A 55,294-nucleotide genomic window follows, 5' to 3' on the forward strand; every position below is an offset into this window, starting at 1 on the left:
CGGTCATGCTCAACAACGTCTCCGTTGCCCAGGTGCTCGCCGCGATCACGAAAGCGAAGCTCCCCGCGCTCAACGCACGCGACGCGACGGAGTCCACCTGCCCGACGGCGGGCTGCCTGGAGGCGACCAACACCGATACGGTGTCGATCCTGAAATTCCCGAGCACCGGGCGCGCGGAGCTCTACGCTGCCGCGCTACCCGACATGCTGCAGGTCGAAGACATCGTGGTGGTGTTCGCGCCGACGCTGACCAGCGAGCAGCAGGCCGCCTACGGGCAGGTCGTCAAGAACTCGATGCGTTAACCCTTCATCTCCGCATACAGCTGCGTGTAGTAGGGCAGGCAGTGCTCGAGCGCTTGGTCGGTGGTGTACAGCGGCTGGTAGCCCAGGTCGCGCCGAGCCTTGTCGATGGAGAAGTAGTTGTCGATGGAAACGCGTTCCACCGCAAGCGGTTCCAGCGGCGGCGCGGGCAGCTTGAATTTGAAGTGCAGCCACTGCCAGCCGGTCAGCAGCGCGTGGACCAGCCCACCGGGAATCCAGACGGTCGGCCACTTCACGCCGCAGGCCTCCACCACCGGCCGGGAGAAGTCGAACATGTTGATCGGCTCCCCGTCGTTGATGAAGTAGGCCTGACCTGGCGCGGTGCCTCCGGGCACCAAATGTTCTGCGGCCAAGATGAATCCGTGCACCAGGTTGTGCACGTATGAATTGTCGAGCTTGGCATCTTTGTTGCCGACGAGAACCTTGACGTGTCCGGCGATCACCCGCTCGAACAGCTTGCGGAACATGGTCTGGTCGCCGCGCCCCCAGATGCCGCTGGGCCGGATCGAGCAGGTCAGCAAGCCGTCCACACCGTTCTGGCTGAGCACGAACTTCTCGGCGACGACCTTGGTCTCGGTGTAGAGATCGTTGAAACGCGCTGTGTACGGCATGGTTTCGTCACCGTTCACGATCCGCTGTCCGCCCATGACCACGCTGTTGGAGGCGGTGTAGACAAACCTCTTGACGCCGGCGGCCTGCGCGGCATGCACCAGATTCTTGGTGCCGCCGACGTTCACGTCGAAGCTGCGCTTGCGGTACTCCTCGGTGACCGAGGCTCCGCCCATCAGGTCGATGATCGCCGCGGTGTGGATGATCGTGTCGATTCCGTCCACCGCGGCAGCGACGGTCGCGGTGTCGCAAATGTCACCCTGGAGCACCTCGAGCCGCTCGTGGGGCGGCAATGCGGACGCCGCCCGGTCGAAGGCGCGGACGAAGTGTCCGCGCGTCAGCAACTCGGTCACCAGGTTGGCGCCGACGAACCCGGCGCCGCCGGTCACCAGGACGCGACCGAGTTCCGTCGTCAGCGTGGCATCACCCATGGCGCGAGGATAACTGAAACACGTTCCAGTTTTCCAATACCGCAGGTTATCGACCCCGCCGATTCAGTCCTCGTCGTCGTTGCGGGAGGCCAGCGCATCCTCGATGCGCTTACGCGCCCCGGCTAAGTGCTCCTCGCAACGTCGTGCCAGTTCCTCGCCCCGCTCCCAGAGCTTCAGCGACGAGTCGAGATCGAGCCCACCCTGCTCGAGTACCCGGACGACCTCGATCAGTTGGTCCCGGCAATCTTCGTAGCCCAGCTGACTAATGGGCTTCGTCTCATCTGGCTTGCTCATGCGGCTCCATCCGTCGGCCCGGTGCTACGTGCGCCGATTGCGCCGTCACCGACCCGGATGCGTAGGTGGGTCCCGGCCGGCGCATCGGCGGTCGAGCGAAGAATTTCAGCCTCTCCTTGTTGGCTGACCACCTGGACGACGGCATAACCGCGCGCCAGGGTGGCTGCTGGGCCCAGCGTGGCCAGCCGGGCCGCCAGGTGACCCACGCGGTCGGATTCCGCCGCGACCAGCCGCTTGACGTCGCGCCTGATACCGGCGCGGGCCCGCTCGATCTCCTCGGCGCGATGCGTCAGCGCGCCCAACGGGTCGGCGAGCACCGGGCGGCTGCGAAGATGGGTCACGGTGCGCTGCTCGCGGCCGACCCAGTTGCGCAGCGCCTGCGCGCTGCGGTGCCGCAGCTCGGACACCAGGGCCAATTCGGCGGCGGTATCGGGCACCACCTTTTTCGCGGCGTCGGTCGGGGTGGCGGCCCGCAAATCGGCGACGAGGTCGCACAGCGGGTTGTCCGGCTCGTGACCGACGGCGCTGACCACCGGTGTGGTGCACGCCGCGATCTCGCGGCACAGCGTTTCGTCGGAGAACGGCAGCAGGTCTTCCACGCTGCCACCGCCGCGAGCGATCACGATCACGTCGACATCAGGGTCGGCGTCGAGTTCGCGCAGTGCCTCGACGATCTGTGCGACCGCGTTGACACCCTGCACGGCGGTGTTGCGGATCGCGAAGCGCACCGCGGGCCAGCGGGCGGCCGCCACCGTCGTCACGTCGTGCTCGGCGGCGCTGGCCCGCCCGGTGATCAGTCCGACGGTCGACGGCAAGAACGGCAGCGGGCGTTTGAGTCGCGGATCGAAGAGCCCCTCGGCTTCCAGCAGGCGGCGCAGCCGTTCGATGCGAGCCAGCAGTTCGCCCACACCGACGGCACGAATATCGGTGACCCGCAAGGAGAATGAGCCGCGCACGGTGTAGAAGCTCGGCTTGCCGCACACCACCACCTGGGTGCCCTCGGTGAGCTTCACCGGCGCAGCGAGCACCAGGTCACGCGAGCAGCTGACGTCCAACGACATATTGGCGGCCGGATCGCGCAGCACCATGTATGCCGTGGAGTTGCGCACGTTGATCTGGGTCAGCTGGCCCTCGACCCACACGGTGCCCAGCTTGTCTATCCACCCGGCCACGCGGATGGCCACGGCGCGGACCGGGTACGGGTTCTCCGCAGAGTTGCCCTGGGCGCTGGTCACTTCGCGGACGCGCGGGTGATCCTGTTGGCCAGCAGAGTCTGGAACGGCGCACGAGCCTTCGAGCTCTCCTCGTAGGCGAGCAGCGCCTCCAGGTCGGCGACGCTCAGCGACTGGAGCCGGGCGCGCAGCTGCGCCAGGGTAAGCGACTCGTAGTCGAGTTCCTCGGCGATCGGCGGGGCGCTCTTGGTGGCGGTTGCCAGGTTCGACGGTTGAGCCGAGTTCTGAGCCTTCACCTCGACGCCATCGGTCTCGCTGTACAGGGCGAACCGGCCCTCGGTGAGGCGTTCCCCGTCGGGTGCCTGCGCGTCATCGTCGCCCCCGGAGAGGTCCTCGTCGAAGGTGGCCCACTCGGGTTGCTCGTCCTTCGGCGGGAAGATGCTCTCCAGCGCGCTGTCGCCCTTGATCACCAGGTCAGCCAGGTCTTGCTGCATCTTCATCACGATGTGCGCGACGGTGCTGGCCACCGTCATCGGATACATCAGGATGGTTTGGGGCAGCTTGCGGGTTTCCTCGAGTGCGGTGACGGCGGCGCCGACCAGCAGACGAACCCCGTACGGTGCAGTTGCCATGGCCCACAGCCTACGGCTGGCCCGGCGACGTTGCGGGAACGTACCCTGAAAGCATGCCGCCTACCGTCAACATGGGGATTCCCGGCGCCGCCAGTACTGCGGCCGGTCCCGTTACCGGCAAGCGGGTGCTGCTGGCCGAGCCGCGCGGATATTGCGCCGGCGTGGATCGCGCCGTCGAGACCGTCGAGCGCGCCCTGGAGAAGCACGGCGCGCCGGTGTACGTGCGCCACGAGATCGTCCACAACCGCTACGTGGTGGAGACCTTGGCCAAAGCCGGTGCGGTGTTCGTCGAACAGACCGACGAAGTGCCCGAGGGTGCCATCGTCGTGTTCTCCGCCCACGGCGTCGCCCCGACGGTCCACGTCGAAGCCGCTGCGCGCAATCTGAGGACCATCGACGCCACCTGCCCGCTGGTCACCAAGGTGCACAACGAGGCCAAGCGGTTCGCCCGCGACGACTACGACATTCTGCTTGTCGGCCACGAAGGCCACGAGGAGGTTGTGGGCACCGCCGGTGAGGCACCCGATCACGTCCAGGTCGTCGACAACCCCGATGCCGTCGACAAGGTGACCGTGCGCGACCCGAACAAGGTCATCTGGCTGTCCCAGACCACGCTGAGCGTCGACGAGACCATGGAGACCGTGCGCCGGCTGCGGGAGAAGTTCCCGACGCTGCAGGATCCGCCCAGCGACGACATCTGCTACGCCACCCAGAACCGGCAGGGCGCGGTCAAGGCGATGGCGCCGGAGTGCGACCTGGTGATCGTGGTCGGGTCGCGCAACTCGTCGAACTCGGTGCGGTTGGTCGAGGTGGCGCTGGGCGCAGGCGCTAATGCGGCCGAGCTCGTCGACTATGCCGAGGACATCGATCCGGCCTGGTTGTCCGGCGTCACGACCGTCGGGGTCACCTCGGGTGCCTCGGTCCCTGAGGTGCTGGTGCGCGGGGTGCTGGACCGGCTCGCCGAGTACGGCTACGGCACCGTGCAATCGGTGACCACGGCCAACGAGACGCTGGTGTTCGCGTTACCGCGTGAGATTCGCCCCGCGCGCACCTAGCCGGCTCAGCGGTCCGAACGCCAGGATTCGGCGTCCCAGTCGTTCGCACTCGGCCGCCGCGGCCGCGATGGCCGCCCCGATTCGGCCTCACCCTCGCCGCGGTAACGCACCCGCGACACCGGGTGATGAGTGTCGCCGTCGCCGTTGGTCCGTCCTGGCGGACGCTGCCGGGTCGGCGGTTCGTACGGCGGGTACGGCTCGTAAGACGGGTAGGCCTCGTACGGTTCGAATCGATTGCTGCGCCGCGACGGTGAACCGCTGGGATCCCGGCGCTCGCGAGGCTCGCGGCGCGACGACGACGTGCGGGCGCCCCCGTCACGCGGCTGGCGCCGGCGCCGCGGAACGTCGGGATAGTCGGCCACCTCGGCATCGACGTCGACCGGGCGGCGACGGGACGACGTACGGCGGGGCCGCTCGGGCGTCTCGGTGATGTCCTCCAGCGGGGGACGGGCATGCCGAGAGCGAGTCGGCGCGGGACGCTTGGCGGCCCGGGCTGACCGGGGCCGCTTCTCCGCGGTCGCGGGTCGGTCGATGCCGTGCTTGCGCTTGGGGGTGTCCTCGGCGTCGTCCTCGTCGTCGGGGTCACTGCCGCGGCGGAGGCCGCCGAGTTTCGCTGCCAGCCCGGCAAACAGGCCGGGCCCTGCCTCGGCTTGGTCGTCGGATGGTCGGGCGGCTGCCGACGATTTGGCCGACATCCCGAAATACCAGCGCACCAACCCGATCAGCAGGACCCCGGCGGAGGTGAACAGCATCAGCGGGAAGCGCTCGATCAGCGGATAGCCGAAGTTGATCAGGGTGTCTTTGATGCCGGTGAACGAGGCACCGTGGAACAGGAAGTAGGAGCCGGGCACCATGACGAACAGGATCAGCGGCGGCTGGATGACGGCCGTGAAAATACTCGAGTGGCGAACCGCAAGAACCGCTGCCACACAGCCGAGCACGTACATGGCGGCGAAGACGTTGCCGAGCTCCTTGTTGCCCGAGCCGGCGTCGAAGGCGAAGCCAATTGTTGTGCCGATCACAGCAATCAGGACGGCGGCCCACCAGGGCACGCCGGGAAGGTTCGGGTGCGCCGAGCGATTCGCGGGCACCACCGAGGACCTGGCTCGCTGTGCTGACACACGTAGACCGTACCGGCTTTGGCTGAATGTGGACCGTCGGCGGGGCCGCGAGCCGAGGGGTCGTCCGGCGCTTTCTCCTAGACTGTCTTCTCTGTGAGCCTGAGCCTTGGAATCGTCGGTCTGCCCAACGTGGGGAAATCCACCCTATTCAATGCGCTGACCCGCAACAACGTGCTGGCAGCCAACTATCCGTTCGCCACCATCGAGCCGAACGAAGGTGTGGTCCCGCTGCCGGATCCGCGGCTGGCCAAGCTGGCCGAGATCTTCGGCTCCGAGCGGATCCTGCCGGCGCCGGTGACCTTCGTCGACATCGCCGGGATCGTGAAGGGCGCCTCTGAGGGCGCGGGCCTGGGCAACAAGTTCCTGGCGAACATCCGGGAGTGTGACGCGATCTGTCAGGTCGTCCGGGTGTTCGCCGACGATGATGTGGTGCACGTCGACGGCAAAGTCGACCCGAAGTCCGATATCGAGGTCATCGAAACCGAGCTGATCCTGGCCGACCTGCAGACGCTGGAGAAGGCGGTGCCCCGGCTGGAGAAAGAAGCCCGCAACAACAAGGACCGCAAGCCGGTGTTCGAGGCCGCGGTGGTGGCCCAGCAGGTGCTCAATGAGGGTACGACGATGTTCGCCGCCGGCAAGAAGGTTGACTCGGGCTTGCTGCGTGAGTTGAACCTGTTGACCACCAAGCCGTTTCTGTATGTGTTCAACTGCGACGAGTCGGTGCTCACCGATGCCGACAAGGTCGCGGAGCTGAAGGCGATGGTCGCGCCGGCCGACGCGGTGTTCCTCGACGCGAAGATCGAGGAGGAGCTCCAGGAGCTCGACGACGAGTCGGCAGCCGAGCTGCTGGAGTCGATCGGTCAGACCGAGCGCGGCCTGGATGCGTTGGCACGAGCGGGTTTTCACACCCTGAAGCTGCAGACGTATCTGACGGCGGGCCCAAAAGAAGCGCGTGCGTGGGTGATTCACCAGGGCGATACCGCACCGAAGGCGGCCGGCGTCATCCACACCGACTTCGAAAAAGGCTTCATCAAGGCGGAGGTCGTGTCCTACGACGATCTGGTCGAAGCCGGGACGATGGCGGCGGCCAAGGCGGCGGGCAAGGTGCGCATGGAGGGCAAGGACTACGTCATGGCCGACGGCGACGTGGTCGAGTTCCGGTTCAACGTGTAGTCAGTCGTAGAAACAAGTCGGCTTTGTGCGAAACCGAGATCTAATGATTGCCATGCAGCTTATGGAACGGGCGCTTACCGCACTGGCTCGCCAGCTCGGTGAACCGACCGGCTTTGCGGGCCGGGTCGTCGGACGGCTACTCAACCGTGGCAACCGGTCAATTGTCCTCGCTGCGGTCGCGGCCACCGGCTGCGGACCAGGGTCCGACGTCGCCGACATCGGATTCGGCGGAGGCGTCGGACTCGACATCCTGCTCGATCGCGAGGGCACGACTGTTCACGGCGTCGAGATGTCGGAGACGATGCTCGCCGAAGCGACGCGCCGCTTCTCTGACCACATTTCTCGCGGCCGGTTGCGCCTGTATTCCGGTCGGATGGAGGACCTGCCGCTCGAAGACTCCGCACTGGACGCGATCATCTCGACGAACACGATCTATTTCGTACCGGACCTCGCCGCGGCTATGAGTGAGCTGGCCAGAGTGCTGCGGCCCGGCGGCCGGCTGGTACTCGGGATCGGTGATCCGGATCAGATGGCCAAAATGCCCTTCACCCGCCACGGGTTTCGGTTGCGCCCCCTCGACGACGTTGTGCCGATCATCCGCGAGGCGGGGTTTGACCCAATTGAGGACAGGCGCGCCGGTCATGGACGCCACGCCTTCCATCTACTGGTGTGCGACTTACCGCTCAAAGGGTTTCGCAAAATCGACCATTAGATGGCTGCGGGGCGTGGGGTCGCGATTAGTTCAGCCACGTGCGGAAGTCTCTACTGGCATGGGAAAGCTGATCTACACCGTGACGATGTCTCTTGACGGCTATGCCGCCGACGCCGACGGCGACTTCCAGTGGTCCGCCCCCAACGGGGCGGTGTTCGACGTGCATGTCGGCCGCATGGGCGAGGTTTCGACGGAGGTACTGGGCCGCAAGACGTTCGAGTTGATGCAGTACTGGGAGACCGATCCCGACGACCAGGTGTGGACCGCCGCGGAACACGAGTTCGCCCGACGATGGCGGGGCATCGACAAGGTGGTGGCGTCGTCGACGCTCACGCATGCGGAGATCGGGTCCGACCGCGTCCGTGTGGTGCCCGACCTGACCCTGGACGAACTGCGGCGGGTCATCGCCGATGCCGCCGGCGTCGTGGAGATCTTCGGGCCCACCGTCGCGGCCGCCGCGATCCGGGCCGGTCTGGTAGAGGAGTTTCATTTCTTCGTGGTCCCGAAAGTGGTGGGCGGCGGCCTGCGCGCACTACCCGACGACGTGCGCCTCGACCTGACGCTCGCCGAGCACACCATCTTCGACAACGGCACCGCCCACCTTCGCTACGTCCCTCGCTGACCGGAGCGTTAAGCAAGGCAAACCTATGTCGGGCAGGCGGATTCGATGTTGGGCAATGACGCCGGAAGCGAGGGACGAAAATCTAGACTCACCCAGACAGGTCAGCAGCGACCGAGGGGGTCTGGTGGACGACGGTGCACAGGTCTCCGTCGAGGCGATGGCAGCAGAGGCGGGTTTCGTCGCGCTGCCGCCGGACGCCGGCGTCGTCGTGCAGAACGCCGACGGCGAGATCGTGGCCGCATCCAAACTGGCACAGCAGATTCTAGGGTTGTCGTCCGGCGAAATGCTCGGTCGAACGTCGCAGGACCCCCGCTGGGCGGCGGTGGACGAGGACGGCCGATTCCTCAAAGGGGCTGAGGCCCCCGCGATGGTTGCCCGGCGCACCGGAGTTGCGGTGCGCAACAGGATCCTGGGTGTACACCGCCCGGGCAGTGACGCAGCCGGGCGCCATGTGTGGATTCGCGTCGACGCCGTACCGATCTTCCGTGACGCTGACCCTGACCCCTGGGCGGTGGTGGCGGCTTTCCGGCCGGTCAGCGGTGAGCCGCTGCGAGCGCTTCAGCTACGCGAATCCGAGCGGCTTTTCCGGATGATCGCCGAACACACCTCGGACATGGTGGCCTGGCAGCTGGTCGAGGAAACGACGTTCCTGTGGGTATCGCCTGCAGCGCGCACCGTGTTGGGCTTCGAGCCTGATGCGCTCATCGGGACCTGTGGAATTGACCTGGTCCACCCCGAGGAACGAGCTTCGCTGGAGGAATCCTGGCGGAGTACGAGCGGTGCGTTGACGAGATTCACGATGCGCATGCGGCACGCGGACGGCGACTACCGATGGATCGAGACCACCGCGCACATACTCCCCTCCGACGGCGACAGACCCCAGCAGATGATCACCGCTCATCGTGACGTGAGCGATCGCGTGAAAGCCGAACGCGCCCGCGACGCAGCGGTGCGGATGTTCGAACTGGCGATGAGCCACGCCACGATCGGGGTCGGCTGGCGCAGGCGAGACGGGACGCTCTCACGCGTCAACCCGGCGCTGTGCCGCATTCTCGGCAGAAGTGTCGACGAGCTGACCGGACACTCTCTTCGCGAGTTCGCCACAGACGATGGGTCCGCCTTCGAGGACGCGGTTGCCGCCGTTCACAGTGGAGCGCGCAGTCACCACGAGAGTGAACGCCAGTTCCTCCGGCCGGACGGAACGGTGGTCTGGTGTCTTCACACGGTCGTCGGGTTGCCCGACGAGTTCGGTGCCGTCAGCCATTTCCTGGTGCAACTCCAAGACATCACCGAACAGAAACGAGCGGCTGCCCAGCTCGAGCAGGCCGCGTCGACTGATCCGCTCACCGGACTGTCCAACCGGACCGTGCTGGAGGATCGACTCACTCGAGCTCTTGCCAGGGCGCGACTGACCAAAACTCTCGTTGGCGTGTTGTTTATCGACCTCGACAATTTCAAGAGCGTGAATGACCGTCACGGCCACGAATTCGGGGACAAAGTGTTGTGCGAGATCGGAATTCGCCTGGCGGCCGCGGTTCGTGACACCGACACCGTCGTCCGTCTGGGCGGCGACGAATTCGTCGTCGTGCGTGAGCACCTACACGACCTCGAGCAGCTGGGTGAGCTCGCTGAGCACATCCGCCAACGGCTGGCGACAGCGTTTGATATCGACACGCACAGCATGGGCATCAGCGCCAGCATCGGCAGTGCCGTTGGATCCGATCTGACTGCTGCACAGTTGCTTTCGCGCGCCGACGAAGCGATGTACCGAGTCAAGCGTGAGCGTCGCGACCAAGTCGCGCCACCCAGCTGACAAAGTTCGTTTGCTATTCCTGCCGGGAATGCGAATACCTCACGCATCGGGAGCCGTAACTGCGCTTATCGGCATTGCCAGCGTGATCGTGTGCTACGCGTAGAAGGCTGGCGTGCTGGGCTTTTCGTCAATGTATAGACGAGGCCATGCACACCGCGGGTCCGCCAAATAAATTGACTGACACGACAAAAATTGGTGGCGCGCGGAGTATAGATGTTCATTACGCAATGAAGTCGCTGGTCTACGCGGGGTTGGAGGCGACATGTCTGGTCGGCACAGTCAGAAGGCGTCGGGAGCTCGGCGGCACAGGCGTGAACCGTACGCCTGGCTGGGTGCGGGTGCCGTTGCGCTGGGGCTCGGCGCGGCATTGGCCGGCGGGGCCGGGCTCGCTCAAGCCGACACCGGGGGTCCCGCGCCGTCGGGCAGCCATGCAGATGCCGCCTCGGCGAGTAAGTCCACCAGTGCGTCCGCCAGAAATACCGGCCCCCAAAGGTCAACCGCCGGGATCGCCGCACCCCGCTCGGCGGTCGCGACGAGTGCACGGGTCACCGCGTCGGTGACCCGGCCGAAGGTTGCCGTCGCCCCGCCGTCGCAAACCAATCCGATCGCGGGATTGCTGACTCAGGTCTTGGCGGCGTTCGGGTTGAAACCCCCCGCAACGCCAACAATTCCGGCTCCCAGGGCGGTAGCGTCGGCGGCTGCGGTCATTAACCCCCTGGCCGCTTGTGGGGTCAGCAAAGATTGCTCCAATCTGAACTTGAGCGGAGCAAATCTGGCCGGCCTGAACCTGACCGGTTACAACTTCACCGGAGCCAACCTTTCAGGCGCCAACCTGACCAAATCGACGCTGTCGGGGGCAACCCTGACCGGGGCGACGTTGTCCGGCTCGAACATGACCTCGGCCAACCTGACCGGACAGAACCTCCAAGGCTTCAATCTGACGGGGGTAACCCTGGTCGGAACGAACCTGACAGGAACCAATCTGACCGGGCAGAACCTGCAAAGTCGCAATCTCACATCGGCGACACTGGTCGGCGCGACCCTGACCGGGGCGAGCCTGTCGGGGGCGAATCTGACCAACGCCAATCTGACGGGGCAGAACCTGCAGGGCCTCGACTTGACCGGCGTGACGCTGGTCGGCGCGATCCTGACCAATGCCAACCTCGCGGGCCAGAACCTGCAGAGCCGCAACCTGACCCGGGCAACCTTGGTCGGGACGACGTTGACCGGCGCGAGCCTGTCGGGGGCCAACTTCACGTATGCCAATTTGGCCGGGCAGAACCTGCAGGGCTTTGACCTGACCGGTGTGACGTTGGCCGGGGCTGGGTTGGCCAACGCCAATTTGGCCGGGCAGAACCTCCAGGGCGTCAACCTGAATGCGGCACAACTGTCAGGTGCCACGCTGGCCGGCGCGAACCTGTCTGGGGCGAAGATGATCGGGGCAAACCTCTCGGGCGCGACGCTGACCGGGGCGACCCTGACGCAGGCCAATCTCAGCGTGGCTAATCTGACCGGACAGAACCTACAGGGCATCGATCTGACCGGCGTGACGTTCACCGGAACGATCCTGGCCAATGCCGACCTGACTGGCCAGAACCTCGCAGGCAAGAGCCTGGTCGGGGCGACACTGGTCGGTGCGACGCTGACCGGTGCAACGCTGACCGGAGCAAATCTGGCCCTGGCCAACATGATTGGACAAAATCTTCAGGGGTTCGATCTGACGGGTGTGATGCTGGTCGGTACGAACTTGACAGGAGCCAACCTGAGTGGGCAGAACCTGCAGGGCCGCAACCTGACTGGCGCCACCTTGGTCGGGGCCACGTTGACCGGAGCGACGTTGGCCGGCGCGAATCTGATGCTGGCCAACTTGATCGGGCAGAATCTTCAGGGGTTCGATCTGACCGGCACTGCGCTCGCCGGGGCGAACCTGTCGGGCACGAACCTGACAGGGCAGAACCTCCAGAACCGCAACCTGGCTGGGGCGACGCTGGCATCGGCGAACCTGTCCGGCGCCAACCTGACCGGTGCGACGCTGACCAAGGCGAACCTGCTGGGCGCAACCCTGACCGGAGCCATTTTGACCGGTGCGAATCTGACCCTGGCCAATCTCACCGGACAGAACCTTCAGGGCTTCGACCTGACCGGTGTCACGCTGGTCGGGGCGAACCTGACCAACGCCAACCTCGCGGGGCAGAACCTGCAGAATCGCAACCTCACCTCGGTGACCCTGGCTGGGACGACGTTGACCGGCGCGACGCTCTCGGGTGCGAATCTGACCAATGCCAACCTGATCGGCCAGAACCTGCAGGGGTTTGACCTGACGGGTACGACGTTGGTCGGGACGAACTTGACAGGAGCCAACCTGTCCGGACAGAGCCTTGTGGGTCGCAATCTGACCGGGGTGAAGTTGGGCGGGGCGAATCTGTCGGGGGTGAATCTGGCCGGCGCGAACCTGACGTCGGCGACTCTGGCTGGGGCGACGTTGACCGGGGCGACGCTCTGGGGTGCGAATCTGACCAATGCCAACCTGATCGGCCAGAACCTGCAGGGGTTTGACCTGACGGGTACGACGTTGGTCGGGGCCTACCTGACAGGAGCCAACCTGTCCGGGCAGAGCCTTGTGGGTCGCAATCTGACCGGGGTGAAGTTGGGCGGGGCGAATCTGTCGGGGGTGAATCTGGCCGGCGCGAACCTGACGTCGGCGACTCTGGCTGGGGCGACGTTGACCGGGGCGACGCTCTCGGGTGCGAATCTGAGCAGTGCCAACCTGATTGGGCTTAACTTCCAGGGGTTGGATCTCACCGGAGTGACGCTGGCCGGTGCTGTCATGACCAATGCCAATCTGACTGGCCAGAACCTCGCGGGGCGGGACCTGACGCGGACGACGTTGACCGGCGCGACGTTGACCGGTGCGACGTTGACGGGGGCAAACCTTTACGGCGCCAACCTGACATACGCGAACCTGACCGGCGCCAACCTGTCCGGGCAGAACCTGCAAAGCTTCAACTTGTCCTTCGCGAACCTGACCGGTGCAAATCTCAGCAACGCCAACCTCATTCGAGCCAGGCTCCAGAGCGCGAACCTGACCAATGCGAACCTGACGGGCGCGAACCTCAGTGGGGCGTACCTGAGGGGTGCCACCCTGACCGGAGTGATTCTCACCGGAGCCGTTCTCAGTGGGGTGATCTGGTAGGCGAGCCGCCTCGCCCGAGAAGCCGACCGCGCTAGTATCCGCGAATGCGTGGAACACGGTTGTCCGGGGTGTTCGGCGGCGTACTCGCCGTCGCACTGATCAGCGCGGGGTGTGGGAATTCCGGCTCGACCGCCCACCAGCCGACACCGAGCACACCTGTCAGCTCCAGCGCGGCGGCCACCCTGGAAGCGGTGGCTTTCGGCACCAAGGTCGACATAGCCTCGGCTGACGGCACCGCGGCCTACACCGTCGACAACCTGCAGCCGGTGCCGCCCGACGCCCAGATCGTCCCGGCCAAGGGCACGATGTACGCCGTCGACGTGACCATCGTCGCGAAGAGTGGCACCCCCGCCTACAACGGCTTCTACATCGTCGCTCGCGGTGCCGATGGGTCGAACATCGCGCCCGCGGTCGGCGCCGTCCGGCCGGGCATCACCTCGGGCCAGCTTCCGCAGGGGCAACAGGTCGCCGGCCACGTCGCCTACGACGTACCCCAGGGCCAGACCATCACAGCGATTCAGTTCCGCGACCCGAAAGGAAAGGTGCTGGCGGTGTGGGGTGCAGGGTAGCGAAACGGTGGGTTTCAGCGGCGATCGGTGCAGCGGTGGCGCCGATCGCGTTGGCCTCAGCGGCCTACGCTGACGCGGCGCAGGCCACCATCGACAATCTGCAGTCGCAGGGCTATCTCGTTGCCATCAACTGGGTCGACGGCAACACCGGTGCGGCGTTGTCGTCGTGCCGGGTAGTGGCCGTTCACAATCCGGACAGCTCGCCCGGCGAGTCGAGCACCGCGACCACCGTCTATGTCGACCTGTCGTGTCCGCGCCGCGAGGCCCCCGTCGGTATCGGTATCGGCATCGGATTCTGACGCCGTCACCAATCAGCCTGCGACAACTTCGATCTCATCGCCCAGTCGATAGTTGCCGACCAGGGGCAGGGCATCGCCGCTCCAGAACCGGCCCGGGTCGAACCAGTTCTCGTTCTTTTCGATGGCCAGCAATCCCATCTCCTCATAGGTGATGGCCACCGTCTCGGCGCAATACGCGGTCTGCAGACCGACTTCGCGTTCGGCCTGCTTGCGGCGTTCTGCTGATTCACGAACTTTCTTGTGCACCAACGGGATTCCGCGCGTCCAGTCACGGACGGTGGGTAGCCGGCCGCGCAGCCAGCGGCCGGTCAACCGCGCGGTGGACGGAAACGGGGTGCCGTCCATCCGGGCGATCACCTTCAGCAGCTGATCTTCGTGTTCGCGGCTGACGTCGGGGGTCAGCTGGCGCAGCCAGCACCGCTGACCGTAATGGTGAAGCCATTGTTCGACGGCTTCCCGGGCGTCGTTGAGCTGCACCCCGCGGTGGTTGGTACCGGTCCACAGGTCCAGCAGCTTGTGGCCTAACTCGGCATGCCAGATCAACGGTGGCAGATCGTCGATCGCCACCGTCATGCCAACGTGGTTGACCGGCGCGTTGGTCAGCGTCTGGATCGCCCGGTCCGGGCCCGACCCGCCGCGAAACAACCAGACGTCACCGGTTCGGGTTTGATCCAGCGCCTGTGCCAACGACACGGTGTGCTCATTCACCAGCGCAGCATAATGTGACCCCATGCGCGGTATCTGGAAGTGGATCGGCCTGGCCGGTGCGGCGGGCGTCGTCGCGGGCGGGGTACTCGTCGCCCGCGACCAGCGGCGCCGCAAGGCGTACACCCCTGACGAGATCCGCGCCCGGCTGCACCAGCGTCACGCTGAAGCCAACTCCGATTGAGATAGCGCTGCTGTCTCAACGAGTCGGAGTCAGGCCACCGCGTAGAGCCGGTGAGTGCCGCTGAAGCCTTTGAGCTCGGCGTCGCGGCCCTCGTCGAAGGTCTGCTGATCGCCCACCGCCGTTCGCACCGGCTCACTCACCAGAATCTCGCCGCCGTCGGCCTGGCCGGCGACCCGGGCGGCCATCGCGACGTTGCGACCGAACAGATCGTCGCCGCGGCGCACCGACTTACCCATGTGGATGCCGATTCGCACCCGAATGCTGTTGTGCCGCAACCGTTTCGAATCACGATTTAGTTCTCGCTGTATCGCCACCGCGCAGCTCACCGCGGCGGCGGGATCGGCGAAGGCCACCATGAACCCGTCACCTTGACTCTTGACTACGTGGCCGTCGTACTTGGTCACCAATCGCCGCACCATCCGGTCGTGGCTGCCGATGAGCTTGACCCACGCCCGGTCGCCGATCCGCTCGTTGAGTGCGGTGGACTCCTCGATGTCGGAGAACATCACCACCACCTTGCCGTCAGGCACGAGCCGGGCCAGATCAGGCCGCTCGACGTCGGCCCAGTCGGCGAGTTCCTCGATGGAGGACCGCACCGCGCCGCCCAAACCTTGAGTGCGCACCAGGTTGGCGGTCTGCCACACCTGCTTGACCGCCTCCCGGCCGCCCGTCCACAGCATGTTGCGGGTGTCCAGGCGCCCGCGCAGCTCCTCGGTTTCACGCTGGCTGGCGTCCAGCTGCTTGCGCATCAGGACCAGCGCAATGGCCTCGGCCACGACCAGCACCGCCAACACCGCTGCCGCGATTGTCCAACCCACTGTGCGTCGCCCTCCCGTCCGCGATCCTGAACAGATGATGCCTCCTTACTACGAGAGCAGATTCATCCGTGCGAATCACCCCCGACGCGCGCAGGCCATCTGGCTGCGCTGGACACTGCTGCTGCCGAAGCCCGGCGACGCCGTAGCCGACGTCTGGGTGATGCTGTTCGACCCCGACGGCGGCGGTAACCGCGCGCTCAAGGTGCCTCATCCGCTCACCGACGCCGACTACCTGTCCGACCCCTGGTCGGCCAGGATCGCCGACACCGTCATCGACGACGTACACGCTCAGGCGGCGCTCGACGGCGCGTCGTGTGACCTGGCCATCGCCCCGGGCGACGAACCCGTGGTCAAGTTGCTCACCGACCGCTCGTATGCGGCCAAGTTCCCAACCGCCAAAACCCAGGTGCGCCATCCGCTGGCCCGTTTCGATGGCACCGTCACCCTCGGGGACACCTCGATGGCAGTCGAGTCCTGGACGGGAAGCGTCAACCACAACTGGGGCAGCAAGCACACTCCGGCGTACGCCTTCGGTCAGGTGTGCGGGTTCGACGAGCACCCGCGATCCAGCCTCGAAGTCGTGACCGCCCGGGCCGCGGTCGGGCCGCTGCGGTTGCCGGCCGCCACCCTGTTCGTCTTGCGTCACGCCGGGTGGGAGGTCGCCGTGCGCTCGGTGCTGGCGGCCCGCCACACAAGCGGTTCGTATGAGCCGTTCCGATGGTCGTTCGGCGGGCGGGCCGACGGTTTCGAGCTGAACGGTGAAATTCACGCCGAGCCCGGCGACGTCATCGGCCTGACCTACACCGACACCAACGGAGCGACCAAGTACTGCTACAACTCCGCACTGGCGCACTGCCGAATCAGCCTGTCCGGCAACGGTATTGATACGGAGTTGACCGCGACGCGACGGGCGATGTTCGAGATCCTCACCGACCACCGGCGTACCGACGTGCCGCTGCTGGCATAGCGGCGGTCGGACGCGCACGCGCTGGTGATCAAACGTTGAGCAATTTGCCGAGATCAGGCCTTTCGCCTGCGTAAACTGCGGCCGTGGGGGATAGCCGGACCTGGCCCGTCATGCGACGAGGCAAGGAACTTGCTGCGATCCAGGCGACCTTGCAGGGTCGGCCCGGTCAATGCGGCACCCTGCTCCTGGGAGATGCCGGCGTCGGCAAGACCACGCTCGCGCGGATGGCCACCCATAGCTTGCGTTCCACCGCGGTGTGGGTCGCCGGAACCGAGTCCGCGCGCGAGGTGCCGTTGGGTGTGTTCGCCCACCTGCTGGCGAGCCCGATGCCCGCGGATCCGGTGGCCATGCTCGCCGACGCGTTCCGCACCGTTCGCAGGGAGAAGTTGGCGCTCATCGGGGTCGACGACGTCCACCTCGTCGACCATCTGTCGGCGACGTTGCTGCATCAACTGGCCGTCGAAGGCGCGGTCCGCATCGTGGCGACCGCCCGCACCGGCGAGCCGATTCCCGAGACGATCACCGCGCTCTGGAAGGACGGCTACCTCGCCCGGTTGGATGTCGTTCCGTTCGCCAAGGGAGAGGCGGTCGCGCTGGTCGAGACGGCGCTCGGCGGACGCCTGGAGCGGCTCTCGGCCGATCTGATGTGGGAGGCTTCGAGCGGGAACGCCCTGTTCGTCCGGCATCTCGTCGAAGGTGCGCTGGAAGCCGGCACACTGCGCCAGGTCAACGGCGTCTGGCAGCTCAGAGGTGAAGCGGCGGTGGCCTCCAAACTGGCTCCGCTGTTGAGCACTCGGCTCGACCGGTTGCCCGACGATGAACAGCGGGCGCTGCAGTTGCTCGCCGTCTCGGAGCCGCTGCCGTTGGAAGTGATGTCCGAACTCGTCGACAACGCCACCTTGGAGCGGACCGAGCGGCGCGGGCTGATTCGCGTCGTCGATGTCACCGGAACCGCCGAAATTCACTTCACCCATTCAGTGATCGGCGAGGTCATCCGGCAGGGTCTAGGCCAGGTTGCGGGTCGGCGGTTGCGGACGGAGTTGTTGGGCGCGATGGACCTGCACCCGCCGCAGACATCGATTCAACGTGTGCGCCGCGCCGAACTCGGGTTACATGCCGACACCAAGGTCGAGCCCGAAATCCTCTGCCGCGCAGCAGAAGACGCGATGGCGCTGATGAACATCACACTCGCCGAGCGATTGGCACGCGCCGCCCTCGACTCCGGTGGCGGCCTGGTGGCCTCCGAACTGCTCTCACGGGCCCTACGCTGGCAGGGCAGAGCGCCGGAGTCCGAGGCGATCCTGGAATCGTTCGACCCCGACACCCTCTCCGAGTTCGAGTTGGTCCGGTGGGGGATGGCGCGGATCGCCAACCTCCAGTGGTCGATCGGCGATGCCGAAGCTGCCGCCAAGGTCCTGGAGATGTTGCAGCAGCGCATCACGCAGACCCGGTTCCGGCTGGCCGTCGATGGTCTCGCGGCGGCGCTCGCCGTACTCGACAATCGACTCGATGAGGCTGCCATGCTGGCAGACCGGGTGCTTGCCGAGCCGACCGCGCCGCCGGTCGCCGTCGGCTGGGCGGTGTTCGGTGGCGGCATGGCCGCCGCCATCAGGGGGTGTACCGCCGATGCGGCACGGTTTGCCGCCCGCGGGCACGAAATCTACGACAAGATCGACGGCCTGTTGCGATTCCTATTGGCCCTCGGCGAGGTCCGGGCTCTGACGCTGGCCGGTGATTTCGCTGCAGCGCAAGCGCGTTCGGGCGACATCGTCCGGATCACCTCGCCCAGCCAGTATCGCGCTCGCGCAATGGCGAACGTGCTGGCCGGCACCGTGGAATTGGGTCGGGGTCAATTGCGCGTGGCGATGGGGCGGCTCGAGGAGACCCTGGCCGCGCTCAGTGGTGAGGCTGCCGCGTCATGGAACGTGCCGGCCAGATTACTTCTCGTACAGTGCTATTGCGGGCTCGGGTACGACCAGGCCGCGGCCCCGCTGGTGGCCGAACTGCGGGAGCTGGTCAGTCGTGCGGCGACGATGTTCGAACCGGCGGTCCGAATCGCGGAGGCGTGGCTGGCCGCAGCCATGGGCCACGTCAGCGGGGCGGTCACGATGGCCCTGCGTGCGGCCGATCTGGCCGCCGCGTCCGACCAGCGGGCCATCGAGCTGATGGCGTTGCACGCGGCCGCGCGATTCGGCGACACGACCTGCCTACCGCGCATCATCGAGGTCGCGGCGGTGATCGGTGGGCCGCTGGCCGCGGTCGACGCAGCGCACGCCACCGGGTTGATGAACAACGATGCCGCAGCGGTCTTTTCGGCATCGCAGGAGTTCGAACGGATCGGTGCACTGTTGTCGGCGGCGGATGCCGCGGCGCAGGCGGCGGCGCTCTTCGACGCGGCCGGGCAGCGTCGGCATTCGCTCGAAGCGGCCGCCGCCGCCGATCGGCTGGGCAAGGAATGCGGCGGCCTGAAGACGCCGGCGCTGATGGCCACCTCCCGGCCGCTGCCACTGTCCCGACGGGAACGCGAGATCGCACATCTTGTTGTGCGCGGGTTGTCCAACCGGGATATCGCCGCGCGGCTGGTGGTGTCCACTCGCACGGTGGAGGGACACTTGTACCGGATGTACCTCAAACTCAACGTGACAAGTCGCGAGGAGTTACGGGAGGTCATCCGTCACGCGTTCGACGATGACGAGCCTGATTGACTGGCAGCATGGCCATCCTCGTCGTCGGCAGGCTCGAACCATCGCTGGAGAAACAACTGACGGCCAAGCACACTCCGCTGCGGCTACCGGTTGACACCCCGCAGGCCGAGGAGGTCACCGTGATCGTGTGCGGCGGGCGCCCGGGAGTCGACGCCGCGCTGATGGACTCACTGCCGCAGCTGCGCGCGATCGTGAACTTCGGTGCCGGGTTCGACACCATCGACGTCACCGCGGCTCGCGAGCGGGGGATCGGGGTGAGCAACACCCCCGACGTCCTCAACGACACCGTCGCCGACACGGCGCTCGGTCTGATCCTCGACACCATGCGCCGATTCGCTGCCGCCGACCGGTACGTGCGGGCCGGCCGGTGGGCCACCGACGGTCCGTTCCCCTACACCCGCGACCTCACCGGCAGTCGTGTCGGCATCCTCGGGCTGGGCCGGATCGGCTCGGCGATCGCCGATCGGTTGCGCGGATTCGACTGTGCCATCGCCTATCACAACCGTCACGAGATCCCTGACGGCCCGTACCGCTACGCCGCCTCACCGGTCGAGCTGGCCGCTTCGGTCGACGTCCTGGTCGTTGCCGCCGCCGGCGGTGCCGACACCGCCCACCTGGTGGATCGTGCGGTGCTTTCCGCGCTCGGCCCGGACGGCTATCTGGTCAACATCGCCCGCGGCAGCGTCGTCGATCAGGATGCGCTGATCGATTCACTGGAGCAGGGCCGCCTCGCCGGCGCCGGATTGGACGTCTACGCGGCGGAGCCCGACGTGCCGGTTCGATTGTGGGAACTCGACAACGTGGTGCTGCTGCCGCACATGGGCAGCGCGACCGCCCGAACCCGAACGGCCATGGCCACTTTGGCGATGCGCAACCTGGAGGAGTTTCTGGCCAGCGGCCAGCTGGTCACCCCCGTCTAACGGGTGACGAACGAGACGACGGCCTCGCTGAACGCGTCGTTGTCGTCGCCGGCGGCGGTGTGCCCTGCGTCGGAGAGTTCGACGAACTCTGCGCGCGGCACCTTCGCCAAGAAGTCCCGCACACCCTCGGCGCTGACGACGTCGGACAGCTTGCCGCGGATCAGCAGGATCGGGATGGTCAGGTCGATGGCCGCCTGCTCGAGTCGCTCTACCCGGCCGAACGGATCGTCTTTCGGTGCGGTGAGGAACGCCGGATCCCAATGCCAGAACCACCGGCCGTCACGAAACCGGAGGTTCTTCTTGAGGCCGTCGAGATTGCTTGGCCGCTTACGGTGCGGCAGGTAGGCGGCAATGGCGTCGGCCGCCTGCTCGAGGTTTTCGAAGCCGTCCACATTGCTGAACATGAAGTCCCGGATGCGGGCGCTGCCGTCCTTCTCGAAGCGCGGCACCACGTCGACCAGAACCAGCTTGGTCACCACCTCGGGGCCGGCTTCCTCGGCCACCAGGATGCTGGTCAGCCCGCCCATGCTCGCCCCGATCAGCACCACCGGGCGGCCGATCTGCTCGAGTACCAGCAGCACGTCGGCAGACAGCGCGTCGACGCTGTAGTCGGCGTCGGGGGCGCGGTCACTGTCACCGTGCCCGCGGGCGTCGAGAGCGACCACGTGGAAGCCGGAGTCGGCCAGCACCTGCCCGGTGTTCTTCCAGGAGAACCGGTTCTGCCCGCCGCCGTGCAGCATGAGGATCGTCGGGCGATCCGCCGCCTGCTCGGTGCCCCGGTTCCACTCGTCGGCCACGAGGGTGAGCTCGTTGATGCCACGGAAATCAACCGTCTGACCGCTGTTCGTGCTGCTCACCGGCATCCTCTCGACCGAACCTGAACAGCACGTTACATAGCGGTGCTATCGATGAGTTTCGGCACCCCGGTCGGTCTATCCCTTCGCCAGCCCTGGAGAGGAGACCACCCGTGCCCACCATCACCCCGTCGCTGTGGTTCGACAACGACCTGGAGGAAGCGATCCGGTTCTACACCGGCATCTTCCCTAACTCGTCCATCGAGTACGTCAACCGCTACACCGAGGCCGGCCCCGGTGCCCCCGGTGAGGTCGTGTCGGCGGGCTTCAACCTCGACGGCACCCGGTTCGTCGGCATCAACGGCGGACCGGTGTTCTCGTTCACCGAAGCCGTGTCGTTCCTCATCGAGTGTGCTGACCAGGCCGAAGTCGACTACTACTGGGACGCCCTGGTCGCCGGTGGCCAGGAATCGCAGTGCGGCTGGCTCAAGGACCGGTTCGGGCTCAGCTGGCAGGTCGTGCCCAGCCGGCTCTACGAGCTGCTGTCCGACCCCGACCAGGCCCGAGCGGTCGCCGCGACGCAGGCCATGCTCGGAATGCGCAAAATCGTCATCGCCGATCTGGAGGCTGCCGTGCCGCACCCGTGACGGCCCTCACAGCGGCTACCGGTAGCCTTTCGCCCCAGTAGTGCGGGTGATCGGAGCCCGTAGCGCCGCAGAGGGAGAACCATGGCCGACGAGCCTGCCGAGCCCGGGGACGAGGCTGCCACGCCAGATGAGGCCGAGACCGTCGAGGAGACCACCGACGCCGAGCCGGCACCGGTGAAGCAGCCGCGCTCCCACGTTCAGCTCGCGCTGATCGTCGGCACGGTCGTCGTCGTCGCCCTCGCCGCGCTGGCGGGATGGCTCGGGTACCGGGCATACCAATCCCGGCAGACCGCCCAGCTGCAAGACCTCCTCGTGGGGGTCGGCCGCCAGGGCGCGCTCAACCTGACCACGATCGACGCCGCCGAGGCCGACAAGGATGTGCAGCGCATCCTCGACTCGGCCACCGACGCGTTCTATGACGACTTCGCCAAGCGGTCCCAGCCGTTCATCGAGGTGGTCAAGCAAGCCCAATCCAAATCCGTCGGCACCGTCACCGAGGCCGGGTTGGAGTCGACGTCGGGTAACGAAGGCCAGGTGCTGGTGGCCGTTACCGTGGTCACGTCGAACCGCGGCGCGCCCAATCAACCACCACGAGCGTGGCGGATGCGCCTGACGGTCAAGAAGACCGGCGACGACGAAGCGAAGGTCTCGAAAGTGGAGTTCGTACCGTGACAACTGACGACGCCAAACCAGACCCGGAGGTCATCGAGGAGGAGACGACCGCGGTCGAACTCACCGACTCCGAGACCGACGGCGAAACCCCCGCCGCGCCCGAGACCGCGCCCGAAGGCGCGCCCAAGAAGGGGTTCAGCTTCGCCAGGGCAGTGGCCTTCGGCGTGTTGCCGATCGTGGCGCTGCTGCTCGCCGCAGCGGCCGGCTACCTGCGATGGGAGGATTCGTCGCGCCGGGACGCCAACACCGCCCGCACCGAGTCGGTGCAGGCCGCCAAGGACTCCACCGTCGCGTTGCTGAGCTACAAGCCCGAGACGGTCGAGAAGGATCTCGGCGCGGCCCGCGACCGGCTGACCGGGAGCTTCCTCGACGCCTACACCCAGCTGATCAACAACGTCGTCATACCTGGCGCCAAGGAGAAGAAGATCTCGGCCCTGGCGGCGGTGCCGGCCGCAGCGTCGGTCTCGGCGAAGCCCGATCATGCGGTGGTGCTGCTGTTCGTCGATCAGACGGTCGTGGTCGGCACCGACGCACCGACCAACACCGCCTCCAGCGTCCGGGTGACGTTGGACAAGGTGAAAGATCGCTGGCTCATCTCGGGATTCGACCCGATCTAGCGACGAGGGGGTTCGATGACCGAGCCACGCTGGATTGACGTCTCCGCGCCGGCCGTGCAGCTGCGGGCGCTCAGCTGGGGTCCAACCGAGGGTCCAATTGCGTTGTGCCTGCACGGTTTTCCCGATACCGCCTATGGCTTCCGCAAACTCGCACCGCATCTGGTGGCCGCCGGCTATCGCGTCATCGCCCCGTTCATGCGGGGCTACGTGCCCTCGTCGCTTCCCGCCGACGGCAGCCAGCACATTGGCGCCGTGATGGACGATGCGCTGCAGGTGCTGGCTGCGAACAACCCCACCGGCGCCGACGTCGTCATCGGCCACGACTGGGGCGCGATCGCCGCCACCGGTCTCGCCGCGATGCCGCAGAGCCCGTTCGTGAAGGCCGTCGTGATGTCGGTGCCGCCGTCGGCAGCGCTGCGGCCCGGCGGCGGCAGAAAGCTCGCCCATCGGGGCCGGCTACTGCGCCTGCTGCCGGTGCAGTTTCTGCGCAGCTGGTACATCAGCTACTTCCAGCTGCCGTTCCTGCCTGAGCGCTCATCGTCGTGGATCGTTCCGCTGCTGTGGCGCCGTTGGTCACCCGGCTACAACGCCGCCGAGGATCTGCGTCACGTCGACGCCGCCATCGGCTCACCGGACCGCTGGCGCGCGGCGCTGGGCACCTACCGGGCGACCATCCGCAACACCCGTCCGCCGGCCCGCTATGCCGAGCTGCAGAAGTTGTGGCTCGAGCCGCCGCGGCTGCCGACGCTGTATCTGCACGGGGTCGACGACGGTTGTATGACACCGGAATTCACGCCGTGGGTGGCGGGCGTCCTCCCGCCGGGCAGTGACGTGGCGCTCGTCGAGCGCGCCGGACATTTTCTGCAGCTCGAACAGCCCGACGTGGTGGGCCGCCAGATCGTCGACTTCCTGGCCGCTACTTCTTCTTGAGGCTCGGGTGGCTGCGGGCCAGCAACGGCAGTAGTAGCCGCTTCGGCGTGAGTTGATAGACCGCGGTCGCCGCGTGATTGAGCCGGCCGGGCACGACGACCGGCTTACCGGCGGCCAGTCCATCCACGGCCGACTTCGCGACGTCTTCGGCCGACACCCAGAGCGGCTTGGGCAGCGCCGCCTCGGCCTCTTCGTCGGAGATTCCGGCGGCCGCGCCGAATCCGGTTTTCACCGGACCTGGGCACAGGGTGGTGGCGGTGACGCCGCTGGGTTTGAGTTCCTCGCGCAGTGCGTAGGTGTAGGACAGCACGAATGCCTTGGCCGCGCCGTAGACGGCCTGCCCCGGCAGTGGACCGAAGGCGCCCAATGAGGCGACGTTGAGCACCGCGCCGCGCCGGCGGGACGCCATCGCGCCGACGAATCGGGTGCACAGATCGACCACGGCGGCCACGTCGACCTCGACCACGTTCAACTCGGCGCGGGGATCGGCGGCGCTCACCGGGCCGGTGGTGGTCAGCCCGGCGTTGTTGACCAGGATGTCGACGTCCAACCCGAGTTCGGCGACCCGGCCGGGGAGCTTGGCGCGGTCCTCTGGCTTCGAAAGATCAGCGCCAACAACCGAACTCGGGCCTTCGAGTTGCTCGGCGAGGGTGGTGAGCTGGTCGGTGCGGCGGGCCACCAGCACCACGTGATGGCCGCGTGCGGAGAGCACTCGGGCGATTTCGGCGCCAATACCGGAGGAGGCTCCGGTGATCAGCGCGGCGCGGTCGGGACCGGGAGTCGGCAGCACCCGGTCAGCCTAGGACAATGGTCGTCATGGCTGCCAGCAGAACGATGACCGCGGTTGACGCGCAGATGTTCTGGATGTCGGCCGTGGTCCCCAGTGATCAGCTGGTGTTGTACGCGTTCGACGGTGCGCCCGAATCGCCGGAGGCCGCGATCGAAGAACTGCGCCGCAACGCCGAGGCGTGCGACGAGCTCCGTATGCGGGTGGTCGACGACAGTCGGTGGCGGTACCCGCGCTGGTGTCGGGGCGAGGTCGGATCCGACCAGTTCGTGCTGCACGAGACCGGGGGAGTGGACTGGCAGGGCTGCCTGGACATCGCGTCCAGGTTCCGCGGTCAACCACTCGATCTTCGCCGAATGACTTGGCGTGCACACATTTTCCCACGGGTTCTGGGTGTGCCCGGCGCCCCCGGACTGGGCTCAGTGGTGGTGATGCAGTCCGGCCACGCGTTCGCCGATGGCAGCCGAGGGACCGCGCTGGGCGGGGCGTTGCTCGGCCGGCGGCAGCCGGTGCCGGTGCCGGTTCCCGCCCGACGTGGGTTTCTGCTTGCGCGCGGCGTGGCCGCCGCCCGCGCGCATCGTCAGCTGGTGCGCGACACCGAGGCCGGGTTGGTGCCTGTTGCGCTTCCGGGCAGCCCGCTGCTCAGCATCAACCAGCGCCCCCGCGCGACGCCGGTGCTGCGGACACTGGTGCTGCGGCGGGCCCAGCTCGCCAACCCGACCGTGACGATCGGAGCGCTGGTGGTGATCGCCGAGGCGCTGGGAGGTTATCTCGCGGCGCGTGGTGAGGACACCTCGGCGCTGGCGGCTGAAGTCACCATGGCCGGCCACCAGGATTCAGGCAGCCACAACAACTTTCGCAATGTTGGTATCAGGCTGCATCCGCAAGCGGACCGGACCCGGCGCGCGGAGCTGATCGCCGCCGAATTGGCGGCACAGCGGCGACGCGGGGACCACCCGGCGATGCGGGCTTCGGCGGCCGCGACCGCCGCGATACCCGCTGCGCTGCTGCGGTGGGGTGTGCGGCAATTCGACCCAACCGTCCGGTCCGCGACGGTCACCGGCAACACCGTGGTGTCCAGCGTCAACCGCGGGCCTGCGGATCTCTCCTTCGGCGGATGCCCGGTGCTGCTGGCGGCGGGATGGTCGGGGCTGTCGCCGATGATGAGCCTGACCCACGGAGTGCACGGCCTCGGCGACACCATCGCGCTGAGCGTGCACGCCGATCCGGACAACGTCGACGCCGGCGACTACGTCGACCGCTTGCGCGCCGCGCTGTCGGTCTAACATCGGCTGAGCGCCTGCCCAGCACGCGAGGCGATGCTCTAGGTTTACTCCCATGACTGCCTACAGTGTCGGACTGCTCATCCTTCGTGTGGTGCTCGGCTTGACCATGGCCGCCCACGGCTACAACAAGTTCTTCGGTGGCGGCCGGATCAAGGGGACCGCCGGTTGGTTCGAAAGCATCGGCATGAAGCCCGGCACCTTCCACGCGCGGATCGCGGCGAGCACCGAGATGGCCGCCGGCATCGGATTGGCGGTGGGTCTGCTGACCCCTATCCCGGCCGCGGGCTTCGTGGCGCTGATGCTCGTCGCGGCCTGGACGGTGCACCGGCACAACGGCTTCTTCATCGTCAAGGAAGGCTGGGAGTACAACCTGGTGCTGGCGTCCGCGGCTGTCGCGCTCGCCACCACCGGTGCCGGCAAGTTCAGCCTGGACTACCTGCTGTTCCATGGCACCGACGTCTCTCACTACCTGCGCGGGTGGTGGGGTCTGCTGATCGCGCTGGTGCTCGGCCTGGCCGGTGGCATCGGGCAGCTGGCGATCTTCTACCGCCCGCCGGCCAAGGCCTGATTCACCGAGTCCCGCCGCGCGGGAAATCGCACCCGTCCGACTAGAACACGTTCTAGTCTTTTGCCATGGGATTTCTGAAGCAGGAAGTGCCCGTCATCGACTTCGAGACGTGGAGCAAGGGCACGCGCGCGGAGAAGATCAAACCGATGGCACGGCACTGGGCCGAGGTCGGCTTCGGCACCCCGGTGGCGCTGCACCTGTTCTACGTCATCAAGATCCTGCTCTACGTCTTCGTCGGCGCGCTGTTCGGGTTGGCCACCAAGGGCATCGGCGGGCTGACCGACATCGGGTCGTGGTGGTCGGAGCCGATCGTCTACGAGAAGGCCGTGCTGTACACGATGCTCTTCGAGGTCGTCGGGCTCGGCTGCGGCTTCGGCCCGCTGAACAACCGGTTCTGGCCGCCGATGGGATCGATCATCTATTGGTTGCGCCCCAACACGATCCGGCTGCCACCTTGGCCCAATCTGGTGCCGCTGACCAAGGGCGACAACCGCGGCCCCATCGACATCGCGCTGTATGCGGCGCTGATCGTGATGATCCTGGTCGCGCTGTTCTCCGATGGCACCGGGCCCATTCCGGAACTCGGCACCACCGTCGGTCTGCTGCCGACCTGGCAGATCGCCACGGTCGTCGCGTTGCTGGCGCTGGCCGGCCTGCGCGACAAGGTGATTTTCCTGGCCGCCCGCGGCGAGGTGTACGGCGCCTTCGCAGTCGCCTTCCTGTTCAGCGGCGTCGACATCATCCTCGCCGCCAAGCTGGTCTGCATGGCGATCTGGATCGGCGCCGCGACCTCGAAGCTCACCCGGCATTTCCCGTTCGTGATCTCCACGATGATGTCCAACAGCCCGGTGGTGCGGCCACGCTTCCTCAAGCGGATGTTCTTCAAGAAGTTCCCCGAGGACCTTCGGCCCGGCCCGATGTCGCACACGCTCGCCCACATCAGCACGGCCATCGAGATGGGCATTCCGTTGGCGCTGTTCTTCTCTCACGGCGGGTGGCCGACCACGATCGCGGCCATCGTAATGGTGTGCTTCCACCTCGGCATCCTGTCGGCGATCCCGATGGGTGTGCCGCTGGAGTGGAACGTGTTCATGATCTTCTCGGTGCTGTCGCTGTTCGTCGCGCACGCTCAGATCGGCATCACCGACATCACCTCGCCGTGGCCGATCCTGCTGTTCCTGGCGCTCGCCACGACCGTCTTCCTCGGAAACACGGTGCCGCGCAAGGTGTCGTTCCTGCCCGGCATGCGCTACTACGCCGGCAACTGGGACACCACACTGTGGTGCGTGAAGCCCTCGGCCGAGGCCAAGATCGAGCAGAACCTGGTGACGATCGCCAACATGCCGGCCGCCCAGCTGGAGAAGTTCTACGGCAGCAAGGAAGCCGCCCAGATACCGATCTTCATGGGATATGCGTTCCGCGCCTTCAACACTCACGGCAAGGCGCTGTTCACGTTGGCCCATCGCGCCATGGCCGGGCACAACGAAGATGATTACTCGATCACCGACGGCGAGCGCATCTGCAGTATGGCGATCGGCTGGAACTTCGGCGACGGCCACATGCACAACGAGCAGCTCATCGCCGCGATGCAGAAGCGCTGCCAGTTCGAACCCGGCGAGGTGCGCGTCGTGCTGCTCGACGGCCAGCCGTTGCACCGGCAGCGGCAGGAGTATCGGCTGGTGGATGCCGCGACTGGCGAATTCGAGACGGGCTACGTCAACGTCGCGGACATGGTGAACCGTCAGCCCTGGGACGACACTCTGCCGGTGCACGTGACATCTGGCAGGGCTGACCGAACGGTTGGTTGACCCGCATGACGGTCGTCAGACGGCGTGTGTTTTGATCCAAAGATCAATCCGTCGTAAAGGAGAAAGCCGATGGCTGAAGCGGTAATTGTCGAAGCTGTACGTTCGCCAGTCGGGAAGCGCAACGGTGGTCTGTCCGGTGTGCACCCGGCCGAGCTGTCGGCCCAGGTACTCAACGGCCTGGCCGAGCGCGCCGGCATCGACCCCGAGATCGTCGACGACGTCATCTGGGGTTGCGTCATGCAGGCCGGTGAGCAGGCCCTCGACATCGCGCGCACCGCGGTGCTGACTGCCGGCTGGCCCGAGTCGGTACCCGGCGTGACCGTGGACCGTCAGTGCGGCTCCAGCCAGCAGTCGGTGCACTTCGCCGCTGCCGGTGTGGTCGCCGGCCACTACGACGTCGTCGTCGCCGGTGGCGTCGAGTCGATGTCGCGCACCCCGATGGGCGCTTCGCTGGCCAACGGCGGCAACCCCTATTCGGCCGGTTTCAAGGGCCGCTACGACCGCACTCCGAACCAGGGCATCGGCGCCGAGATGATGGCGACCAAGTGGGGCCTGAGCCGCACCGAACTCGACCAGTTCTCCCTGGACTCGCACGAAAAGGCGGCTGCCGCACAGGACTCTGGCGCCTTCGAGGACCAGATCGTGGGTATCAAGGACGCTGACGGCAACGTCGTCCTCAAAGACGAGGGCATCCGCCGCGGCACCACGCTGGAGAAGATGGGCCAGCTCAAGCCGGCGTTCTCCGAGGACGGCGTGATCCACGCCGGTAACTCCTCGCAGATCTCCGACGGCTCGGCCGCTCTGCTGTTCATGTCGGCCGAGAAGGCAACGTCTCTGGGGCTCAAGCCGATCGCCCGCGTGCACACCGCGACGCTGGCCGGCTCCGACCCGGTGATGATGTTGAGCGGCCCGATCCCGGCCACCCAGAAGGCACTCGCCAAGTCCGGCCTGAGCCTGGACGACATCGGCGCCTTCGAGGTCAACGAGGCGTTCGCGCCGGTTCCAATGGCCTGGCTCAAAGAGATCGGCGCCGACGAGAAGAAGCTCAACCCCAACGGTGGCGCGATCGCGCTGGGCCACCCGCTCGGCGGCTCGGGCGCCCGCATCATGACCACGCTGCTGTACCACATGCGCGACAACGGAATTCGCTACGGTCTGCAGACAATGTGCGAAGGCGGCGGCCAGGCCAACGCCACCATCCTCGAGCTGCTGTAGTGACCGACGTCGAAGCCCCCGCCGCTCTCGGAGAGCGGCGGGGCAACGTCCTACTCATCACCATCAACCGCCCGGATGCGCGCAACGCCGTCAACGGCGCGGTCAGCACCGCTGTGGGCGATCTGCTCCAGCAGGCTCAGGACGACGCCGACGTCTGGGCAGTGGTGATCACCGGCTCCGGCGACAAGTCGTTCTGCGCCGGCGCCGATCTGAAGGCAATCTATCGGCGGGAGAACCTCTTTCACCCGCAGCACCCGGAGTGGGGTTTCGCCGGCTACGTCCGCCACTTCATCGACAAGCCGACGATTGCCGCTGTCAACGGCATCGCACTCGGCGGCGGCACCGAGCTGGCATTGGCCAGCGATTTGGTGGTCGCCGAGGAGAGCGCCAAGTTCGGGCTGCCAGAAGTCAAGCGCGGCTTGGTCGCCGCAGCCGGTGGCGTATTCCGCATCGTCGAGCAGCTGCCTCGCAAGGTGGCCATGCAGCTGCTGTTCACCGGCGAGCCGATCACCGCGACCGAGGCGCTCACGTGGGGCCTGATCAACGAGGTCGTACCTGACGGCACCGTCGTCGACGCGGCATTGGCTCTGGCGCAACGCATTACCGTCAACGCACCGCTGGCCGTACAGGCCAGCAAGCGCGTCGCGGTCGGTGTGGACGACGGCGTGATCACCGCGGACGAAGCGGGCTGGACCCGCACCGCGCGCGAGATCGGACCGCTGATGAAGTCCGAAGACGCGAAGGAGGGCCCGCTGGCCTTCGCCGAGAAACGCCAACCGGTCTGGAAGGCGCGCTAGCGTCAGGCCGTAGCCGGCTTGGTCGTCGTCGGCGTGGCCGACGTCGACTCGGCCGGGGCTGACGTCGTGGTGGTCGGCGTCGTGCTCGTCGTGCTGGTCGCCTCGTTCGGTGCCGGCGCATCGCCCGGGCTGAGCACCGTGTCGATCATGTAGATGTACGCACCGCGAGCGGTGTAGCCGCACACCAGCTTTGCGGTGTCGTTGACCTTGATGTCGCCGCCCTTGCCGGTCACGTTCACCGGGCTGCCCTGCTGCGTCGGCATCTTGCCGTGCAGGTCGTCGGGGCCGAGATAGCCGAGCACCAGGTGGTAGTACAGCGTGGACGTCAACGCGGCCGGATCGCTCTTGAGGTGCGCCAGGGTGGCCTCGTCGAGCTTGGCGAAGGCGTCATTGGTCGGCGCGAACACCACGTACGGGCCGCCGTCGATCACGCTGACGATGTTGACGGCAGGGTTGAGGCCGCCGGAGATCGCGGCGCTGAAGGTGCTCAGATCCGGGTTGGCGGCGATGGCCGCGGTCGCGTTCTGCGAGCCCATGTTCGTGAACGAGCCGGCGCCGGCCGGGATGCGGTTCTTGTAGGCGTCGCAGCCGGAGCCCTGCGGATCGGGCAGCTGGCTCACGCTGGGCACCGGGATCTGCGTCGTCGTCGGGGCCGCCGGGGTGGTGGGTTCCGGGGTCGGATCGGCATAGGCCGAAACGGCGGTCGGGATCGCAACGGCGATGGCGGCCAGCGCCGCGGCGACGCCCAGGGACTTGGTACGAGTGCTCACTTCGGCTCCTTTGAGTCTCTAGTGGAGTCGGCGAAATGCGGATCCCCGTTACCGCTGCGCCGCGAGGAATCGTACTGGCAGCAAAGCTTGAGTCTCAAAACGGCCGCTGAAGCTGCAGGTCAGAGCGCTACCCGCCGCACCCGCCAGCACAGCACCGCGGCCACTGCGCACAGCCCGGCGGCCAGGTAGAACGCCAGGTCGTAGGTTCCCTGGATGTCGCGCAGCCGGCCTGCCCGGCGGCCGCCACGGCCGCCCCGACCTGATGGGCGGCGAAGACCCAACGACGCCACCACCTGCGCCGCGGTCTGGGCATGTCGCCGTTGAGCAACCCCAAGGTGTTTCAGGGCTCCTGAGCCGGTCTGCCTACGATGACGGCCATGGCCGAACCTCTGATCATGTCCGTTGGCGGGCACACGCCCGAGTTGCACGCCGAGTCCTGGGTCGCGCCCAACGCTGCGGTGATCGGCCAAGTCCGGCTCGCGTCGCGGGTCAGCGTCTGGTACTCGGCGACGCTGCGAGCTGAGGCCGAGTGGATCGACGTCGGCGAGGGCAGCAACATCCAGGACGGCGCCACCGTGCACGTCGACCCCGGTTTCCCGGCGCGGATCGGTGCCGGTGTGACCGTCGGACACAACGCGGTGCTGCACGGCTGCACGGTCGAGGACGGGTCGCTGATCGGGATGGGCTCGATCGTGCTCAACGGCGCGGTGATCGGTGCGGGTTCGATCGTGGGCGCCGGTGCTGTGGTGCCGCAAGGCATGATCGTGCCGCCCCGCTCGCTGGTCGCGGGGGTTCCAGCCAAGGTCCGGCGCGAACTGTCCGATGCCGAATTGGACGGCAATCGCATGAACGCTGCCGTCTACGAACACCTCATCGATCTGCATCGCGAGTCGGAATAGACCCCGGGGGATCGATCTCACACCGCCGTCAGGTTTGCGCTGACGCCAGACTGCCGATAAGTCCTACCGTGGAGGCGAAGCGGATCCTGGTCACCGGTGCCACCGGATATGTCGGTTCTCGGTTGGTGGCGAAGCTGCTCGACGACGGGCACGAGGTCATCGCCGCGACCCGCAACCCCGAGAAGCTGGGCCGGTTCGGCTGGTGCGACGACGTGACGGCCGTGGTCTTCGATGCCGATGACCCCACGTCCATCGAGGCCGCGTTCGCCGTCTCCGGCCCCATCGACGTCATCTATTACCTCGTGCATGCGATCGGCCAGCCCGGGTTCCGGGAGCGGGACAACGCCGGCGCCGCCACCGTCGCGAAGGCTGCGGCTGCCGCGGGCGCGGGACGCATCGTGTATCTCGGCGGGTTCGTGCCCGCGGACGACACATTGTCCGAGCACCTGGCCGGCCGCGCCGAAGTCGCCGCCGCGCTCGATGTGGACGGCGGCGCCGAACTGGTGTGGCTGGGCGCAGCGGTGATCATCGGCGCGGGCTCGACATCCTTCGAGATGGTCCGCTACGTCGGCGACCGGTTCTGGGTGATCCCGTTGCCGCCGTGGGCCGATCACGACATCGAACCGATCTCGATTCGCGACGTGCTGTACTACCTGGTGGCCGCGGCCGACCCGGATGTCGTGGCGGCCGGCGCCTACGACATCGTCGGGCCCGACGTCACCACCTACCGCCAGTTGTTGCAGACCTACATCGACGCGGCGGGTGAACTTCGGGCCGGGCTGCCGGTGCGCGACTTCGTGCCGCATGCCGTGGTCGGTCGGGTGGCCGGTGCGGCGGTGCCGGTGCCGACTGGATTGGCCGCCGATCTCATCGAATCGCTGGACCATCCGATGACGGCCTCGGACACTGTCTTACGTGATCACGTTCCGGACCCGCCAGGTGGGCTCACCACCATCGAAGACGCCGTCGTCGCCGCGGTGGCCAGCCCGCCGCCGTGCCCGGTCGATCGACTGGCCGACCCGCACCATCTGGCCGACAGTGATCCGATGTGGGCCGGCGGGGATGCGTTGCGACTCCGGCGGGTGGCTGCGACGGTGACGCCCGGGGTGGCGCGCCCAGCGCTGCGACTGCTGAACTCTGTGCCCGGCCCACTGGCCGGTGCGCTGCGAACCGGCTTGGACCTGTTGCTGGCGAAAGTCCGCTTGTTATGACGATGCTGGCTGAGATTCGTTCGGTTGCTTCCAATGTGGCTGTGCCCCATCAGGAGTGGCCGTCGGCGATCCGCCGGCGCCGCATCGCCGTGTGCGTGGTGCTCGTTCTCGGTGCGGTGCTGCTCGGAGTGTCGCTGACCCGCAGGCCAGGGGATGCGGCGTTCTATTGGCTGACGATGGCGCTGGCGGCGACGTGGGCGGTCGGCGCGCGACTCTCCGGCCCGGTGCACCTGGGGTGCATCCGCTGGCGCGGGCGTAACCAGCGCCCGGTGATCACCGGGCTGGCAATCGGATTGCTGCTCGGTGCCATCTTTGTGCTCGGCGGTCTGGTGACCCGGGAGATCCCCCCGGTGGCCGAGGCCATCACCCGCGTGCTGGAGTACGCCAACCACGGCAGCCTCCTTCTGATCGTGGTGATCACCCTGGTGAACGGCTTGGCCGAGGAGATGTTCTTCCGCGGCGCGCTGTACACCGCACTGGGTGCGTTCCATCCGGTGGTGATCTCGACGGTGCTCTACACCGTCGCGACGTGTGCCAGCGGGAACTGGATGCTCGGCTTCGCCGCGATCATCCTCGGCACGGTATGCGCGCTGGAACGCCGAGCCACCGGCGGCGTGCTGGCACCGGTGCTGACCCACGTCGTGTGGGGCCTCATCATGGTGCTGGCACTGCCGCCGATGTTCGGCGTCTGGCACTAGCCGGATTGGCCGGCTCCTCAGCGGGTCTTCGCTCCCGCATCGTCGACCCGCCTAACGCAGCGGGTGGGCGATCTCGTCGCGCGGCATGCGCGCGGCCAGGATGGCGACCGCGGCCAAGACCACCGGGCCGATGCCGGCGACCGCGAAGATGAGCTCGACGGGAACGACCTTCGACAGCGGGCCGGCGACGGCCATCGACACCGGCATGAACGCCAGCGAGACGAAGAAGTCCAGGCTCGAGACGCGGCCCAGCATCTCCGGCGGTACCCGGCGCTGCAGCAGCGTGCCCCAGATGACCGACCCCGCGCCGTCGGTGAGGCCCACGACGAACAACGCGATCACGGTCACCGCCAGTGACGAGGTCGCGCCGACTATCGCCAGCGGCACCGAGCCCGCGCCCCACATCGTCAACATGACCGTCAGGTAGCGCCGCGGCAGCCGCCGCGCGGAAACCGCCAGCGCCCCCAACGCGCTGCCGACCCCGAACGCGGCGAGCATCAGCCCGTACACCTGCTCGCCGTGGGCGAACCGATTGTGCGCGATGAACGGCAGCAGCACCTCGATCGGGCCCATCGCCAGGAATACCCAGGTGCAGGCGAACACCAGCGTCCAGCGCAGCCATGCGGTATGCAGGACGAAGCGCAGACCGTCTCTGAGATCGGTTAACACGTGCGGCTTTTCGCGTTCGACTGTCATCACGATGTGCGAGCCGTCGCCCGGTCGCATGGCCACCAGCAGGGTCAGCGTGACCGCGAACAGCGCGGCAACGGTGACGGTGCCCAGGGCGGGGAAGGTGAGCCCGACCAGGACACCCGCCGCGGCGGGGCCGATGGCTTGCTGCAGCGTCGGGCGGATCGCACCTTCCACGCCGTTGGCCGCCAGCAGCTGCTCGGCAGGCAGAATGCGGGGGAGGTACGCACTGTAGGCCGGAAAGAAGAACGCCGCGCCGATACCGAGAACCGTTGCTGCCGTTGCCATATGCCAGAGTCGGAGCTCGCCGAGCAGGCCGAGGGTCGCGACGGCGGCGGTGGCGGCCAGGTTGGCGATCTCGACGGCGATGATCACTGCGCGCTGCGACACCCGGTCGGCCACGATGCCCCCGACCAGGATGAAGACCAGCATGCCGGTGGCCAGGCAGGCGGCGACCAGGGACAGGGCCGCCGGGTCGTCGGCCAGGGCGATGACCTGCAGGGCCATCACGACCGCCCACATGCCCTCGGCGAACAACGATATTGACATCGCTGCGATCAGCAGACGGAACTCGCGATACTGGAACGGCGCAAGCACGCGCCGGCGGCCGGTGGTCCTCACCGGCTCGTCGGTATCGCAGCTCGTACTCATGGCATTGATGGTCGCCGACGGACCCAGGCGGCGTCCAACGATTTTCTGCGCGGCGAGAGCGCAGTCCGAGCGCTTCAGTCTTCAGTGAAGACGGGGGAGCGGTGCTCCTGGAAAGCCTTGGTGCCCTCGCGGAAATCGCTGGAGCCCAATAGGATTCGCTGACCCTCTTCCTCGCGGCCGATCGCGGCCTCCAGCTCGGTGAGGGTGGCGGCGTTGATCGCGTGCTTGGTCTTGCGTAGCGCGACAGCCGGCCCGGACACCAGTTTGTCGATCACCGCGGATACGCCGGCCTCCAACTCGTCGGCCGGGTACACCGCACTCACCAGTCCGAAGTCGAATGCCTCCGCCGCCGAAATGCGTTCGGCGAGAAGCGCCATCCGCAGCGCCCGGATCCGGCCTATCGCCGCGGCCACCAATGCCGAGGCGCCACCGTCGGGCATCAGCCCGATCTTGGTGAACGCCAACAAGAAGAAGGCCTTCTCCGAGGCCAGCACGACGTCACTGGCCAGTGCCAGCGACACCCCGACGCCGGCCGCCGGTCCCTGGACCACCGCAACGACCGGTTTGGGCAGGCTCGTGATTGCCCGTACCGCGCGGTTCGCCTCGAGCAGCACCTCATCGGGGGTGTCCGGCCGTCGGTTCGACTGATCCTCCGCGCTGATGCCCGCCCCGGAACTGAATCCGCGGCCCGCTCCGCCGAGTCGCACCACCCGCACCGAGGCGTCGTCGGCGGCATGCTCCAACACGTCGGCCAGCGTCCGCAGCATGATCGCGTTGAGCGAGTTCAGGCTGTCGGGCCGGTTCAACGTCACCGACAACACTCCGCCGTCGAGCGAGACCGTCAGTTCCGGGACACCGGTGTAAGCATCGATGGTCGTCATGGCTGCACCTTAGCCCCGGCGGGGCCGCAGCCCGCGTCGGGTCAGGCCAGGTGTAAATAGTTAAGGCGGCGATCAATCAACTGGAGGGTAGACACCTATGGCCGGACCACTGCACGGTTTGCGCGTCGTCGAATTGGCCGGCATCGGCCCCGGCCCGCACGCCGCGATGATCCTCGGTGACCTGGGTGCCGATGTCGTCCGGATCGACCGGCTCGGCAAGGGCACCGGAACCCCCAGCAACGATTACCTGCTGCGCAACCGTCGCTCGGTGGGCGCCAACCTCAAAGACCCGGCCGACCGCGACATGGTGCTGGGACTGATCGCCAAGGCCGACGTCCTCATCGAAGGCTTCCGCCCAGGTGTCACCGAGCGTCTCGGGCTGGGCCCGGAGGACTGCGCGAAGGTCAACGAGCGGCTGATCTACGGCCGCATGACCGGGTGGGGCCAGGACGGCCCGCGCAGCCAGCAGGCCGGCCACGACATCAACTACATCTCGCTCAACGGCCTGCTGCACGCCGTGGGCCGGGTCAACGAACGTCCCGTCCCGCCGCTGAACCTGGCCGGTGACTTCGGCGGCGGCTCGATGTTCCTTCTGGTCGGCATTCTGTCCGCGTTGTGGGAGCGGGAGCGCTCCGGCAAGGGACAGGTCATCGACGCTGCGATGGTCGACGGCTCCAGCGTGCTGGCCCAGATGATGTGGGCGTTCCGGCACATGGGCATGTGGAATGACGTGCGCGGAACCAACATGCTCGACACCGGCGCGCCTTACTACGACACCTACGAATGCTCCGACGGCCGGTACGTCGCGGTCGGCGCGATCGAGCCGCAGTTCTACGCGGAGCTGATCGACAAGCTGGGTCTGAACGCCGCCGACCTGCCCGATCAGAACGACGTCACCCGCTGGCCGGAGCTGCGGGCGCTGCTCACCGAGGCCTTCGCCGCGCACGACCGCGACCACTGGGCCAAGGTGTTCGCTGGCAGCGACGCCTGCTGCACGCCGGTGTTGTCGTTCGCCGAGGTCGAGACCGAGCCGCACAACACCGAGCGCAACACCTTCTACACCGAGGCCGGCTCGACCTTCCCCGCGCCCGCCCCGCGGTTCTCCCGGACCGGCCTGGACGCCCCCACGGCACCCGGTGTTCCGGGAGCCGACAACGAAGCAGTTCTGCGCGACTGGGTATAGTCCCCAACCAACCAGTAGGTCGACCAACCGGAAGGAAGCATATTCGTGGAGATCAAGGACGCCGTAGCCGTCGTCACCGGCGGCGCCTCGGGCCTGGGCCTGGCCACCACCAAGCGGCTGCTCGACGCGGGCGCCTCGGTGGTCGTCATCGACCTCAGGGGTGAGGAAGTCGTCGCCGAGCTTGGCGAGCGTGCCAAGTTCGTCGCCGCCAACGTCACCGACGAAGAGGCCGTCACCAAGGCGCTCGACGTCGCCGAGTCGCTGGGCCCGCTGCGCATCAACGTCAACTGCGCCGGCATCGGCAACGCGATCAAGACCCTGGGCAAGGACGGACCCTTCCCGCTGGACGGTTTCAGGAAGGTCATCGAGGTCAACCTGATCGGCACCTTCAACGTGCTGCGGCTGGCCGCCGAGCGGATCGCCAAGACCGAACCGCTCAAGGGCGAAGAGCGCGGCGTCATCATCAACACCGCCTCGGTCGCGGCCTTCGAGGGTCAGATCGGGCAGGCCGCCTATTCGGCGTCCAAGGGCGGTGTGGTCGGCATGACGCTGCCGATCGCGCGCGACCTGTCGCGCAGCCTGATCCGCGTGTGCACCATCGCCCCCGGCCTGTTCAAGACCCCGCTGCTGGGCTCGCTGCCCGAAGAGGCGCAGAAGTCGCTCGGGCAGCAGGTGCCGCACCCGGCCCGCCTCGGTGACCCCGACGAGTACGGTGCGCTCGCCGTCCACATCGTCGAGAACCCCATGCTCAACGGCGAAGTGATCCGCCTGGACGGCGCGATCCGGATGGCTCCGAGGTAGGCAGATGACGATCAAGACGAAGTTCACCGAGACCTTCGGTGTCGAGCACCCGATCGCACAGGGCGGTATGCAATGGGTCGGTCGCGCGGAACTCGTTGCCGCCGTTGCCAATGCGGGCGGACTCGGGTTTATTACCGCGCTCACGCAGCCGACGCCTGCGGATCTCGCGAATGAGATCGCGCGCACCCGGGACATGACCGACAAGCCGTTCGGGGTGAACCTGACGATCCTGCCGGCCATCAACCCGCCGCCGTATGACGAGTACCGCCGGGTGATCGTCGACGCGGGCATCAAGATCGTGGAGACCGCCGGGTCCAACCCGGCGCCTCATCTGCCGATGTTCCACGACAACGGGATCAAGGTGCTGCACAAGTGCACGTCGGTGCGGCACGCGGTCAAGGCCCAGAGCCTTGGCGTCGACGGCATCAGCATCGACGGTTTCGAGTGCGCGGGGCATCCGGGTGAAGACGACATCCCGGGTCTGGTGCTGATCCCGGCGGCCGCCGACAAGATCGAGATCCCGATGATCGCCTCCGGTGGGTTCGCCGATGCCCGCGGCCTGGTCGCCGCGCTGGCGCTGGGCGCCGACGGTATCAACATGGGCTCGCGCTTCATGTGCACCGTCGAGTCCTGCATCCACCAGAACGTCAAGGAAGCGATCGTGGCCGGCGACGAGCGCGGCACCGAGCTGATCTTCCGCAGCCTGCACAACACCGCGCGAGTCGCCTCCAACGTCGTCTCTCGCGAGGTGGTCGAGATCCTCAAGGGCGGCGGGCAGTTCGAGGACGTCAAGGATCTGGTGGCCGGCGTGCGCGGACGCAAGGTGTTCGACGACGGCGACATCGACGCCGGCATCTGGACCGTGGGCACCGCGATGGGTCTGATCAACGACATCCCGACCTGTGGCGAGCTCATCAGCCGGATCGTCAACGAGGCCGAGGACATCATCGCCGGACGGCTGGCCGGCATGGTCGAGCCTGGCAACAACACCGCAGACGCGAAAGTGCCCGCCTGATTCCAGGCGGGCACCAAGGCGCGTATCTCTATCCCCGAAGGGCGCCACGCCGCACGTCAGCGGCGATGGCGCCTTTTGGCGCTGCGCTCTAGCTGGCGTTGGCCAGCGGCGGCTTGTCCTCGAACTGCTCCGAGGTGTCGCCCTCTACGAGGAAGTCCCCGTGGTACAGCGCGTCGAAGTCGATTTTGATGACATCGGCACTGGTGTCGTCGATCCACATATCTAGGACTCTATGAGTCGCCATTAAGGAATCTTTGAGCCGCGGTTCGGAGTTCCCTGGCAATTCTTACTCCCGAGTCAGGTCGCTGGTTACTCAAAAGTCAGGTTGGTCACACCTGAGCCCAAAAACCGCCTGCGACTAGGGTGGGGCTGACCAGGGAGGACATCACAGATATGTCACAGCAGACCGTCGACAACCCCTTCTTCGCCCGCTTCTGGACCGTGCTCTCCGCCCATGAGTCCGAGGCGATGCGCAAGCTCCGCCGAGAGAATCTCTCAGGGCTGTCCGGGCGTGTCCTGGAGGTCGGTGCGGGCACCGGAACGAACTTCGCGTTCTACCCCGATTCGGTGACCGAGGTCGTCGCTCTCGAACCCGAGACGCGGCTGGCGCCACTGGCCAAGCAGGCCGCCGCGGCGGCCGCGGTTCCGATCACGGTAGTCGAGTCGACCGTCGAGACGATGCCCGCGGCCGAACCTTTCGACGCCGTCGTGTGCTCGCTCGTGCTGTGCTCGGTTGCCGACCCCGATGGTGTGCTGCGACAGCTCAACGCCGTGCTGAAGCCGGGCGGCGAGCTGCGCTACTTCGAACACATCGCCGCCGGCGGCTGGCGTGGCCGGCTGCAGCAGCTGGCCGACGCCACGATCTGGCCGCGGTTCGCCGGGAATTGCCACACCCACCGCGACACCGAGCGCTCGATCGCGGGCGCCGGATTCGTCATCGACTCCGCGCGTCGCGAGGCGCAGTTTCCCGCCTGGGTGCCGCTGCCGGTTCAGGAAGTCGCGCTGGGGCGGGCTAAGAAAACTGCCCCTTGAGCAGCTCGGGCAACTGCTGCAGCAGCGTCGGCAGCGCTGTGCTGGCCGACTCCCGGATCGTGATCGTCGCGTTCGACGACAGTGGCGTCGGCTCGGGGTTGACCTCGACCACCACGGCTCCGCGGGCCAGCGCCACATCGGGCAGGCCGGCGGCCGGGTAGACGATCCCCGAGGTGCCGACGACCACCAGGACGTCGGCGGTGGCCACCGCTTCCACCGAGGCCTGCCACGGCTCGTCGGGCAGCTGTTCGCCGAACCAGACGATTCCCGGCCGGATCAGCCCGCCGCACTCGCATTGCGGCGGCATCTTCTCCAGTTCGGGCGCGGGCATGTCCGGCAGCGGACCGTGATAGCGCGAACCGCAGGCGTCGCACCAGAACTCGAACAGGCTGCCGTGCAGATGCTGCACCGGCTTACTGCCTGCCCGCTCGTGCAGGTTGTCGACGTTCTGGGTGATCACGGTGACCTCGGCGTGGTCCTGCCAGGCCGCCACGGCACGATGCCCATCGTTGGGCTCGACCTGCTGGACGAGGTGATGTCGCCACAGATACCAGGCCCACACCCGCTCGGGATGGTTCTGCCAACCGTCTGTGCTCGATAGTTCGTAAGGGTCGTACTTGGCCCACAAACCCGTCTTATCGTCGCGAAACGTCGGCACGCCGCTCTCGGCGGAGATCCCCGCCCCGCTCAGTACCGCGATACGCACACCCCCCAAAATAGCCGGTCTGGGCGATACTTAGCATGTGTCGGAATTGGGGGTCTGGTTACGCGTCGACGGACAGGCCACGCGTCCTCTATTTGATCAGCTGAGAACACAGATCATCGCGGGTATCCGGGACGGGCGATTGTCGCCCGGAACCCGGTTGCCGACGGTGCGCGAGCTGGCCGGCCAGCTGAACTTGGCCGTCAATACCGTCGCGCGGGCCTATCGGGAGCTGGAGACCGCCGGGATCGTCGAAACCCGTGGCCGCTTCGGGACATTCGTGGCGCGGGCTGATCCGGCCGACGCCGCCATGGCCGCCGCGGCGAACGCCTACGTGGAAGCCGCCCGTGCACTCGGGCTCGGCAAGCAGGAGGCGCTGGAGTATCTGGACCGCGCGTTCGGCTGAGCTGTCAGCCGAATTCCAGCAGGGTGTACGCGCCCCGGAAGCGCTTCGTCGGACCGAAGTGCCAGATGGCCGGCCACACCACGTTGAAGAAGAATCCGCGTCCCTTCGGCATCGGGATATCGTGCACCGCTTTGATTCCCGGCACGGTGTTGACCAGGTCGGCCAGCTGGACGGTGCTCAGGCTGAACGGCATCGGCGGCACCCGGTAGTGCTTGGAGGACCGCATCCCCCTGGGGGCGAGTTTCTTGACGAAAACCGGCGGCAGGTCGAAGAACATCTGACCACCCGGAAAACGCTTGGCGCACTCGGTGATAAGCCCCATCGCCTCGTCGGGTTGCAGATACATCAGCAGACCTTCGGCGGTGATGAATACACCGTCACCGGTATCAACCTGGTCCATCCAGCTGTAATCCAACGCCGACTGCGCCAGCACGGTGATCCGCGGTGCGGACGGGAGCAGGCGTTCGCGCAGCCCGATGACCGGCGGGAGGTCGACCGATATCCAGTGGAACTGCGGGTCACTGATGGCGTCGCTCAACCGCCAGAAGCTGGTCTGAAAACCTTCGGCCAGCGCGACGACGGTGGCCTTCGGATGCGCGCGCAGGTACTTCACAGCGCAGGCGTCGACAGCCAGCGAGCGCAGCGCCATCTCCTGACCTTTGCGGCCGAATTTGTCGAAGTCGAAATCGATGGAGTCGACGAGCGTGATGGCCATCGGGTCGCGCAGGATCGCCCCGGGCAGGCCTGCCTGATGAGCGCGGCCGTTAAGGGTCATCAGCGCGGTTTCCGATACCCCGTCCAGCTGGCCGGCGTCGATTTTGGGGCTGTTCATTTCAATACCTTCGCCAGGGTGCGCAGGTTGCGCGTGGTGGTCGATGACTTGTAGCGCTTCTTGCCCATCGTCTTTCCGATGGCCGAGTCCAGAGTCGACGTCCTGGGCACCTGCCAGTACAGGACGCCGTCACCGCGTTCGATCTTCTCGTCCGGTCCGGCGTCGTCGGCCAGGCCGGCGAGCTCGTCGAGGATGGCGGGATCGCTCACGAACGTCACATATGAATGGTGGCCCTCGACCTCGGGCTCGAACGGGTAACCGTCGGCGACCGCGCGGACGGTCTCGAGGTCGTAGACCAACACCCAGGCGTCATAGCCGAAGGCATCACGAAGTGCCGCTTCGGCTTTCGTGCGCACAGTCTTCGCGGCGGCGGTGCTGTCGAGCAACACGTTGCCGCTGGCGAGGATGGTGCGGACATTCTTGAAGCCGGCGCCAGTGAAGGCTGCGGCGACGTCGGCCATTTTCATGGTCGTTCCGCTCACGTTCACACCGCGCAGGAAAGCCGCGTAGCGGGTCATGTTCTCGATGCTAGCGACGTAGGCTCGGGGGATGTCCCGTCAGGTGTTCGACGACAAGCTATTGGCGGTGATCGCGGGCAACAAACTGGGCGTGCTCGCGACCATCAAACGTGACGGCCGCCCACAGCTGTCCAACGTGACGTATCACTTCGAGCCGCGCAACCTCGTCGTCGAAGTATCGATCACCGAACCGCGCGCCAAGACGCGCAACCTGCGTCGTGATCCGCGGGCCTCGATCCTGGTCTCGTCGGACGACGGCTGGTCATATGCGGTCGCCGAGGGCAACGCGATCCTCAGCCCACCGGCGGCGGACCCGACCGACGACACCGTCGAGGCGCTCATCGCGCTGTATCGCAACGTCGCCGGTGAGCACCCGGACTGGGACGACTACCGCCGCGCCATGGTCACCGATCGCCGGGTGCTGCTGAAGCTGCCGATCTCCCACGTCTACGGGATGCCGCCCGGGATCCGCTGAATTGCCTGCCGTCACGTTAGTCTGACCAGCATGGCCGACTCAGAGTCCGAATCGCAGGACGACACCAAGCAGAAGTTCCGCGAGGCACTGGAACGCAAGAAGGCAAAATCGGCCAGTGGCTCCGCGCACACCGACGCCGGCAACAAGCACTCGCGTTCGCACGGGGCGGCTGGGAATCGGCGGGAATTCCGCCGCAAGAGCGGCTAACCCGCGGCTTGCTCGGAAAGTTCTGCCGCAGGGCGTGATTCCTGCCGAAGGATTGCCCCCAGGCAAACCAGCGCGAGCACCCCGACTCCGATCGCGAACACGGTGCCGCCGGTGCGAAGCCCCCACGCCTGCGCAGCGAATCCCTCGCCGATCACCGGGATCGAGATCGCGATATAGGCCACCACGAAATACGTCGAGCTGACCTCGGCGCGCCGCTCCGCAGGGGTCAGTTCGGCGACTGCGGCCAAGCCGCGGCTGAAGCTGATGCCCTGACCGATACCGGCCACCACAGCAGCGATGATCAATCCGATCAGTGACGAATAGTGCAGTGCGACAACGAGAATGCCCATCCCGACCGTCAGGATCGCGCAACCCAGCGCGACTGCGCGTTGCGGAGGGATGCGGGTGCCGGCGATCTGGGCGATCGCCGAGGCGCCGAAAATGGAGCCGGCCATCAAGCCGGCAAGCGCATGGTTCCCGATTCCGATGATGTTGGTCAGCAGCGAGGGCGCCACCGAGGTGAACAGGCCCGTGACGGCGAAACCGGCGAAAGCGGCCAGCGAGGCGGTGATGAACACCGACCGTACCTCAGGCGGCACCGAAAGCCGTTGCAGCCCGAGCTTTCCGGTGCGGCTCGAGGTTTCCGGCACCAGCAGGATCGCGATCGCGGCCAGCACCATGAGCGCGATGTGCACGATGTAGGTGAGCTTCAACGGGCTCGGCGCGTATTGCGCGAGCACGCCGGCCAGTACCGGGCCGCTGCCGAGGCCGCCCATATTGGCGATCGTGGCGACCGCCGCCGCGCGGGTCTTCCAGCTCTCCGGCGCGGCCTCGATGACCGCGGCGGTAGCGGTGCCGGTGAAGATACCGGCCGACAAGCCCGACAGCACCCGTCCGACCAGAAGCTCGGGCACCGAATCGGCCACCAGGAACACCGCGGCACTGACCATCGCGCAGCCGACACCGGCCAGGAGAACCGGGCGTCGGCCGACGGCGTCCGACCATCGGCCGAACACCAGCAGCGCGAACAGCACCCCACCGGCATAGGTGGCGTAGATGACCGTCGTCGTCAACACCGCGAAGTGCATCTGGTCCGAGTACAGCGCATACAGCGGGGTGGGCAGCGTGGTGCCCACCATGATCGCGGCGAACGCGTACGCCAAGAGCGCGAAGGCGAAACCTCGACCGGGGGTCATAGGTGAGTCAACGTCGTCGGCACACCCACACCATTCCCGCCTGCGGCGAGATTCTCACCTCAATATCGTCGGCGCCTCAGTGGCGGACGGCTTTTTCGGCGCCCACGCCGGTCAACGAGCGCACCTCCATCTCGGCATTGATCTCGGGGTCGCCGGTGTCTGATGAACTCAGCGTTCCGATGATGCCGAGCAGGAACCCCAGCGGGATCGACACGATGCCCGGGTTGGCCAGTGGGAACCAGTCGAAGTTTGCGCCGGGGATCATCGCGGTCTTGCTGCCGGACACCGCGGGGGAGAAGACGATCAGCACCAGGCAGCTGATCAGGCCGCCGTACATGCTCCACAGCGCCCCGCGGGTGTTGAACCGCCGCCAGTACAGGGAGTACACGATCGTCGGCAGGTTGGCCGAGGCGGCCACCGCGAACGCGAGTGCCACAAGGAACGCCACGTTTTGGCCGTTGGCCAGGATGCCCAGCCCGATCGCGGCGACACCGAGCACCACCGCGGTGATCCGGGAGACCCGCACCTGCTCGTTCTCGGTCACCTTGTGGCTTTTGAGCACGCTGGCGTAGACGTCGTGGGCGAAGGACGCCGAGGCCGTGATCGTCAGGCCGGCGACCACCGCAAGGATGGTGGCGAAGGCGACCGCCGAGATGATGCCGAGGAGGACCACCCCGCCGAGTTGGAAGGCCAGCAGCGGTGCGGCCGAGTTCTGTCCGCCCGGCGCCGACAAGATCTTGTCCGGTCCGACCAGGGCGGCCGCGCCGTATCCCAGGGCCAGGGTGAACAGGTAGAAGGCACCGATCAGTCCGATCGCCCAAACCACCGACCGGCGCGCCTCTTTCGCGGTGGGCACCGTGTAGAAGCGCATCAGCACGTGCGGCAGGCCGGCGGTGCCCAGCACCAGCGCGAGACCCAGCGACAGCAGGTTGATCTTGGACGTGGTGTTGGCGCCGTACTGCGCACCCGGAGCGAGCACGTCGCGGCTGGCGACGCCCTTGGTGGTGGCCTCGTGCACCATGCGCTGCGCCGAACCGAGGATCTCAGAGAAGTTCAGCCCGAATTTCGCCAGTACCAGCACCGTCATCACCGCCGCGCCCGCGATCAGCAGCACGGCCTTGATGATCTGCACCCAGGTGGTGCCCTTCATGCCGCCGACCAGGACGTAGACGATCATCAGCACGCCGACCACCGCGATCACGGCGGACTGGGCGGCGCGGCCGTGGACGTCGAGCAGCAGAGCGACCAGGCCGCCGGCGCCGGCCATCTGCGCCAGCAGGTAGAACAGCGACACCGTCAGCGTCGAGGTGGCCGCGGCCACCCGTACCGGCCGTTGCCGCAGCCGGAAGCTCAGCACGTCGGCCATCGTGAATTTGCCTGTGTTGCGCAGCAATTCGGCCACCAGCAGCAGCGCTACCAACCAGGCGACCAGGAAGCCGATGGAGTAGAGGAAACCGTCGTAGCCGTACACCGCGATGGCGCCGGCGATGCCGAGAAAGCTTGCCGCCGAGAGGTAGTCGCCGGCGATGGCGATGCCGTTCTGCGGCCCGGAGAACGCATGACCGGCGGTGAAGAACTCGGTGGCGTTGGTGTTGGTGCGGCCGGCGCGGATCACGATGAAGAGCGTGATGAGCACGAAGGCGACGAAGATGCTGATGTTGACGGCCGGGTTGCCGATCCGGGCGGCCTCGGCGAGCACGGTGGTGGTCATGCGACGGTGCCTTCCATCTCGGCGCGGATCGCCTCGGCGCGCGGGTCCAGTTCGCGGTTGGCGAACCGCACGTACAGCCAGGTGATGAGGAACGTCGTCAGGAATTGGCCAAGCCCGATGAGCAGGCCCAGGTTGATGTTGCCCCACACCTTGATGGCCATGAAGTCGTGGGCGAACGCGCCCAGCAGGACGTACGTGGCGTACCAGATCAGGAAGAACGCGGTCGTGGGGAAGACGAAGCGGCGCAGGGTGCTGCGCAGCTCCTGGAACTCTGGGCTGGCCTGCACGGCCAGATACTGGGCACCGCTCGGTTCGGTCTCGGGGGGCGTTCGGTCGGTCGTGGACACCGCGTACTCCTCAGCTCAGGTTCACAGGACGTTGAGAGCTGGGTCACAGCCTAGGGGTTGCAGGTGAACAGACGGGGATCTCGCGAGAGGCGTCCTAGACTGTCGCTCATGGCGAGACTGAAGCTCACCGGAGATCCCGCGTCTGACGACCTGTTGAGTGAGGATCCGTTCGCCTTGCTCACCGGGATGCTTCTCGATCAGCAGATCCCGATGGAGACCGCGTTCGCCGGGCCGCGCAAGATCGTCGAGCGGATCGGTGGGATCGACCCCCGGCTGATCGCCGACTGCGACCCCGAGCAGTTCACCGAGCAGTTCTCCAAAACGCCTGCCGTGCATCGCTTTCCGGGCTCGATGGCCAAGCGGGTGCAGGATCTGGCCCGCGAGATCGTCGACCGCTACGACGGCGACGCCGCCCAACTGTGGCTCGACGGTGACCCCGACGGCGCCGAGGTGCTGCGCCGGCTCAAGGCTCTGCCCGGCTTCGGCGAGCAGAAAGCCAAGATCTTCCTGGCCCTGCTGGGCAAGCAGTACGGCGTCACGCCCAAGGGATGGCGCGAGGCGGCCGGTGACTACGGCAGGGCCGGCACCCACATGTCGATCGCCGATGTGGTCGACAAGGGGTCGCTGGAGGAAGTCAGGGCGTACAAGAAGAAGATGAAAGCTGCCGCGAAGGCGAAGGCCTGAGTCATAGGCTCGGCGGCGAAGGCTGGATAACGGAGGAACCATGAAGACGCACATCAATTGTCCGTGTGGCGAGGCGATCAGCGCCAAGGACGAGGACGAGCTCGTCGATCTGACCAAGCAGCACCTGGCGGCGGCTCACCCGGGCATGGACTACGGCCGGGACGAAATCCTGTTCATGGCCTATTGAGCCACCCCGACGGCGGCCTCGAGTTCCGCGAGAGCGGTTTCGGTCAGCGGAACGAGGTCGTCCACGTCGGCCATCACGTCTCGGTCGGCGATGTAGCCCACGCCGATCTGGTCGGCGTAGGAGCACAGCGTCACGTTGAGCGCCATCCCGTCGTACACCACTGACACGGGATAGATCTCGTCGACGCTGGCGCCGTTGAAGTAACTCGGCTTCGGCGGGCCAGGCACGTTGGAGATCGGCAGGTTGTAGCTCGGCTTCACCCGTGAGCCGAACGGCAGCATGGGCGAAAGCGTCGTCGGCAGGACGGCCGGCATCAGCACCAGCAGCATCGCGCCGGGGCCGTTGGCGGCGACCTGATGCTTCACGTTCGACATCGCGTAGTGGACCAGGCTCAGCCGCTCGGCCGGGTCCTCGACAGCGGTGGGCAGCGGACACATCCCGAGGCCGAATTGATTACCGTGCCCGTCGTCTCCCGCTGCCTCGCGTGCGCGTACCGTCACCGGACACAACGCCACCAGGGACTGGTCGGGCAGTTCGTCCTGTTTGGTCAGCCAGGCCCGCAGCACACCGGTGACCAACGCCGTCACCACGTCATTGCCGGTGACATCGGCGGCATCCTGGATGGCTCGAATTCGCTTGCGATCCAAGCTTGTTGCGGCGAACACCCGATACGGGCCCAGTTTGGTGTTGAACCTGGTCTGCGGCGCACCGAACGGCGTCGCGACCGTGGAGGTGGTCAGTCCGCCGACGATGTTCGCGAGCTCAGCTGCGGCGGCGTGGCGGGCCAGGCTCAGTCCGGACGCCGCGACGCCGGCGACGTCACGTACTACCGATAACGGGTTGAGGCTCCGGCGTTTCGGGGGTTCGTCGGGCTCGGCGGTGGCATAGAACGGCGGCATCCCGCGTCGATCCGGATCCTCGGTCAGCGAGTGGCTGATCATCTGCAGGCCCGCGACACCGTCGACGACGATGTGATGCACTTTGATGTAGAGGGCGCACCGGTCGTCATCGAGGCCGTCGATCAGATACGCCATCCACATCGGTACGGACCGGTCGAGGGGCTCGGCATGCAACTCCGACACCAGCGCCCACAGGTCCTTGACGCTGGAGCCGCGCGGCAATGTCAGCCGGTGCAGATGCCGGCTCAGGTCGAGATCGGCCACATCGCGCCACACCCACAGGCCGCCGGTGTCCACCCCGCGATGCGGGCGCCGGCGCAGGCGCGGGTCCACGGGATCTGGGGCGGTCATCCCCTGCTCGTACATCTCGTCCATGAAGGCCGCGCCCGTGGTGCCATCGGGTGGGCTCATGATCAGCGCCACCGCCACGTGCATCGGGCTGGAGACCAGCTCGGCCGTCAGCATCATCGCGTCCAAGGCGTCGAGTGTCTCCATGCCGAACCCCCTAGGGTTTGGGATTTCGATTTCCCAACCCTAGCGCGGCTTTTCGAGCCCTAGGGCACGACGGTCGAACCGATCGTCGGCATGAAGGTGCACTGCTTGTCCATGGTGGTCACCTGGCCGAAGATCGTCGACATGATGCTGCCCGAGCCGGTGTCGGCGATGGCCATCAGCGTGGTCGGGCCCGCGGAGTTCATATCGGGGTTGGGCTTGAGCGTGGCGCTGCCGGACTTGCCGGTCGTCAGGTTCACCCAGGTGACGTTGAGCGGCAGTTTCTGCTCCGCGGCCGGGGCGGGCGTGCCCACCGCGGTGAAGACGTAGGCGGTCTGCCCGGCGGCCGGTCCCGGCGTCGGGATCTTCGCCGGACCGGCGACGGAGATCGCGGTCGCGATCACATTGCCGCCGTCCTTGAGGCAGCCGTTGCTGATCGACGGATACATGAAATCTTGCGTGGGCGGCGTCGCCGGATCGTAGTTCGGGGCCGCAGCCGGCGCGGGCGCCGGTGCCGGCGTCGCGACATTGATCGAGTTGCCGGCGGGCGCCGCGGACGGTGACGGGGGGGCCGCCGGGTTCACCACGGTCACCGGGGTCGGCACCTCGGGCAGCGCCTCGGGCGCCGGACCGACGGCGTGCGCCGGGTCGATTCCGGTGGGCAGATGCGCCTCGGTGCCCGGAATCGCAGCGGCTGCTGCGGTGGCCGGCAGGTGTTCAGGCAGGGGGGCGGGGCCATTGCCGGGGCCGGGCGTCATCAACGGCGTGGTGCCGTGGGAGACGCCGGTCGCCTGGGCGGCGGGGGAAGCGTGCCGAGGGGAGTGCGGCCGAGGGTCCGGCGGCCCCGCCCTCCTGCACGAACTTGGTCACCTGCTGAGCCAGTGCGGCCGAGCCGCCCGGCGTGGTGGCGCCACCAGCGAGTTGCGAAGCCGCCGCGAGCAGCAGCGACTGCGCCGATGAGGGGTTCCCCGCGGCCTGCTGGACAACCGGTCCGAGCATCTGCATGGCGTCGAGGCCGGGCAGCTGGCCGGGGTCCAGCGGGATGGCCGGGTCCGCGGCCGCGACCGGGCTGAATGCCAGGCTGGTCGCGGCCACGAGCGCGGCGGTGGTCAGCAGAAGAGCCGGCTTGGCGATCTGCGGCACGGTGAACTCCCTCATCGGGTGGTGGTTGGTCAGGGCAGAGCGGACAGCGGCAGCAGCTGGCCGAGACCGGCGCCACCCGGGGTGGTCGGCGCGACCGGCGGGTTGCTGGCCGGCGGCACCCCGGCCGGTCCGGCGACCCCGGCGGCCACGGGGGCCACGGGGGCTGGGTTACCGACGGCCAGGCTGTCGCCGACCTTGACCGGGAACGGCATGTTCGACGGCGTCAGGCTGGCCAGGTCGCCGGGCACGCCGAGCTGGTTCAGCAGCGGGATGATCGGTCCGGCGATGCTCCCGGATGCAGGCGGAGCCACCGGAGCCACCGGAGCGGCGGCCGGCGCCGCGGCGCCCGGCAGCGTCGCGGGGGCCGCCGGAGCGCCACCGATCGGCGAGATCGGCAACGTCGACGGTGCGCCGGTCAATGCGGACGCGCCGCTGAGTGCGGTCGCGGCGCTCTGCAGCACCCCTGCGGCGGCCGCTGGGTTCGTGACCAGCTGCTGCAGCATGTTGAGCGCGGGCACGCCGGGAACGGCCGGTGAGACGCCCGGGTCGGCGGCGGCCGACGGGCTGAGTGCGAGCGCGACCGAGCACAGCCCGGCGGCGCCAATTATGTTGGCGGCGAACAACTTCGATATACGTGGCATGGTCATCCCAATCCCTCGAGTGCAGGTCTAACCCGAAGGTAGTCCGTTACTAGAGTTACTCAAGTGACACGTGTGGTGTTTATTCAACCGTTACGGCAGTGATGGTCATGTGTGATGCGCAGACCACTCCGAGCCCGGACCGATCGGGCGCGTCGCTACAGTCGCACGGTGGACACCAAGGCCTGGGCGGCGCGGTCAGCCTGGCTGGGCCCGGTGTTGCTGATTGTCAGCGTGGCCGCGCGGTTGGGTTGGACCTACCTGGCACCCAACGGCGCCAACTTCGTAGACCTTCACGTCTATCTCGGCGGCGCCGGGGCGCTGGACCATCCCGGCACGCTGTACTCCTACGTCTACGCCGACCAGACGCCCGACTTCCCGCTGCCCTTCACCTACCCGCCGTTCGCGGCCCTCGTGTTCTACCCACTGCACGCCCTGCCGTTCGGGCTGGTCGCGTTCTGCTGGCAGCTGGGCATCATCGCCGCGCTCTACGGGGTGGTCCGGGTCAGCCAGCGGCTGTTGGGCGCGCCCGCAGCGGGCGGTCGCCCCGTCGCGATGCTGTGGACCGCCGTCGCGATCTGGCTCGAACCGCTGCGCAGCAACTTCGACTACGGGCAGATCAACGTGATCCTGGTGCTCGCCGTCCTGTGGGCGGCCTACAGCAGCCGGTGGTGGCTGTCGGGCCTGCTGGTCGGCCTGGCGGCCGGGATCAAGCTGACGCCGGCCGTCACCGGGCTGTACTTCCTGGGGATGCGCCGCTGGGGCACGGCGGTGTTTTCCGCGGTGGTGTTCTTCGGCACCGTCGGTCTGTCGGTGGCGATCATCGGTCAGCAGGCCCGCTTCTACTTCACCGACCTACTCGGCGACGCGCGGCGCGTCGGGCCGATCGGAACCTCGTTCAATCAATCGTGGCGCGGCGCCATGTCGCGCATCCTCGGCCACGACGCCGGTTACGGGCCGGTGGTGCTGGCAGGTATCGCGGTGACGGCGGTGCTGGCGCTGCTGGCGTGGCGGGCCCTGGATTCCGACCGGCTGGGCTGCCTATTGGTGGTGCAGTTGTTCGGCCTGTTGATCTCGCCGATCTCATGGACCCACCACTGGGTGTGGTTGGTCCCGTTGATGATCTGGCTGCTGCACGGGCCATGGCGAAATCGGTTGGGCGCCCGAGTGCTTGGCTATGGCTGGCTGGCGCTGACGTTGGTCGGGGTGCCCTGGCTGCTCAGCTTCGCGCAGCCGACGATCTGGCAGGTCAGCCGGCCCTGGTATCTGGCGTGGGCCGGGCTGATCTACATCGTCGCAACCCTGGCGACGCTGGCCTGGATCGCGGCTAGACCTCGCCGAGCAACCCGTTGATATCGGCGGCCATCTGCACATCTTTGTCGGTGATCCCGCCCTCGGAATGCGTGACGAGTGCGAAAGTCACTGTGCGCCAGCGGATATCGATGTCGGGATGGTGGTCCCTGCGCTCTGCATGTTCGGCGACCCGGCGCACGGCCTCGATTCCCTCGAGGAATGACGGGAACTTCACCGATCGGCGCAGCGCGCCGTCGGCATGCTCCCAGCCGTCGAGATTCGTGACGGCGGCATTCACTTCTTCGTCGGTTAACGGCATGCGTACAAGTCTTCACCGACAGGAACGCGTTCGGAAGTCCGAGAAAAATCAGGGACATCTGTCTCAATTTTGGGACTCATGGGCGTAAGCGGTGTTACGTTGCCGGGGTTGCTCAACGTGTCGTGGCCGACGCGTGGGCCGGCATCGAAGCACATCGCACAAGCGACCGGGGGCGCTGATGATTTCCACTGCCATGTCCGCGAACAACGACGGGCGGCGGCCGCTCTGGTTGAGGTCACTTCCCGTGGAGTTCGGTGGACTTGGTATGGCGAAACCCGACGCGAGGCTGCTGGCCTGGCTGGGCGCGTCGGCCATCACTCTGGGTGTGGGCGCGGCCCTTGCCTCGACGCCCGCGACGGCCTCCGCCGACGCGACGGGCTCGGCCGGCGGGAAGGGCCCGACCTCGTCCAGCGCTGCATCATCTTCTGCCACAACGAGATCCACCGGCCAGCATCGGCCGAGCGTACGGGTGAAGTCGCCGACCGCAGCGAGCGCCAACAAGTCGTCGAACGCGCGGACGGCGATGCCGACCGAACCCGCCGCCGACCAGTCGATGGCCACCCCGAAAACGACGGTCGCGGCGCGGGCGACCCTGCCCAGGGCCTCGGCGGTGGCACTGCCCACCCCTGATGACGTCATCAGCCTCTTCTTCGGTAACGGAACCCCCGACCATCCCAACGCCGGCATCATCGCCGGCAACGGCTACTCGTGGACGGCGGATACCTGCACCGGCGGCATGGTTTGCCACGGCGGCAACGGCGGGATCTTCGGCGACGGCGGCGCCGGTTTCAACGGGGGGAACGGCGGCGCGGCGGGTTGGTTCGGCAACGGTGGTGCCGGTGGCGCGGGCCTGCAAGCAGCCAGCGGCGGCAGGGGCGGTGCCGGTGGCTTGATCGCCGGTGACGGCGGAGCAGGCGGAGCCGGCGGCGAGGCGTTCGCGCAGGGCACCGCGGGCGGCAACGGCGGAAGCGCCGGCCTGTTCGGCAACGGCGGCAAGGGCGGCGCCGGTGGCGTCCTGGCCGGCGAGGCTGAAGTGAGCAGCACCGGCGGTCAGGGCGGTGATGGCGGCAGCGGCGGCCTCTACCTCGGCAACGGAGGTGCGGCCGGCGCGGGTGGGAACGCGATCCCGATGGGCGCCAAGGGCGGCGACGGCGGTCATGGCGGCAACACCGGACTGATGTCGCTGTGGGGCTACGGCGGCGCGGGTGGCGCCGGCGGCGCATCCACCAACGGCGGCAAGGGCGGCGATGGCGGAAGCGGCGGATTGTTCTCGGTGTTTGCCATCGGCGGTGCGGGCGGTGCCGGCGGGACGAGTCCCTATTACGGGGCGACGGGCGACCACGGCGGCGACGGCGGACGCGGTGGCACCGGAGGACTCTGGTCGGGCAATGGCGGTGCGGGCGGCGCCGGCGGCTTCGGGGGCGGCGACGGTGGTGCGGGCGGCAGCGTCGGACTGCTGTCGGTCTTCGGTCAGGGCGGCGACGGCGGCAACGGCGGCACCGGGCAGACCGGGGTGCCCGGCACGAGCCCGGTACTCGCCCCCAATGTCGACGGCGGCCCCGGCGGTGACGGCGGACCGGGCGGCAAGGGCGGCAATGGAGGCAACGGGAGTTTCGTCTTCGGCAGTGGAGGCAACGGCGGCATCGGCGGCCAGGGCGGCCAGGGCGGCCAAGGTGGTAACGCCAGACGGCCTGACACCGTCGCAGAGGGAGACGGCGCGGCCGGTGGAAACGGCGGTGACGGCGGATTCGGCGGCGCTGGTGGTGCCAATGGTGGAGCCGGTGGAGCCGGCCGGTATCTGTTCGTCGTCGCGGCCAATGGCGCCGCCGGTCGCAGCGGGGCAGGCGGACGTGGCGGCAACGGCGGCGTGGGCTCGTCGGGTGGCTGGACGACCGATCCGAACGGCAACGGTGGGCTTGGCGGCTACGGCGGCCGGGGAGGCGACGGTGGCACCGGCGGTGCGAACGCGGCCGGCGGCCGCGGCGGCAACGGCGGGCTGGCGGTCGGGGCGGCCTGGGCGGCTTCACCAGCGGAACCGGCGGTGACGGCGGCAACGGTGGTTTCGGCGGCAATGGTGGCCAGGGCGGCGTCGGCGGCGGTGACGGGGGCGACGGCGGATGGGCCGGCGCGGCCGGGTCGGGTGGTAACGGCTTCAACAGCGGCAACGGCGCCGTCGGCGGCAACGGCGGCAACGGCGGAAATGGTGGCCAGGGCGGTGGCGACGGCGGCGCGGCAGGCAACGCTGCCAACGGCGGCTGGGGGGGCTCTGCCTCCGGCGGCACCGCCGGAAAGGGCGGGACCAACGGCGTTGCCGGAACCAACGGCGACCCGGGTGCTCCGGCTTCGGCGGCGGCTTCGGCGGCGGCAGTGGCCAACTCGACGGCCGCAGCCACTCCGCTGCAGACCCTGCAGTCGATGTGGAGTGACCTGTCCCGGCAGCTGACCTACATCTTCTTCAACCAGACACCCACGTTGTCACCGACGTGGTATCTCCCTTCGGGCTCCGGCAAAACGATTCGGGTGGACGCCAACGGGGTGAGCAACAACGGCTACGCCGTCACCTACGGGGTGAGCACGCAACCGACGCACGGCACCGTCACTTTCGATGCCGCCACGGGCACCTACCGATACACGCCCAGAGACGAGTTGGTCACTCCGGGCATCACCGACCGCTTCACGATCACGGTCGACAATGGAACGGCGGCGGATCTGCCTGGCGCCCTTGGCATGTTGCAGCAGGCGCTGCACACCATCGCGGTGCGGCTCGGCGTGGCCAAACCCGACATCGTCGAGCGCGAGATCGTGGTGACGGTGCCGGGCACGGGTTACTACGGCGACCGGGCCAACGACGAATGGTGGGACAAGCAGAGTTACTCGAACTGCACCCTGATGGCGACGGCGATGGCCATCGGCCAGGTCACGGGTACCAAGCCGGAAGAGGCCGACATGGTCGCCCTGGCGAAGACGACCGCCAGCGT

At 67.3% G+C, this 55,294-nt stretch carries 60 protein-coding genes and 2 pseudogenes (2 of these 62 cut by a window edge); 37 read left to right on the forward strand and 25 right to left on the reverse strand.

Annotated features, from left to right (window positions below):
* Window positions 1-302, forward strand: the 3' portion of a protein-coding gene (locus AB431_RS06455; protein WP_052960214.1) for a hypothetical protein. It extends 103 nt beyond the left edge of the window; only the last 302 of its 405 coding nucleotides appear in the window; its start codon lies beyond the left edge, outside the window; it ends in the stop codon at window positions 300-302.
* Here AB431_RS06455 and AB431_RS06460 read toward each other — a convergent pair.
* From AB431_RS06460 to AB431_RS06475, 4 genes are all read right to left on the reverse strand, one after another.
* On the reverse strand, window positions 299-1,360 hold the full coding sequence (locus tag AB431_RS06460; protein WP_047329234.1) for an NAD-dependent epimerase/dehydratase family protein: 1,062 nt from the start codon (window positions 1,358-1,360) through the stop codon (window positions 299-301). The two genes, AB431_RS06455 and AB431_RS06460, sit on opposite strands and share 4 nt — an antisense overlap.
* 63 nt (window positions 1,361-1,423) lie before the next feature.
* Entirely contained in the window at window positions 1,424-1,654 is a 231-nt protein-coding gene (locus tag AB431_RS06465; protein WP_047329235.1) for an exodeoxyribonuclease VII small subunit, read from the reverse strand.
* Window positions 1,651-2,889, reverse strand: coding sequence for an exodeoxyribonuclease VII large subunit (gene xseA / locus AB431_RS06470; protein WP_047329236.1), 1,239 nt, complete (start codon window positions 2,887-2,889; stop codon window positions 1,651-1,653). The genes AB431_RS06465 and xseA overlap by 4 nt, the downstream gene beginning before the upstream one ends.
* Window positions 2,886-3,458, reverse strand: coding sequence for a lipid droplet-associated protein (locus AB431_RS06475; protein WP_047329237.1), 573 nt, complete (start codon window positions 3,456-3,458; stop codon window positions 2,886-2,888). Before AB431_RS06475 ends, xseA begins: the two co-directional genes overlap by 4 nt.
* A gap of 53 nt (window positions 3,459-3,511) precedes the next feature.
* On the opposite strand from AB431_RS06475, the gene AB431_RS06480 reads away from it, so the two are divergent.
* The gene (locus AB431_RS06480) at window positions 3,512-4,513 is read left to right on the forward strand and encodes a 4-hydroxy-3-methylbut-2-enyl diphosphate reductase (protein ID WP_047329238.1); all 1,002 of its coding nucleotides are present in this window, start codon (window positions 3,512-3,514) and stop codon (window positions 4,511-4,513) included.
* A 5-nt stretch (window positions 4,514-4,518) separates the two neighbouring features.
* On the opposite strand, the gene AB431_RS06485 is transcribed toward AB431_RS06480, so the two are convergent.
* Window positions 4,519-5,634, reverse strand: a complete 1,116-nt coding sequence (locus AB431_RS06485) for a DUF6542 domain-containing protein (RefSeq protein WP_047329239.1) — start codon at window positions 5,632-5,634, stop codon at window positions 4,519-4,521.
* 93 nt (window positions 5,635-5,727) lie between these two features.
* On the opposite strand from AB431_RS06485, the gene ychF reads away from it, so the two are divergent.
* The 4 genes from ychF to AB431_RS29460 all read left to right on the forward strand — a co-directional run bounded on the left by ychF (window position 5,728) and on the right by AB431_RS29460 (window position 9,954).
* Complete coding sequence (gene ychF / locus AB431_RS06490) at window positions 5,728-6,807, forward strand: redox-regulated ATPase YchF (RefSeq protein WP_047329240.1); 1,080 nt, start codon at window positions 5,728-5,730, stop codon at window positions 6,805-6,807.
* Window positions 6,808-6,859: 52 nt separating this feature from the next.
* Complete coding sequence (locus tag AB431_RS06495; RefSeq protein WP_047333149.1) at window positions 6,860-7,519, forward strand: class I SAM-dependent methyltransferase; 660 nt, start codon at window positions 6,860-6,862, stop codon at window positions 7,517-7,519.
* A gap of 58 nt (window positions 7,520-7,577) precedes the next feature.
* Window positions 7,578-8,141, forward strand: coding sequence for a dihydrofolate reductase family protein (locus AB431_RS06500; protein WP_047329241.1), 564 nt, complete (start codon window positions 7,578-7,580; stop codon window positions 8,139-8,141).
* Between the two features lie 124 nt (window positions 8,142-8,265).
* On the forward strand, window positions 8,266-9,954 hold the full coding sequence (locus AB431_RS29460) for a bifunctional diguanylate cyclase/phosphodiesterase (protein WP_052960216.1): 1,689 nt from the start codon (window positions 8,266-8,268) through the stop codon (window positions 9,952-9,954).
* Between the two features lie 390 nt (window positions 9,955-10,344).
* Here AB431_RS29460 and AB431_RS30755 read toward each other — a convergent pair whose 3' ends face one another.
* Window positions 10,345-10,503: a hypothetical protein gene (locus tag AB431_RS30755; protein ID WP_158423521.1), complete on the reverse strand. Its 159-nt coding sequence runs from the start codon at window positions 10,501-10,503 to the stop codon at window positions 10,345-10,347.
* Between the two features lie 7 nt (window positions 10,504-10,510).
* On the opposite strand from AB431_RS30755, the gene AB431_RS29465 reads away from it, so the two are divergent.
* The 3 genes from AB431_RS29465 to AB431_RS06535 are packed head-to-tail and all read left to right on the forward strand — an operon-like array spanning window position 10,511 to window position 14,015.
* Window positions 10,511-13,147: a pentapeptide repeat-containing protein gene (locus AB431_RS29465; protein WP_255353545.1), complete on the forward strand. Its 2,637-nt coding sequence runs from the start codon at window positions 10,511-10,513 to the stop codon at window positions 13,145-13,147.
* A gap of 44 nt (window positions 13,148-13,191) precedes the next feature.
* Window positions 13,192-13,716, forward strand: a complete 525-nt coding sequence (locus AB431_RS06530) for a DUF1942 domain-containing protein (RefSeq protein ID WP_082135572.1) — start codon at window positions 13,192-13,194, stop codon at window positions 13,714-13,716.
* A 35-nt stretch (window positions 13,717-13,751) separates the two neighbouring features.
* Entirely contained in the window at window positions 13,752-14,015 is a 264-nt protein-coding gene (locus AB431_RS06535; protein WP_052960218.1) for a hypothetical protein, read from the forward strand.
* 12 nt (window positions 14,016-14,027) lie between these two features.
* Here the strand turns inward: AB431_RS06535 and AB431_RS06540 are convergent, their stop codons facing one another.
* Window positions 14,028-14,708 carry a guanylate cyclase gene (locus AB431_RS06540; protein WP_082135867.1) on the reverse strand — a complete coding sequence of 227 codons (681 nt, stop codon included), beginning with the start codon at window positions 14,706-14,708 and terminating at the stop codon, window positions 14,028-14,030.
* 37 nt (window positions 14,709-14,745) lie between these two features.
* Between AB431_RS06540 and AB431_RS30985 the strand changes: the two genes are divergently transcribed.
* Window positions 14,746-14,904, forward strand: coding sequence for a hypothetical protein (locus AB431_RS30985; RefSeq protein ID WP_144418207.1), 159 nt, complete (start codon window positions 14,746-14,748; stop codon window positions 14,902-14,904).
* Between the two features lie 29 nt (window positions 14,905-14,933).
* Here the strand turns inward: AB431_RS30985 and AB431_RS06545 are convergent, their stop codons facing one another.
* Window positions 14,934-15,722, reverse strand: coding sequence for an adenylate/guanylate cyclase domain-containing protein (locus tag AB431_RS06545; protein ID WP_047329245.1), 789 nt, complete (start codon window positions 15,720-15,722; stop codon window positions 14,934-14,936).
* Between the two features lie 34 nt (window positions 15,723-15,756).
* Here AB431_RS06545 and AB431_RS06550 point away from each other — a divergent pair, with 34 nt between their 5' ends.
* The 3 genes from AB431_RS06550 (at window position 15,757) to AB431_RS06560 (ending at window position 20,314) form a co-directional block, all read left to right on the forward strand.
* Entirely contained in the window at window positions 15,757-16,689 is a 933-nt protein-coding gene (locus tag AB431_RS06550; RefSeq protein ID WP_047329246.1) for a sugar ABC transporter permease, read from the forward strand.
* Between the two features lie 83 nt (window positions 16,690-16,772).
* A complete protein-coding gene (locus AB431_RS06555) occupies window positions 16,773-19,394 on the forward strand; it encodes a LuxR family transcriptional regulator (RefSeq protein WP_052960219.1) in 2,622 nt (873 codons plus the stop codon).
* Window positions 19,395-19,402: 8 nt separating this feature from the next.
* A complete protein-coding gene (locus AB431_RS06560) occupies window positions 19,403-20,314 on the forward strand; it encodes a 2-hydroxyacid dehydrogenase (RefSeq protein ID WP_047329248.1) in 912 nt (303 codons plus the stop codon).
* On the opposite strand, the gene AB431_RS06565 is transcribed toward AB431_RS06560, so the two are convergent.
* Window positions 20,311-21,171: an alpha/beta fold hydrolase gene (locus AB431_RS06565; RefSeq protein ID WP_200902701.1), complete on the reverse strand. Its 861-nt coding sequence runs from the start codon at window positions 21,169-21,171 to the stop codon at window positions 20,311-20,313. The two genes, AB431_RS06560 and AB431_RS06565, sit on opposite strands and share 4 nt — an antisense overlap.
* A gap of 110 nt (window positions 21,172-21,281) precedes the next feature.
* On the opposite strand from AB431_RS06565, the gene AB431_RS06570 reads away from it, so the two are divergent.
* The 4 genes from AB431_RS06570 (at window position 21,282) to AB431_RS06585 (ending at window position 23,974) form a co-directional block, all read left to right on the forward strand.
* Window positions 21,282-21,755, forward strand: a complete 474-nt coding sequence (locus AB431_RS06570; RefSeq protein ID WP_047329250.1) for a VOC family protein — start codon at window positions 21,282-21,284, stop codon at window positions 21,753-21,755.
* Between the two features lie 81 nt (window positions 21,756-21,836).
* Complete coding sequence (locus AB431_RS06575; protein ID WP_047329251.1) at window positions 21,837-22,427, forward strand: hypothetical protein; 591 nt, start codon at window positions 21,837-21,839, stop codon at window positions 22,425-22,427.
* A complete protein-coding gene (locus AB431_RS06580) occupies window positions 22,424-23,044 on the forward strand; it encodes a hypothetical protein (protein WP_047329252.1) in 621 nt (206 codons plus the stop codon). Before AB431_RS06575 ends, AB431_RS06580 begins: the two co-directional genes overlap by 4 nt.
* A gap of 15 nt (window positions 23,045-23,059) precedes the next feature.
* Complete coding sequence (locus tag AB431_RS06585) at window positions 23,060-23,974, forward strand: alpha/beta fold hydrolase (protein ID WP_047329253.1); 915 nt, start codon at window positions 23,060-23,062, stop codon at window positions 23,972-23,974.
* On the opposite strand, the gene AB431_RS06590 is transcribed toward AB431_RS06585, so the two are convergent.
* Entirely contained in the window at window positions 23,961-24,764 is an 804-nt protein-coding gene (locus tag AB431_RS06590; RefSeq protein ID WP_047329254.1) for an SDR family oxidoreductase, read from the reverse strand. The two genes, AB431_RS06585 and AB431_RS06590, sit on opposite strands and share 14 nt — an antisense overlap.
* A 26-nt stretch (window positions 24,765-24,790) precedes the next feature.
* On the opposite strand from AB431_RS06590, the gene AB431_RS06595 reads away from it, so the two are divergent.
* From AB431_RS06595 to AB431_RS06615, 5 genes are all read left to right on the forward strand, one after another.
* Entirely contained in the window at window positions 24,791-26,047 is a 1,257-nt protein-coding gene (locus tag AB431_RS06595) for a WS/DGAT domain-containing protein (RefSeq protein ID WP_235435842.1), read from the forward strand.
* Between the two features lie 52 nt (window positions 26,048-26,099).
* Window positions 26,100-26,615 carry a DoxX family protein gene (locus AB431_RS06600; RefSeq protein WP_047329255.1) on the forward strand — a complete coding sequence of 172 codons (516 nt, stop codon included), beginning with the start codon at window positions 26,100-26,102 and terminating at the stop codon, window positions 26,613-26,615.
* Between the two features lie 65 nt (window positions 26,616-26,680).
* A complete protein-coding gene (locus AB431_RS06605) occupies window positions 26,681-28,423 on the forward strand; it encodes a DUF3556 domain-containing protein (protein ID WP_047329256.1) in 1,743 nt (580 codons plus the stop codon).
* Between the two features lie 69 nt (window positions 28,424-28,492).
* Entirely contained in the window at window positions 28,493-29,638 is a 1,146-nt protein-coding gene (locus AB431_RS06610) for an acetyl-CoA C-acyltransferase (protein WP_047329257.1), read from the forward strand.
* The gene (locus AB431_RS06615; protein WP_047329258.1) at window positions 29,638-30,435 is read left to right on the forward strand and encodes a crotonase/enoyl-CoA hydratase family protein; all 798 of its coding nucleotides are present in this window, start codon (window positions 29,638-29,640) and stop codon (window positions 30,433-30,435) included. The genes AB431_RS06610 and AB431_RS06615 overlap by 1 nt, the downstream gene beginning before the upstream one ends.
* 2 nt (window positions 30,436-30,437) lie before the next feature.
* Here the strand turns inward: AB431_RS06615 and AB431_RS06620 are convergent, their stop codons facing one another.
* Together AB431_RS06620 and AB431_RS30335 are read right to left on the reverse strand one after the other, a co-directional pair.
* Window positions 30,438-31,205, reverse strand: a complete 768-nt coding sequence (locus tag AB431_RS06620) for a fasciclin domain-containing protein (protein ID WP_047329259.1) — start codon at window positions 31,203-31,205, stop codon at window positions 30,438-30,440.
* A gap of 119 nt (window positions 31,206-31,324) precedes the next feature.
* Window positions 31,325-31,485, reverse strand: a pseudogene (locus tag AB431_RS30335) (MFS transporter); the annotation flags it as partial.
* A gap of 97 nt (window positions 31,486-31,582) precedes the next feature.
* Between AB431_RS30335 and AB431_RS06625 the strand changes: the two are divergent.
* The 3 genes from AB431_RS06625 (at window position 31,583) to AB431_RS06635 (ending at window position 34,013) form a co-directional block, all read left to right on the forward strand.
* Window positions 31,583-32,104, forward strand: a complete 522-nt coding sequence (locus AB431_RS06625) for a gamma carbonic anhydrase family protein (RefSeq protein ID WP_047333156.1) — start codon at window positions 31,583-31,585, stop codon at window positions 32,102-32,104.
* 68 nt (window positions 32,105-32,172) lie between these two features.
* Entirely contained in the window at window positions 32,173-33,315 is a 1,143-nt protein-coding gene (locus AB431_RS06630; RefSeq protein WP_047329260.1) for an NAD(P)H-binding protein, read from the forward strand.
* Window positions 33,312-34,013, forward strand: coding sequence for a CPBP family intramembrane glutamic endopeptidase (locus tag AB431_RS06635; protein WP_047329261.1), 702 nt, complete (start codon window positions 33,312-33,314; stop codon window positions 34,011-34,013). Before AB431_RS06630 ends, AB431_RS06635 begins: the two co-directional genes overlap by 4 nt.
* 51 nt (window positions 34,014-34,064) lie before the next feature.
* Here the strand turns inward: AB431_RS06635 and tet(V) are convergent, their stop codons facing one another.
* Window positions 34,065-35,354, reverse strand: coding sequence for a tetracycline efflux MFS transporter Tet(V) (gene tet(V), locus AB431_RS06640; RefSeq protein ID WP_047329262.1), 1,290 nt, complete (start codon window positions 35,352-35,354; stop codon window positions 34,065-34,067).
* Between the two features lie 74 nt (window positions 35,355-35,428).
* The gene (locus tag AB431_RS06645) at window positions 35,429-36,235 is read right to left on the reverse strand and encodes an enoyl-CoA hydratase (protein ID WP_047329263.1); all 807 of its coding nucleotides are present in this window, start codon (window positions 36,233-36,235) and stop codon (window positions 35,429-35,431) included.
* A gap of 97 nt (window positions 36,236-36,332) precedes the next feature.
* Between AB431_RS06645 and AB431_RS06650 the strand changes: the two genes are divergently transcribed.
* Genes AB431_RS06650 through AB431_RS06660 form a run of 3 tightly spaced genes read left to right on the forward strand, consistent with a single transcriptional unit; the run spans window position 36,333 to window position 39,234 of the window.
* The gene (locus AB431_RS06650) at window positions 36,333-37,418 is read left to right on the forward strand and encodes a CaiB/BaiF CoA-transferase family protein (RefSeq protein ID WP_047329264.1); all 1,086 of its coding nucleotides are present in this window, start codon (window positions 36,333-36,335) and stop codon (window positions 37,416-37,418) included.
* Between the two features lie 45 nt (window positions 37,419-37,463).
* Window positions 37,464-38,219, forward strand: coding sequence for a 3-hydroxyacyl-CoA dehydrogenase (locus tag AB431_RS06655; RefSeq protein WP_047329265.1), 756 nt, complete (start codon window positions 37,464-37,466; stop codon window positions 38,217-38,219).
* Between the two features lie 4 nt (window positions 38,220-38,223).
* The gene (locus AB431_RS06660) at window positions 38,224-39,234 is read left to right on the forward strand and encodes a nitronate monooxygenase family protein (protein ID WP_047329266.1); all 1,011 of its coding nucleotides are present in this window, start codon (window positions 38,224-38,226) and stop codon (window positions 39,232-39,234) included.
* Window positions 39,235-39,322: 88 nt separating this feature from the next.
* Here AB431_RS06660 and AB431_RS31420 read toward each other — a convergent pair whose 3' ends face one another.
* Complete coding sequence (locus AB431_RS31420) at window positions 39,323-39,454, reverse strand: hypothetical protein (RefSeq protein ID WP_096312721.1); 132 nt, start codon at window positions 39,452-39,454, stop codon at window positions 39,323-39,325.
* A 173-nt stretch (window positions 39,455-39,627) separates the two neighbouring features.
* Here AB431_RS31420 and AB431_RS06665 point away from each other — a divergent pair, with 173 nt between their 5' ends.
* Complete coding sequence (locus AB431_RS06665) at window positions 39,628-40,266, forward strand: class I SAM-dependent methyltransferase (RefSeq protein ID WP_047329267.1); 639 nt, start codon at window positions 39,628-39,630, stop codon at window positions 40,264-40,266.
* Here the strand turns inward: AB431_RS06665 and AB431_RS06670 are convergent.
* Window positions 40,247-40,972, reverse strand: coding sequence for an NAD-dependent deacylase (locus tag AB431_RS06670; protein ID WP_047329268.1), 726 nt, complete (start codon window positions 40,970-40,972; stop codon window positions 40,247-40,249). The two genes, AB431_RS06665 and AB431_RS06670, sit on opposite strands and share 20 nt — an antisense overlap.
* Before the next feature lie 37 nt (window positions 40,973-41,009).
* Here AB431_RS06670 and AB431_RS06675 point away from each other — a divergent pair, with 37 nt between their 5' ends.
* Complete coding sequence (locus AB431_RS06675; protein WP_047329269.1) at window positions 41,010-41,375, forward strand: GntR family transcriptional regulator; 366 nt, start codon at window positions 41,010-41,012, stop codon at window positions 41,373-41,375.
* A 4-nt stretch (window positions 41,376-41,379) separates the two neighbouring features.
* Here the strand turns inward: AB431_RS06675 and AB431_RS06680 are convergent, their stop codons facing one another.
* Window positions 41,380-42,207, reverse strand: a complete 828-nt coding sequence (locus AB431_RS06680) for a class I SAM-dependent methyltransferase (protein WP_047329270.1) — start codon at window positions 42,205-42,207, stop codon at window positions 41,380-41,382.
* Window positions 42,204-42,725 (reverse strand): DUF1697 domain-containing protein, encoded by a 522-nt coding sequence (locus AB431_RS06685; RefSeq protein ID WP_047329271.1) that lies wholly within the window; start codon window positions 42,723-42,725, stop codon window positions 42,204-42,206. Before AB431_RS06685 ends, AB431_RS06680 begins: the two co-directional genes overlap by 4 nt.
* A gap of 31 nt (window positions 42,726-42,756) precedes the next feature.
* Here AB431_RS06685 and AB431_RS06690 point away from each other — a divergent pair, with 31 nt between their 5' ends.
* The gene (locus AB431_RS06690; RefSeq protein WP_047329272.1) at window positions 42,757-43,200 is read left to right on the forward strand and encodes a PPOX class F420-dependent oxidoreductase; all 444 of its coding nucleotides are present in this window, start codon (window positions 42,757-42,759) and stop codon (window positions 43,198-43,200) included.
* Between the two features lie 30 nt (window positions 43,201-43,230).
* Complete coding sequence (locus tag AB431_RS30760; RefSeq protein ID WP_158423522.1) at window positions 43,231-43,407, forward strand: DUF5302 domain-containing protein; 177 nt, start codon at window positions 43,231-43,233, stop codon at window positions 43,405-43,407.
* Here the strand turns inward: AB431_RS30760 and AB431_RS06695 are convergent.
* The 3 genes from AB431_RS06695 to AB431_RS06705 form a co-directional block, all read right to left on the reverse strand.
* A complete protein-coding gene (locus AB431_RS06695; RefSeq protein ID WP_047329273.1) occupies window positions 43,404-44,603 on the reverse strand; it encodes an MFS transporter in 1,200 nt (399 codons plus the stop codon). The genes AB431_RS30760 and AB431_RS06695 overlap by 4 nt on opposite strands.
* Window positions 44,604-44,679: 76 nt before the next feature.
* Complete coding sequence (locus AB431_RS06700; RefSeq protein WP_047329274.1) at window positions 44,680-46,314, reverse strand: cation acetate symporter; 1,635 nt, start codon at window positions 46,312-46,314, stop codon at window positions 44,680-44,682.
* The gene (locus tag AB431_RS06705; protein WP_047329275.1) at window positions 46,311-46,661 is read right to left on the reverse strand and encodes a DUF485 domain-containing protein; all 351 of its coding nucleotides are present in this window, start codon (window positions 46,659-46,661) and stop codon (window positions 46,311-46,313) included. Before AB431_RS06705 ends, AB431_RS06700 begins: the two co-directional genes overlap by 4 nt.
* A 108-nt stretch (window positions 46,662-46,769) precedes the next feature.
* On the opposite strand from AB431_RS06705, the gene AB431_RS06710 reads away from it, so the two are divergent.
* Together AB431_RS06710 and AB431_RS29860 are read left to right on the forward strand one after the other, a co-directional pair.
* Window positions 46,770-47,345 carry an HhH-GPD-type base excision DNA repair protein gene (locus tag AB431_RS06710; protein ID WP_047329276.1) on the forward strand — a complete coding sequence of 192 codons (576 nt, stop codon included), beginning with the start codon at window positions 46,770-46,772 and terminating at the stop codon, window positions 47,343-47,345.
* Between the two features lie 40 nt (window positions 47,346-47,385).
* Window positions 47,386-47,532, forward strand: a complete 147-nt coding sequence (locus tag AB431_RS29860; RefSeq protein ID WP_005147085.1) for a hypothetical protein — start codon at window positions 47,386-47,388, stop codon at window positions 47,530-47,532.
* Here the strand turns inward: AB431_RS29860 and AB431_RS06715 are convergent.
* The 3 genes and pseudogenes from AB431_RS06715 to AB431_RS06730 all read right to left on the reverse strand — a co-directional run bounded on the left by AB431_RS06715 (window position 47,526) and on the right by AB431_RS06730 (window position 50,713).
* Window positions 47,526-48,926: a wax ester/triacylglycerol synthase family O-acyltransferase gene (locus tag AB431_RS06715; protein WP_047329277.1), complete on the reverse strand. Its 1,401-nt coding sequence runs from the start codon at window positions 48,924-48,926 to the stop codon at window positions 47,526-47,528. The genes AB431_RS29860 and AB431_RS06715 overlap by 7 nt on opposite strands.
* Window positions 48,927-48,985: 59 nt before the next feature.
* A pseudogene (locus tag AB431_RS29470) lies at window positions 48,986-50,081 on the reverse strand (hypothetical protein).
* A 14-nt stretch (window positions 50,082-50,095) separates the two neighbouring features.
* Entirely contained in the window at window positions 50,096-50,713 is a 618-nt protein-coding gene (locus AB431_RS06730) for a hypothetical protein (protein ID WP_144418208.1), read from the reverse strand.
* A gap of 108 nt (window positions 50,714-50,821) precedes the next feature.
* On the opposite strand from AB431_RS06730, the gene AB431_RS06735 reads away from it, so the two are divergent.
* On the forward strand, window positions 50,822-52,057 hold the full coding sequence (locus tag AB431_RS06735) for a mannosyltransferase (RefSeq protein ID WP_082135574.1): 1,236 nt from the start codon (window positions 50,822-50,824) through the stop codon (window positions 52,055-52,057).
* Here the strand turns inward: AB431_RS06735 and AB431_RS06740 are convergent.
* Window positions 52,032-52,316 carry a 4a-hydroxytetrahydrobiopterin dehydratase gene (locus AB431_RS06740; protein ID WP_047329279.1) on the reverse strand — a complete coding sequence of 95 codons (285 nt, stop codon included), beginning with the start codon at window positions 52,314-52,316 and terminating at the stop codon, window positions 52,032-52,034. The two genes, AB431_RS06735 and AB431_RS06740, sit on opposite strands and share 26 nt — an antisense overlap.
* Before the next feature lie 265 nt (window positions 52,317-52,581).
* On the opposite strand from AB431_RS06740, the gene AB431_RS31470 reads away from it, so the two are divergent.
* Together AB431_RS31470 and AB431_RS29475 are read left to right on the forward strand one after the other, a co-directional pair.
* Window positions 52,582-54,759: a PE family protein gene (locus AB431_RS31470; protein WP_158423523.1), complete on the forward strand. Its 2,178-nt coding sequence runs from the start codon at window positions 52,582-52,584 to the stop codon at window positions 54,757-54,759.
* Window positions 54,684-55,294 carry the 5' portion of an Ig-like domain-containing protein gene (locus tag AB431_RS29475; protein WP_052960222.1) on the forward strand. 484 nt of this gene lie beyond the right edge of the window, so 611 of the gene's 1,095 nt are visible here — the first part of the coding sequence; it begins with the start codon at window positions 54,684-54,686; the stop codon falls past the right edge of the window. The genes AB431_RS31470 and AB431_RS29475 overlap by 76 nt, the downstream gene beginning before the upstream one ends.

Origin of the sequence: Mycobacterium sp. EPa45 (genome assembly GCF_001021385.1) — a bacterium.
Classification (GTDB): domain Bacteria; phylum Actinomycetota; class Actinomycetes; order Mycobacteriales; family Mycobacteriaceae; genus Mycobacterium.

What these genes read in the sequence shown, in the direction of transcription:
- AB431_RS06460 (WP_047329234.1), bottom strand. Translation starts at nt 1,360, where the DNA reads ATGGGTGATGCCACGCTGACGACGGAACTCGGTCGCGTCCTGGTGACC.
- AB431_RS06465 (WP_047329235.1), bottom strand. Translation starts at nt 1,654, where the DNA reads ATGAGCAAGCCAGATGAGACGAAGCCCATTAGTCAGCTGGGCTACGAA.
- AB431_RS06475 (WP_047329237.1), bottom strand. Translation starts at nt 3,458, where the DNA reads ATGGCAACTGCACCGTACGGGGTTCGTCTGCTGGTCGGCGCCGCCGTC.
- AB431_RS06480 (WP_047329238.1), top strand. Translation starts at nt 3,512, where the DNA reads ATGCCGCCTACCGTCAACATGGGGATTCCCGGCGCCGCCAGTACTGCG.
- AB431_RS06495 (WP_047333149.1), top strand. Translation starts at nt 6,860, where the DNA reads ATGCAGCTTATGGAACGGGCGCTTACCGCACTGGCTCGCCAGCTCGGT.
- AB431_RS06500 (WP_047329241.1), top strand. Translation starts at nt 7,578, where the DNA reads ATGGGAAAGCTGATCTACACCGTGACGATGTCTCTTGACGGCTATGCC.
- AB431_RS06530 (WP_082135572.1), top strand. Translation starts at nt 13,192, where the DNA reads ATGCGTGGAACACGGTTGTCCGGGGTGTTCGGCGGCGTACTCGCCGTC.
- AB431_RS30985 (WP_144418207.1), top strand. Translation starts at nt 14,746, where the DNA reads ATGCGCGGTATCTGGAAGTGGATCGGCCTGGCCGGTGCGGCGGGCGTC.
- AB431_RS06550 (WP_047329246.1), top strand. Translation starts at nt 15,757, where the DNA reads ATGATGCCTCCTTACTACGAGAGCAGATTCATCCGTGCGAATCACCCC.
- AB431_RS06560 (WP_047329248.1), top strand. Translation starts at nt 19,403, where the DNA reads ATGGCCATCCTCGTCGTCGGCAGGCTCGAACCATCGCTGGAGAAACAA.
- AB431_RS06575 (WP_047329251.1), top strand. Translation starts at nt 21,837, where the DNA reads ATGGCCGACGAGCCTGCCGAGCCCGGGGACGAGGCTGCCACGCCAGAT.
- AB431_RS06585 (WP_047329253.1), top strand. Translation starts at nt 23,060, where the DNA reads ATGACCGAGCCACGCTGGATTGACGTCTCCGCGCCGGCCGTGCAGCTG.
- AB431_RS06595 (WP_235435842.1), top strand. Translation starts at nt 24,791, where the DNA reads ATGGCTGCCAGCAGAACGATGACCGCGGTTGACGCGCAGATGTTCTGG.
- AB431_RS06600 (WP_047329255.1), top strand. Translation starts at nt 26,100, where the DNA reads ATGACTGCCTACAGTGTCGGACTGCTCATCCTTCGTGTGGTGCTCGGC.
- AB431_RS06605 (WP_047329256.1), top strand. Translation starts at nt 26,681, where the DNA reads ATGGGATTTCTGAAGCAGGAAGTGCCCGTCATCGACTTCGAGACGTGG.
- AB431_RS06610 (WP_047329257.1), top strand. Translation starts at nt 28,493, where the DNA reads ATGGCTGAAGCGGTAATTGTCGAAGCTGTACGTTCGCCAGTCGGGAAG.
- AB431_RS06625 (WP_047333156.1), top strand. Translation starts at nt 31,583, where the DNA reads ATGGCCGAACCTCTGATCATGTCCGTTGGCGGGCACACGCCCGAGTTG.
- AB431_RS06635 (WP_047329261.1), top strand. Translation starts at nt 33,312, where the DNA reads ATGACGATGCTGGCTGAGATTCGTTCGGTTGCTTCCAATGTGGCTGTG.
- AB431_RS06645 (WP_047329263.1), bottom strand. Translation starts at nt 36,235, where the DNA reads ATGACGACCATCGATGCTTACACCGGTGTCCCGGAACTGACGGTCTCG.
- AB431_RS06650 (WP_047329264.1), top strand. Translation starts at nt 36,333, where the DNA reads ATGGCCGGACCACTGCACGGTTTGCGCGTCGTCGAATTGGCCGGCATC.
- AB431_RS06660 (WP_047329266.1), top strand. Translation starts at nt 38,224, where the DNA reads ATGACGATCAAGACGAAGTTCACCGAGACCTTCGGTGTCGAGCACCCG.
- AB431_RS31420 (WP_096312721.1), bottom strand. Translation starts at nt 39,454, where the DNA reads ATGTGGATCGACGACACCAGTGCCGATGTCATCAAAATCGACTTCGAC.
- AB431_RS06665 (WP_047329267.1), top strand. Translation starts at nt 39,628, where the DNA reads ATGTCACAGCAGACCGTCGACAACCCCTTCTTCGCCCGCTTCTGGACC.
- AB431_RS06680 (WP_047329270.1), bottom strand. Translation starts at nt 42,207, where the DNA reads ATGAACAGCCCCAAAATCGACGCCGGCCAGCTGGACGGGGTATCGGAA.
- AB431_RS06685 (WP_047329271.1), bottom strand. Translation starts at nt 42,725, where the DNA reads ATGACCCGCTACGCGGCTTTCCTGCGCGGTGTGAACGTGAGCGGAACG.
- AB431_RS06690 (WP_047329272.1), top strand. Translation starts at nt 42,757, where the DNA reads ATGTCCCGTCAGGTGTTCGACGACAAGCTATTGGCGGTGATCGCGGGC.
- AB431_RS30760 (WP_158423522.1), top strand. Translation starts at nt 43,231, where the DNA reads ATGGCCGACTCAGAGTCCGAATCGCAGGACGACACCAAGCAGAAGTTC.
- AB431_RS06695 (WP_047329273.1), bottom strand. Translation starts at nt 44,603, where the DNA reads ATGACCCCCGGTCGAGGTTTCGCCTTCGCGCTCTTGGCGTACGCGTTC.
- AB431_RS06700 (WP_047329274.1), bottom strand. Translation starts at nt 46,314, where the DNA reads ATGACCACCACCGTGCTCGCCGAGGCCGCCCGGATCGGCAACCCGGCC.
- AB431_RS06710 (WP_047329276.1), top strand. Translation starts at nt 46,770, where the DNA reads ATGGCGAGACTGAAGCTCACCGGAGATCCCGCGTCTGACGACCTGTTG.
- AB431_RS29860 (WP_005147085.1), top strand. Translation starts at nt 47,386, where the DNA reads ATGAAGACGCACATCAATTGTCCGTGTGGCGAGGCGATCAGCGCCAAG.
- AB431_RS06715 (WP_047329277.1), bottom strand. Translation starts at nt 48,926, where the DNA reads ATGGAGACACTCGACGCCTTGGACGCGATGATGCTGACGGCCGAGCTG.
- AB431_RS06730 (WP_144418208.1), bottom strand. Translation starts at nt 50,713, where the DNA reads ATGACCATGCCACGTATATCGAAGTTGTTCGCCGCCAACATAATTGGC.
- AB431_RS06735 (WP_082135574.1), top strand. Translation starts at nt 50,822, where the DNA reads ATGCGCAGACCACTCCGAGCCCGGACCGATCGGGCGCGTCGCTACAGT.
- AB431_RS06740 (WP_047329279.1), bottom strand. Translation starts at nt 52,316, where the DNA reads ATGCCGTTAACCGACGAAGAAGTGAATGCCGCCGTCACGAATCTCGAC.
- AB431_RS31470 (WP_158423523.1), top strand. Translation starts at nt 52,582, where the DNA reads ATGGCGAAACCCGACGCGAGGCTGCTGGCCTGGCTGGGCGCGTCGGCC.